The organism is Pseudomonas sp. GW821-FHT04C07 (genome assembly GCF_059420325.1).
Map to the genome: position 1 here is coordinate 134489 of NZ_JBWKTM010000014.1, position 56373 is coordinate 190861.

Consider the following 56373-nt stretch of genomic DNA (forward strand, 5'->3'; position numbering starts at 1 on the left):
TTACGAGTGCTGCGCACTCGAACGCAGCCTTCGGCAGCTGCTACGGGGGAATGTGCGGAGCCAAACGCCTTGACTTACCGTCATTCGGGCTTGCCCCAGTGCTCTCAAGCAAATTGCAGTGGTCAACTAATACCGGACACCCATTCGCCCCCATCAATTCGACGGTAGGCTTGCCCTGATGCCGGTAAGTTAAGCCGTTACACGCACCGTAGCAGCTGCCGAAGGCTGCGTTCGGCCGCGTAGCGGTCGCAAATGGGTGAAAGCGGTCTACCTGAAAGGACGAAGTTTGCCATTTTACGAGTGCTGCGCACTCGAACGCAGCCTTCGGCAGCTGCTACGGGGGAATGTGCGGAGCCAAACGCCTTGACTTACTGTCATTTGGGCTTGCCCCTGCGCTGGCTACGGCTCGCTAAACTTATAGAAGGCGGTGCATGTTTCACCCTCCGTTGTCGCCTTCAGGAAAGCACCAAGTCATGCAACAACACAGCTACCAATTACTGGAAGTCGCCCACGGCAAGCCGATCAAGCTCTGGACCCAAGGCGTTCCCGTTGAGGCAGAAGCCAGGCAGCAATTGATGAACACTGCAAAGATGCCGTTCATCTTCAAGCACCTGGCGGTTATGCCAGACGTTCACCTGGGTAAGGGGTCGACCATCGGCAGCGTGATTCCCACCGTAGGCGCGATCATTCCGGCAGCGGTCGGGGTCGATATCGGCTGCGGCATGATCGCTGCCTGCACCTCGCTGACCGCCGCCGACCTGCCGAACAACCTGCACGGCCTGCGCTGTGCGATCGAGAAGGCCGTGCCCCATGGCCGCACCTGCGGGCGTGCCGAGAGGGACAAGGGCGCCTGGGATAACGTGCCGCGCCCGGTCGATAAAGCGTGGTCGGCACTGGATGCCCGGTTCAAGGCCATCACCGACAAATACCCCAGGCTTGCCACTACCAACAACCGCAAGCACCTGGGAACGCTGGGAACCGGCAATCACTTCATCGAGGTTTGCCTGGACGAAGCAAATCGGGTCTGGTTCATGCTTCACAGCGGCTCGCGTGGCGTAGGCAACGCCATCGGCAATCTGTTCATCGAACTGGCCAAGGCCGACATGCGTCAGCACATCGCCAACTTGCCGGACCGTGACCTGGCCTACTTCGAGGAAGGTAGTCGACACTTCGCGGACTACGTCGAAGCGGTCGGCTGGGCCCAGGACTTTGCCCGGCAGAACCGTGCACTGATGATGCAGTCGGTGATTCTTGCGGTGCGTCAGGTGCTTGGAAAACCCTTCGAGGCGGCGCTGCAGGTGGTGAACTGTCATCACAACTATGTGCAGAAAGAGCGACATTTCGGCGAAGACATACTGGTGACCCGCAAGGGCGCGGTGTCAGCAAGGAAGGGCGAGTTGGGCATCATCCCCGGCTCCATGGGCGCCAAGAGCTTCATCGTCCGAGGGCTGGGGAACGAGGAATCGTTCTGCTCCTGCAGTCATGGCGCCGGTCGTACCATGAGCCGTACCCAGGCGAAAAAAAGCTTCACCGTCGAAGACCAGATCCGCGCCACCGCCCATGTCGAGTGCCGCAAGGACGCAGCGGTCATCGACGAAATCCCGATGGCTTACAAGGACATCGATCAAGTCATGAACGCCCAGCGCGATTTGGTGGAGGTGCTCCATACGCTGCGCCAGGTGGTGTGCGTCAAGGGATAGAAAGCGATAAGGAAGAACATGAAACCCGGTTTGAATAGCAGCTGATTTTAAAGGGGGGGGGCGTAATGCCAGACAGTTAAGACATTACGCGAACCGTAGCAGCTGGCGAAGCCTGCGTCCGGCTGCGCAGCAGTCGTAAAACAGTTACTGCGGTATTCCAGACAAATCGTGGAAGCAGGATTTGCGACGGCTTCGCCGCCGAACGCAGCCTTCGGCAGCTGCTACGGGGGCAGTGTTGAACCTAAAATTCCTTAACTGACTGCCATTAGGGCTTGGGCGTTATTTGAGGTGGGTGGCAGAAATTTTTGCGTACGTTTCGCTATCGGTTGTGGCGAGAAGGCGTTGGCCATTCTTGAATTGAACGTAGAAGGTGATGTGCTTTACTTTTCCGCACAGCAGCAGGCCGGTGACCAGCCCGACGGGGCCAAGAACCAGCGAGCCGGCAAGGCCCCAACGGATGGCGCTGCCTTTGTCGGTGACGATCTCTTCGCTCGAGCACTCGAGGGTTTTCAGTTTTGAAATTGGAATATTCAGTTCGCGAGACGGATTAACTGAGGATCTTAAAATGAACATGCCGTCACGAAATTCGGCATCACCTGCCAGGAAATCGCCAGATATCACCATTATTCGCGACATGAGTTTTCTTCTTTTGATTTTGCTTGAAATTAGCTGTGCTACTGGGCTCCAAGACCCTTTCAGAGTCAATCGACTTGCGACAAAAGGTGAGCGACTTCGTCCCATTGTGCGTCGAGCTTGCTGCTGAGCTGTTCGCGCCGGTTTCAGGCGGCGGGGAAGGTGTCCGGTGCCGTAAATGTTCGTGATCGCTGCGGACAGTCACACCAGAGCGGCTGCAGCACTCTGACGCACCAGTCGCTCAACGAAGAACTCCAGATGCCCCCGCGGGGCGGTTTGCAACGGCCAGCGGTTAACTTTCTGCGCAAGGGTCTTGAATGCAAGGGCGCCCCTGGAGCGTGGAAAAGCCTCATACAACGCACGATGGTTCTTCAGTGCCTTGACCATGCTTTCTTCATAAGGCAAAGCGCCGGCATAGTGTAAGGAGACGTCAAGGAAGTTATCGGTAATTTTCGTGAGCTTGCTGAACAGACTGCGACCTTGCTGCTGGTTGCGCACCATGTTGGCCAATACACGGAAGCGGTTCATGCCGTAGTCGCGATTAAGTACTCTGATGAGTGCATAGGCGTTGGCGATCGAGGTCGGCTCATCACACACCACCACCAGCACCTCCTGCGCCGCGCGGACGAAGTTGACGACTAAATCGCCTATTCCGGCCGCGGTGTCGATTACCAGGACATCCAGATCATCCTCAATATCGCTGAAGGCATGGATCAGTCCGGCGTACTGCGCGCTGGTCAGATTAAGAATGTTCTGACTGCCGGGGGAGGCCGGGACGATACGGATTCCGCCGGGCCCTCGAAGTAGCACGTCGCGCAGCTCGCAGCGCCCTTCGAGCACGTCGATGAGAGTCTGATTGGGGGGCAGGCCGAGTGAGACGTTGACATTTGCCAGGCCTAGATCGCCATCCAGCAATATGACGCGTCGGCCAAGTTTAGCCAGAGCCAGCGACAAGTTGACTGCCACACTCGTCTTTCCTACACCACCTTTGCCACTGGTTACCGCGATAACCTGTACGGGATGCATGCTGTCCATGTCATTCTCACTCTATTTGATTTGACAGCTGTTTTACTGGATTAAGCCCCGACGTTCCGCTATAGCGCTGTAGAGTGTTTGCCCATGCAGTAAGCGTTAGAACAATCAAGCGGGTTTTTATAAGCGATCAGCAACTGCCCGGCGGCTCGACATGAATGATCAAGCGTATTAATAGACATCCTTTGACAGGAGCGTGAACGGGGTCTTGATCAAGATTTTTATATCAAGCCACAGTGACCAGTTATTAATGTAGGCAAGGTCCATTTCGACGCGCTTTTGCATCTTGTCGATGGTTTCGGTTTCGCCCCGGCAACCGCTGATCTGGGCAAGTCCGGTGATCCCCGGCTTAATCCGGTGGCGAGCCATGTAGGCGCTGATTTTTCCGGTGTAGTAGTCGTTATGGGCAACGGCATGAGGGCGCGGCCCTACGAGTGCCATATGGCCTTGCAGCACATTGAAAAACTGTGGCAATTCATCGATGGAAGTACGGCGTATGAAACGCCCCACAGCGGTAATCCGCGAATCTTGACGGCTAGCCTGCTGTACATGCCGGTCATCATGTACACGCATGGAACGGAATTTCCAGACGTTGATGATCTTGCCGTTCCAGCCATGACGCGCCTGCTTGAAAATAATGGGGCCCGGGGACGACAGTTTGACCGCGACGGCAATGAGCAACAGCAGTGGGCTGAAGCCGATAAGGGCCATGAGCGCCAGGCCACGATCCAGTAACGCCTTGCTAAACGCCGCGGTGGGGTAGCTGGTCAGTGGACTTTCATTGAGATGTATGGCGGGTAAGCCATCCACCTCGCTCACGGAGTGATTAAGAAGTGTCATGCTGTTCAGGTCAGGAACCCAGACGACATCGACATTCATATCAAGCAGGTCGATATACAACGCTTCGATGTGTTGTGCTTCACTTAATGAGAGGGCAATGTACAAACGCCGAATATCATGAGCGGTGATCAGCGTACGCAATTCATCTAACTGACCCACGATTCTGGATGAGCTGGCGCCAATAAGTTCGTTGGTCGGTTCGTCAGGTGTGGCACTGACAAGGCCGACCAACGGCACAGATTCCAGTCGGGACAGTGAGTCTGCCAGTTTCAGTGCCAGTCCATTGGTGCCTATGATCAACGTGTTGTGCTGACGGTTCAGCTGGCGATGATAGAACTTTGAAAAGCTGTGCATTGGAATATAAAGCAGGGCCTGTAACCCATACCCCAGCAATGCCCAGGTTATTATGATTTCACGGGAGAATAGCTCACCGGTTTTGCTGAGGAAGCCGATACTGGTCAAACCGGCCAAGGTGATCAACCAACCGATAAGAAGCCGTGCCAGGCCGCTCAGGTAACCATGCTGCTTATGATAGACCTGCATCAGTGAGTAGGAGGGAACCGACCCCAGAAGAAACAGGACGGCAAGCACGCGGTAATGCGAGCCGACTTCTCCTGTTTGGTAATAGGCGAGCGCGAACAGTAGTGCAATGACGAAACCCATTGCAACGGCCCATTGGCCCCAAAAGGTAAGCCCTTTATAGACTGATTTTCGGTTTATACGAGTATGTAACAAAGCGCAAACCCTGTGGTATTTTTTTGCCTGATTATGGACGGCTCAAAATAGCGAGCTGCACACGCTCGTCCATGCCTTACTTCTGTTGTCTTCCTGGAGCAGATAGATGTTTGTGTTCTGTACACATCATCAAGTTAGGTCGGAGCGACAACCTTGAATCCGACTGGCTTAGTGTTAACCTGCGCTTTGTTGGTTTGGTATGTTTAATAGTAAGCAGCAGGCGCAGAAGCGTCTGTATGATGCTTTGATATTAATGGGTTGCTTTCTGCAGCGTCTGACGTTTTATAACGGCGACAATAATGTGTGGTGCCGCTGAGTGTTATAAAAAGTCAGTCTGTGGGAGTGGATAAAAGGTTAATCGCGCGAGCGTAATAACCTTGGTGGTGGGGGAATGGAAGGCATGCTTGAGTAGAAAAAGGATAATAAAAAAGGTCAGGGTTTTATATTTTACTTGGGGGGGTAACCGCATTTATTATTGTTGGAATCTGCGGTCTTGTTTGATCAGCAGGTAATATTTACTTTTTGAACCAGGCAATAGCCACGGTTTCGCACGGAGCGGAACAGGCGCTCCCCATTAGCGGTATCGCTGAATTTTTCTTGCAGCCTGCTCAGGCACATTTCAAGGCCGCGGTAACGCTCAGGATCCCTATTGATGCCCTGGATCAGTTCTGTCTTGCTGGATACTCGCTGCTCATTGGATAGCAGTTGTTTGAGCAAGAGTGTTTCAATGCCAGTGAGCGAAATTCTTTTCGCCATATTGGACAGTGTCCGCTCCTCGGCATTGAACGACCATGTCTCGGGGTTTTTGTACGGCTTTTTAAGGAAATCTCCCTCCTCGGCCAGTACGCTCTCGGCGGGGCTGAGTTCGGAGGAGGGGGGCGTGTGCCCAGGGCCCGGTGACTTGAGTTTTTTTCTCGCCAGGAAGTCACGGGTAAAAATTAAAAGTTGTTTATTTACCGGGATGTTATCAAGCATCATTCTAGTCATGGCAAATTCAATCCTTTATTTGCGAATGCCTTGGAGGGGGAGTAATAGTCTCCCTGAAAGAAATCAAACGGCAGGCTTCTTGCCAGTACATGATGGTGTTCAAGCTCTATTCGCTCGGCAATGAATCTGACTTTCTTTGTATGAGTCATGATGTTCATTTGGTCGTAGAGTCTATTGAGTAGTTCTGGTGTGGCGTTGAGCTTTTCACTCAGCTCGTTTTTTTGCAGATCAACTATCAGGTAGTTGAATATGTTGGGGGTGCTCTGGGTCTTGGTGCTGCCTTCGAGTAGGCTGTAGCTCGAGAAGGCGATGTCTATGCCGCTATCTTTCAGCAGGTAGATGTGGCTGATGAGGGTTCTCTTCTCTTCAGTCGTGCTGAGGGGGGATGAGAACTCATCAATACTGACTGTTAATATTTTGTCATGTATTTTCAGTGCGTCACTGACGCGGGTAATATACTCTATCAGTACGGTATCTAATAAGTTGCGTGACCCTATGGTAATAAAAATTCTGCCAAAGGTATCAGGTATCAAAGGGGCGGGCTGCACCATTGATGAAGTTGCTGTCAAGTGAGTTTGAGTGAGTTTTTCGCTGCGAGTGACATCCAGTAGGGCAGCTGAAAGTGTTCGACACACCTTTAGGGCGTCGAAATTCTCACCTGCGCCGTGTGCCTGTATCCCGCAGCCGAACAACGTGTCGTCACGCTTGAATATTGACTGTCGAAATAACTCTGTGTTGGGACTGTCCATAGTGGTGAATTTCTCGTTAACATCCATTTGTCTGTTATTTAGTCATGGGTAGGTTATATTTTTACGATATAACGCCCCGGCACAATCGATAGCCATAGCCACGCACGTTTTGAATGGCATTAATGTCATAGACCTTTTTTATCTTGCCGCGCAGTCTGCTGATTGTTTTTTCCAGGGCGCGCGGGTCGTAAAATCTTACATTCCAGTCTAGAGCTTTTGCGATATCGTCATGACTCAAAATATGTTCTTGCGCATTGATCAATGCGTCCAGAATTTTCATTTCTGAATAAGAGACTTCCAGTTTTTTTGCATCCCCGCATAGGCAGAGGCGTGCCTGGTCCAAAACCAGCTTTATTTCAGACTTCCACTCGGGGTTCTGAAATAGTTCCGGGAAAAAGTTTGTTTTTTCATGAGGGTCGACAGGCAATTTAATGCAATGATCGGCGCCGGCGAGATAGCACTTGACTTTAGTGAGCGACTTGGTGTGTGTGAACACTATAAAAATTCGTGCCAAAAAATTTTTGAGCCGAATTTTTTTAACAAGTTCAATGCCTTCATTAAAAACGGACGGGGCGTCGATTTCAATGATTATCGCATTGGCGGAACTTATATTGGGGGCCTGCTCCAGGGGGGGTGCAGTAGCTTAATGCGTCAACGTGTAAAGTGTCCGATACAATAAGCAGTTTTAAGTTCTCTGCCAAAGCTGCGGTGCGACCAAAGGCTAAAATGGCTGTCCTTTGCTCTTTGAATGTGCGTCCTGCATCAATCATGTGATCTAACTCAAGTACTTAGCGGTAGCGGCACAATAATATTGCCACACAAGTTTAACAGTGCATCTGACAATTTATAACATTTTTACCTGTCAAACCCTTTGCCAGGTGGTGTAACCCAATGCTCCTCAAGGTCTTGAAAATAGCGGTTTTAAAGCGCAATCCGAAATTTTTCAGGCACATACCCTACAGATATTTTTGCTTATTTAACAGTTCGACTTTCAGCTTAGAGCCTGGGTATCAATCGCCGAGGCGCAGCGGCCATCCAAAAGTGGCTCGTCTTAAGCCTCTGAAACGACAGGCAATTTTCCCGTCTGGTATGGCTCCTATGCTCAGGCATGACCGGGAAACCCACAGCGTGCCCCAGTGATTACTGACTGTTTTACAGCGTCAGGATACTGTCGATTTTATTGACGGAATACCCAGCCTACTAATTTAAACAATGCCATATAGCCATCATTGTTGCCAGGCGCATTTTTCAATCGATATCAGGTTTCAGAAGCGCGCGCTCGTTATGCCATGTCAGCATGAAAACTGATCGATCCTGCATGATGCTTATCTTGGAGATCATCGGTGCGTCTGGGTAGCGTATCAATTTAACCACACAATTGTATTCGCCTGACATGACGGAGCGACGATGCTATCGGACTGTTAGATAGGAAGTTGCAAGGTAAGCCTGGATGAGGCTCCAGAACCGTTTTCACTGTCGTGTTGAAACCCATCTCAGGACCAGGCGGGTGTCGATGCTGAAAATGCATGGCAGGCTGAGCATAACAAGGGCAATGCGTGCATCTCGCTGCTACTAGCGCGTCCAGCGCCACGCAATCATCAAACCGAGCAACACGCCGACGCCATTCGCCAGGGCGTCGTAAGCTGATGCCATGCGTAATGGCATCAGTTCTTGTGCATATTCGATAAGGATCCCCGTGAGTAGGCAACCCAGTGCGATCCAGCGCAGCTTGACCTGTAAAAAGGCCAACCGGCAACTGAAGGCCAGAGCGAAAAAGCCAACCAAATGGTGCAGCTTGTCCTGCTCGGCAAAGGCTTCGGGGATCGGTTGCGCGCGCAATCCGGCTGTTAGCAAGACCGCACTAATGCCGACGAAAAACAGCCCCCGTACCCAGAAGGGGAGTTGTGTGACATGCGCAATCGACAGACTCACTCGGTGATTTTCTCAAAGTTTTTATAGAAGGCATCGCCGTTGCGGCCATCGGTCATGGTGTGCAGCGAATACTGGCGGTTAAGGCGCGCGCCACCATCGCGGGTCAGCGGTGCCCAGACCAAATTGGCGCGACGCATGGTGGAAACGCTCATCAACTCGTCGAAGGGGACCGAGATATAGATACCTTTGTCGAAGCTACCCTCGCCGAATTCTTCAGCCGAGGCCGTGGTGCGGGTGACCCAGCCACCGAACTTCACGCCGTTACTGAACTCATGGGACAGATCGATCGTGGTACCCCAATCGCGCGCCAGGTAACGCCCGACACTGACCGCCGCCTGCAAATCGAACGGCAGCTCTGTATAAGCAGTGACGTGACCGGTCACGGTCCTGTATCCGCGCAGGCCAAAGCCCTGGTCAAACGCACGCTGACGTACATAGTTCAAATCAGCACCCAAGGCCCAGCGCTCGCCCATGGGCCGGTACAGCAATTCACCGCCGACGCCGGCGAACATTGACTCCAGATAACCGGCATACACCATGCCATACAGGTCTTGATCCAGTTGCCTGGCGTGGTTGAGCTGAAATGTCGGCATCGTTACATCAGAAGTCGTGACGTACTTGCGCAAGTCGGTCCGCACTCGGGGCAGCTTGCTCGGTGCGTCGAACTTGAAGTTATCGAAGTTGTTTATGAGATTGGCGCTTACGACGCCGCTTGTCCACGTGTTGCGGGTAAAGCGGTACTCTGCGTCCACATCGGCGGTCAACTGGTACAGCATGCCATCAGGACCGCCAACGTTTTGCTTGTAACCCAATCCGAAACCATAGGTAAACCGTTCTGGTGCCTGGGTGTACAGAGTGTTTTCAATGTGTGGGGTGGCCCGGTTTACTTCGGTGGTGCGGTGCAGGTCTGTAAGGTCTTGTTGATTGTTCACCACGGCCCGGAAGGTTTCGCGCGGCACACTGGTTTCTTCCACGGGCATGTCGTAACGCTTGTTCACCAGGGTGAACCAGTCGATTTCGTCATTCGCGCTGTTGTCCAGAATCCGGCTGGCCCGGCCCACGCCTTTGGCCGAGTAGAAATAGCGCGACTGCTCGCCATACACCATCAGCTCGGAATCGCGCTGAGTAATGCGTTCGACCTTATAACCTGCGTTGTTTTCCAGTCGTTTGGAAACCTCGGCCCAGTCGACCTGATTGAGCGGCGTAGTCGGCGCCTGTGCCGGAAGCGCTTCGACAGCGGGGTCGTAGCGCTTTACCGGCGCCTTGCGGCTGGCGAAATTGGTATGAACAGTGATGCCGAACAGCGCGGTATTGCCGCGTTCCCAGCCCGCGGTCAAATCGACAGAGTCACTGAGCTTGTAGACCGCCCCGATGTTAATGGGTGAGTCCTGCACCTGGTTATTGCTTCGCGGTTCGTGCTTGTAGTCGTTACCGTCGAATTCGAGTTTCAAGCTCAAGGGGGCCCAGGGTGTTTGATAGGCTACACCGCCAAACAACGAGGGCGAGCCGCGAAAATACGCGTTGGTATTGATGTCGCCCGCAGTCTCGCTGACTGGGCGTGTATCAAAGCGCTTACTGACGTGCCCCAAAGGGTTGTCGAAATCCCCCCGGTTACCGATGTAACCCCAGGCAATGCCCAGGCTGAAATCCAGGTTGTAGTAACGCTTGTTCGCCACAAAGTATTCGCTGGAAAACAGGCCGGTACCACCGATATCGCGAAAGCCGAGCGCGACCTCGGGCAGCCAATGGCTTTCTTGCCAGAGGCGGGCCTTGGCATCGACCGCTTTGTCTTTATAGCTCTGGTTGCCGCTGAATGACTCGGGTCCGTATTTACGGTTACTGATGGCGGTATAACGGAAACTGCCTTCCAGCCAATCAAGGGGCTGTAATGAAATGCTATAGCGAGAATAAGGGTCCGTACGGTTGGCGTTCAGGCTGAATTCGCCGGCCGGCGCCATCCGGGCGGTAGGTGTTTGCAACAAACCCACGCCACCGAAATCATTCTGGGTAAAACGCGGCTCGCCATGAGCCAAACTGCAGGGCAACAACACTACGGCTGCAAAACATAACTTCAAGGGGCCACCTCGACCAGCGGTTGGGTGGCGAGAAACTCGGCCAGCTGTTCATTCAAATCGGGCGTGGGTAGATCGGGGCTATCGTTTCGCACAGGCACCAGAATCGTGCTGCCCGCGGCGGCAATCACCCCATCCTCGCGGTTCCAGGCGGCGATGCCGGCTCGCTTGACCTGGCCATCGGGATGAACCAGCCACAGGTAATCGGCCTCTGCGTCAGCGAGTGGCAGACAGCTTTTGAGATATTCATGGGCTTGCTGCAGGGCGCGATAAGGCAGCTTGCAGGGTTTTTCCACCGCGCCCAGGACAGTGACCGTCGTCGGGCGCAGGGGGTAAATCAGCTGGTCACCGTCATTGAGCGAGTAATTGCGGGCGAACGCGACCTCCAGCGCCACGGGGTCGAGCACTGCGACTTTGCGGCCGGTGACGGGCAGTCGGCTGACATCTTCATACAGGCGCGCAGCCAGGGCTGCCAGGCTGCTTTTTTCTTCCAGCAAGGCGCCGCGCTGGACCATTTTCAAATCGAACAGCACGCCAGCTTTAAGGCGGCTTTGCTGCTCCAGTAGCGGCTGGTGCAACCAGGCGGCGGCCAGCCAGTAACTTTCGGCGTTCGGGCGGGCCTGGCTGACGGCATCGAGCAGGCGTGCGCCTGGCACCAGCGTGAAGGATCCGGCGTTTAGTACATCACCCGTCACCGTGACAGCGGCCTGAGTCATCGCAGAACTGGCCAGCAACAGGCAAGCCGACAGCGTTTTCGAATATCTCACCGAGCCGTCTCCCGGTCAGGGCGCAATTGCACAATCTTCAAGAAAAGCTCCGGCGTGAGATGTTGTTCGCTCTGCAGGATCAAGCCATCGCCAGGCCTGACCCAGAAACGGTTGGTGGCGTGGAATCCCAGCTCGGGTATGTCGATGCGTTCGTCTATGCGCTGCAACGCATAATCCTTGTCCAGGATGGTGACGGTTTCGATGGCCTGTCGACTGAAGCGACTGTTGACAGCCAGTCCGACCCGCTGACCCTGATAGAGATCTATCCAGCGGGTACTGCTGTAACCGTCGGGCAAGCGCTGCAAGCCAAGCTTGAACGGCGACTCACCGTCGAAGCGCGTGCCATCGAGATTGATGCCCAGGCCGACGCTACGCACAGCCAGACCGTCGCGCATCAACAACACCTGCTTGCCGGAGGCGACCCAGAACTCCAGGTCGTCCTGCTGGCGAAGCTTTGCCATCACCCCTTCGCTGGCGTTCGTGGTGACCTTGATCTGTGCATAGGGCACGGCCTCCACTTGCGCTGAAGTTACTGCCAGCGGCTGGACGCCCAGTGCGGAGTCTTTAAATGTATCCAGGGACGCCTGCATCAGCGGATTGCAGCCACACAGCAGTAAACCCACCGCCAGGCATGAGCTGTTACGCAAGGTTTTCAAAACGGCTCAAACCTTATCGGCTGCTGGATTGACTGATATTGTTTTGAGCCGCTGCTCCAGTACCCAAAATGGTCGCCGAGGGTAACAGCTGGCTGATCAAGCGGTTCCAGCGGGTCACCCCGGCAGGGCCGACGTAGACAATATCCTGGGGTTGCAGATCGAAGCGGCTGGCGAGGGCAAAAGCGGTAGGCGATTCGGCGTCCAGCTGAAAGACTTTTGCCGGCTCGGTTTCAAGGTTCTCGGCACCCCGAATGACATAAAGCGCATTGCCATTAGAGGTGGTCTGATTCAGTCCACCGACTGATCCGACCGCATCCGCCAGATTCATCCGATTGATTTTGTACGTGAGCGCCCGTGGCTGGTTGACCTCACCCATGACGTAGATCTTTTTACGGTCATTGTAGGGAAGGTACAACTGGTCGCCGTCTTTCAAATAGACGTTGTGCAACTGCGAGCCTTTGCTGTTAAGCGCGTCCAGATCCAGTCGATACTCACGCCCATCGCGGGTCAGCGTTAGACCGGCAAGGTCGGCACTCAATGGGTCGACAGTGGCAGCCCCGATGGCTTCGACGACACTGAGCGGTGAAGTAGTGATGGGCTGTTGACCTGCTTTTAAAACAGCACCGGAAAGGACGACCTTTTGGCTGGCGAAACGTAAAACACTCAAGTCGACTTGAGGGCTGTCGACATATTGTGTAAGGCGCTCTGCGATAAGCGCGCGCAGCTCCTCGATGGTTTTACCCGCTGCTTGAACATTGCCAATGTAGGGGTAAAACATAGTACCGTCCGGGCGTACAAGACGGCCGTTGGCTTCTAATTGTTGTTGTGGGCCCGACGGCGCAGTCAGCTCCGGATGATCCCACACAGTGATGTACAGCACATCGTTGGCACCGATCCGATAAGCCCCCGGATGGAACGCCAACAACTCGGCCGGCACCGAAAGGTCCCTTTTTGTCGCCATATTCTGAGCAATCAGTTTGGGCGTTATCGGAATCAACTCGACACGACTGCTTTCCGGTGAGCCATCGTTCACTATTCTACTAGTGTCCATGTGTTGACCGGGTGCGAACATACAGCCTTGCAGGGCAACGCCTGCAAGCACAGCGAGCGACAAACTACGAATCATGATGGGGGACACTTGTGGAGGGAACACATCAAAACTCAACCACCCGGATTGCTCCGGGTGGTCGAAGACTATCGACCTTGGGACGCGCTTAGCGGGTAGTACCGGTGGTTCCGGTAGTGCCGGTGGCGCCGCCATTGTTTCCGCTACCGCCACTGGATGACAGCGCAGCGGCCCCAGCTGCAACAGCGACGCCAATACCGATGGCAGTCGATGTGGTAACGCCACCCAAGACACCTGTCGGGGTGGCCAAGGGAGTGCTTGTCAAGGGCTTAGTCTGTGTGCTTGTAGAAGGAGATACCGCGGGAGGCTCAGCAGCCAGGGCGCAGGTACTTAAAGCAAGCATTAGGGCGGAAGCGAGTAGTTTGGTCATGGAAGATTCCTTTTGATGCATCGTCTGTATTTGCGGTGATACTCAGAAATGTGAGTGCAAGGCAACGAGCTTTGAGCGTCCGGTAGCTTGAAGCATAGTCATGGATTCGGGCCCGAGTAGAGCGCCGTTCCGGGTCTATCTTCAGTGGCATTCATTTTGCGTTTATTGCCCCTAGAATACCTGTGTAGGACGCCTGACATCTCTGACGTTTTCTAACATTCCCGTTGGTCTGCCTCTCGTTAATGGGTATATGGTGCAGAGGTCGTGATTCGCGTCTGATCGCTGCGCCATACGAGAGATAAGTAATGCTACTGTATATAGCCTTACGGGTTGGCGGATCGCCAACGCCAGGTATTGGCCATCTTCTCCAGTCTGGCGTTCGACAACTTGATAAGGGCAGGGTAACCGCTGACCGCTACGAAGGTCCGAATCATTTCCAGCACGCTGCCAGCCACGATGTTTTCACAGTGATCGAGCGGCTTTAGTACACTTTCGCCTACGGATTTCGGGCCGGTGAAATGTAATACCGCGCTGATTTGCCGCAAAGCAAATACTTCATCCAGAAAAGTGCGATCACAAATGTCGCCTAAGATGAACGTAGGTGCCTTGTCGCAAATTTGCTCCACTCGACGAAATGATTCCATCGAACTATTGCAGAGATTATCCCGCACCACCACCTTGAAACCAGTTTCGAGCAAAGCGTGGGAGGTGTGAGAGCCGATGTAGATCGCGACACCGGTTACCATTAGTCACAGATATGGTCTCTGAGAAAGCATCGGATCGAAGTTCGATATTCCACGAGAGCAAAATTCATGCAGGACAACCATAGCCGACTCACTGCAATTTTTATTGCTGTATTGAACGTCAGTTATATTGCTTCTTTCCGAACAATTGAGAGGTCGGTACCGGCCTCTTCGTGTGGATGCCAGCGAATAAGGAGTTCTTCGTATTCATGAAGTACCTGATCCCAAGTGAAGCGTTCATGAAAGCGTTCTCGACTGGCGACTTTCATTTTCTCTACGTCAGCATTGTCAGTCAATAGTTCATCAAACAATGTTGCACATGCGGACTCATCTTTAAAGTATGCCGCCTTAGGGCCAGCAACCCAGCGATTGAAATGGTTGTCATGAGCGATCACCGCACAACCTGCTCCTAACGCTTCCACTAATGATGGATTGGTGCCGCCAACGCGATGTCCATGTAGATAAAAGCGACTATGAAAGCGCAGGGCTTCAACTACGGAAGCTTCATAGATTGCTCCAGGGAAAACCACTTCATCACCAGCCGCGTCTATTACCTGCCGGTGAAAGGCGTTGCTCTCAGGCATAAAATTTCCGAGTACAACTAACTTGTGATCTCGAGGCGTTCGACTGAAGGCTCGCACCATTTCTAAGAAAGAGTTTTCCGGTTCTGGGCGTGCAATAATCACTGAAAACTTATTAGGTTTAATGCCGTAAGGTGTAAGCAGAGATGCATCGGCACTCGTTACTTCATCGCCCCCGTAGGGAATCATGGTGATTTTATCGGCAATAACACGGGTTGCCAGATGCTCCTTGATTTTCGGATGGTCTGCGATGAGGTGATTTCCAATCCAGCATCCAACCCTTTCATTTAGCCAAAACCAAGCTTTGGCTACCGGCCCCCATTTGTCCCTACGCCATTCAATGCCATCCATATTGATGACATTGGTCTGCCCTTTAACTCGTTGCATGACGTTAAAAATGGCAGTGTTGTACCCAAGAGTTAGAAAAAGGCCATCTTGAGATAATGCGTGGCAGGTCGTTTTCCAGTCGAAGATAACAGTGCCTGCAGCTCCAGGTCGGTTGACAGGTACATGGATTCTACGTATCCCGTGCCATCTACTTTCTGATATTTCCCCTTCCGTTTCCTCTTGACAGTAAACAGAAACGTCCCAGCCATTTTTGGTTAAAAAAAGTGATAGTTTCTCTGCAAAAGTTTCGAATCCGCCATGTTGGGCTGGGATTCCTCTTGTTCCTAAGATGTAAATCTTACGGGGAGGTGGTTGTTTTTTATTGTGGCATTTATTTGTTTTCATTTGATTGTCGTGTCTGGATTTAGTCGTGATGGGGTAGTTGTACTAGATTTTTGAAGTTTTCAAATTGTTGTTGGTTTAATCGGCTGGCCTTGAGGCAACAATCGCGCGTGGTCTTAATTTTTGGCGTCGAAGATTTGTTGCTGATTTTAGTGCAAGCCAAAAGCCTATAAATATAGTGCACGGTACAAAGACATATATTATTGGAGATGCGATACCTGAGGATGTCATGGATTTTATTGTGATGGATGATATTATTAGAAGTGGCAGCCATTTGCCCCTTTTTGTGAGTGTGAGAAATATTTTTTGGGAAATGTATCCGGCGGCCATGATTAGAATCAATGAAAAAATAAAGCCGAAATCAGCATACGCCTGTCCTAAGAATGTAAGAGTAATGCTTCCGCCTGAGAATTCTTTACCCATGGCTTCTTTCATATATGTTCCGAAGTTTGGGTGGTGGCCTGGAAGTAATACTGCAAAATCAATTAGAATTGACTCTCCGTAAAAATAATCATGTTGGCTGGGAATGAATGATAATACCCATTCGGTGTTTTGAATGTTTGCAAATGGGCGCCACAGCATTTGCTTATAAATTGATTCAATACTGAACTCTAAGCCTTGTCTCAATACCCCTAATATCATAATTGATGACAGTGATAAGAATAGGCCTGCTAAAAAATGTAATGGGTTTATTTTTCCAAAAAGGCCTATCCATATAAATATCCCGCCTATAATTATTACCTCAAGTCCGGGCGCTCTATTTCCGTAAGAGATGGCGCATATTGCAAGGATAATGGTTGTAGCAGCTAGTTTGATGAAGGATTTCTTCTTGAAAAAATGTATGCTTGAATATATCGTCGCGACATATGCAGATGAAATACCTAGAATCGCTATCCATCCTGAGCCTATTCTTGCGGTAACACGCTCGTCATCAAATGAATCAGACATCCATAGTACTTTGCCGATTTTAATCATAAAAAAAGCGGCGAATAAAATTGGGAGTATTGTAAGTGCTGTAATGAGATAATTCTTAGTTGAGATTGCATTGCAGGCATCTGCTATTATATCTTCAAGCTTCTTGTGGACTGCAGTCTTTTTGTGTGAGTGATTGGCGAGATATCCGCCGATAGGAAAAAAAACTAAACCAAGGCTTATTAGTAGTATGGTTTCATCTGAAATGTCGAGCGCGTAGGTATAAAGATCTCTATAGTAGATGGCTACAAAGCAAAATAAAAAATATGACCAGTAAAAATATACAAATGGATTAAAAAAATTTAATAGGTTGCTGGTTTTTTTGGCTGTTATGTAACTTAAAATTGGAGCAATGATGAGAAGTGTGTTGATTAATGTCATGTTAATATATTTCAACGTTATTTTTCATGAAAAGCTCTTTGATTTTAACTACTTCTGGTAGCTCTTTTGTGATCTCGTCGATTCCTATTGAAATGCATCGTGTGGATTTCGAGATTTTTGATGTGTTTATTAGAGCTGTGCTGCAATAGCTTACTACTGCATCCGGCTTGATCTTTAGTATTATTTCCTCTATGGGTGTGTTTTCCTCGAAGTTAAACGAAACTCTATTTTTAATGCGCATGTCGGTTGATTTGTGCTCTGGGTGAGGTTTGATAATGGTTTTTTGGAAGTTTTCCTCTACAAAAAGGATGGTTTTTTTTCGTATTTCATTTGCGGTGGCAATGTTTAGAAATTTTTCGAGAGGTTGGTCTAGTAGTATTACTACCCCGTTTGTATGAATTTCTTCATTGCCACAGGTTGGGAACTCTATTTTTTTTATGGAGGAAAATTTTTCTTTTTTTATTATTTTTTCGGGGTCTGTAAACCAGCCATCTAGTTTAGGGAGGGGGCAATTGTCCACTCCAGAATGGTGCCCACTATAGAGTTTATACCTGAAGGGGGTTAGCCAAGTCATACGTTTTCTTTTTAAAGAAGTCTTTGCTATTGACATGCCTCGCTCGTAATTATAGTAGTTGAGTATTCCATCTTCTATTAGCGTGATTTTTTTCACGTTTTTATTAAAGAACAATGTATTCCCTAGTAAGTGGTCAGGGTGTGGCAGTAGGAGATCGAATTTTTTGAATTTGGCCTTCAGTGCAATTATTAGGCAGTCTAATAAAAAGCTTGGCTTGCTCCTTTGTGTGCGTTCTATTGTTTTTATTTGGTGATTGTTGTTGTTTATTTTTCGCTTGGAAAAATTCACGACGACAAGGTTGTGGTGGTCTATTTGGTCGGATATCAGGTCCCATATAAAGGAATGGTATGTCGTATATAATAGGCAGATAGTTTGGTTTTTATTCTGCATTCTGTGAATTTCCATTTGTCGATTATTTTATAAGCGAATAAAGTCAAGATTGGTGGGCGTATTTGCCGAGATATCTTGGGCAGCTCGTTGGCCGATTATTTCTTTCAGATATTTTGGGGGTAATCCAAATCCAGGTCGTACACTACGCACCGCATCTGGTGTAATTACCTCTCCTGCCTTCAGCGCCTTAACGAAATACAGTGAGCGCCGAAATTTGGCATTTCCCTGCTCGCTGGATTTTCGCCCGTAATCAACTTGGCCCAGTGCTGCCCAAGCAGTCTTGCTGTCGCGGCACAGCGCAGCCAACTCCGCCGGTTCGAGCGAGAAGCTGTCATCCGGACCACCGCCATTACGGTTGAGAGTGAAGTGTTTTTCGATGATGGACGCGCCCATCACTACGCTGGCGATGGCGGTAGTATTGTCCAGCGTGTGGTCGGACAGGCCTGTGACCAAACCGAAGCGGCGCATCATGTCGGGTATGGTACGCAGGTTGTAATCAGCGGCTGGCGCGGGGTAACCACTGACGCAGTGAAGAATGGCCAGTTCCTTACAGCCACCTTCGTGAGCAGCGTCGATGGCTTCCTGGATTTCTTCGGCATCGGCCATACCGGTGGAGATGATCATCGGCTTGCCAGTACTGGCAACGTACTTGATCAAGGGCAGGTCAACTGCCTCAAAAGAAGCAATTTTGTAGGCCGGTGCGTTGAGGCTTTCCAGCAGGTCGACAGCGGTGTTGTCGAAGGGCGAGCTGAAAATGGTGATCCCCAGCTTGCGAGCATGCTCGAACAGAATCGCATGCCAGTCCCAAGGCATCTGGGCTTCCTTGTAAAGCTGATAGAGCGTCTTGCCATCCCATAGGCCACCGTGGATCTGGAAGTCTTCAGAGTCGCAATCGAGGGTGATGGTATCGGCAGTATAGGACTGCAGCTTGACCGCATCAGCACCGGCTTTTTTCGCTTCTTCGATGATCTTTAGCGCGGTTTCAAGCTTGCCGTTATGGTTAGCGGAGAGCTCGGCGATGATGTAAGGAGAGTAGTCGGGGCCAATTTTGCGCCCAGCAATTGAAATGTTCGGATTCATGCGCTTCTCCCGGAGAGTTTTACTAATTTATCTAACATATCGGCACGCTTCTCAGTCCACTCAAATGCAAGCAGGCCCAGCCGATATATATCGATAAGGTCTTCATTGATTTTGTGGTGCTCGCGAAGTATGCCTTCTATGCTGAAGCCAAATTTTTGGTGCAATTTGATGACCGGGGCATTGAAGGCGAGTACTTCACAATGAAGTTTATGAAGGCCAAGTTCACCAAACGCACAGTCCAGAGCAAGGAATTCCATTTTACTGCCGGTGCCTTTCGGTGCCTCGGGAGATGCATAGAACGCCCAGGCTGAGTTTTCGCTGGTTCTGTCGATCCCGTTAAAACCAATAATGCCGAGCGGTATATCAGCTGCTTCGTACATGAAATATCGCTGGTCGTCGCGCTGCTGAATTCGTGCCCACCAAGCAAGGTGTTCGTCCATGTTGATTTCGTGGCGGGTATACATATTGGCCCGCACGTTGGGAGCATTACGCCAGCTGAGCATTAGTTCAAGCTCTTGCTGTTTTATATCGCGCAGTTTTCCAAGTAGCTCCATTACATGCTCCATTTTTCAGTATTCAGCTTGTCCAGCGTGCTTGCGACAAATTGACAGCCCGTGCCGTCTGTAATTTGCTTGGCGTGCTCGGTGATGTTCTTCATGCGACACTTGTCATGCCGAAGCACACTGATTATCTCTACCAACTCTGCTATCAGGTGCTTACCAAGACTTAGCGTTACGACTGCCTGTGCTTTATCCAGAATTGCTGCGGCCATTTTCTGGTTATCCGCCAGAACGACCAACACGGTCGGCAGACCCAGGCAGCAGCGTTCCCAGGTGGTGGCCCCTGCAGCACCGATCGCCAGGTCACTCTCGGCCATCAGCTGGGCCATATCGCTGACGCCTGACTTGACGGTTGTGGACCACGGCATCTGTTCGGCCAGTTGGCGAACTTCGGCAAGCCAGGGAGCAGTGGACCCCATGACCACGGTAATCCGGCAGTTGTCTGGTAGTTCAGTGGATTTGAGCGCTTGCAGAACTTGCCCGGTGGCGTTGTCCTTGTCCACACCGCCCATGGTGATGAGCAGGTGTTTGAGTTGCGGTTTTTTCCGACGCTCCAGGCTGTAGGCGCGTAAGGCCGCGAACTCGGGTCGTAGCAGGGAATATTGCGAGCCGCAGAGCAGGGTGCAAGCGTCAGGGAGCCAAGGTGCATAGTCCTTGGCGTTGCGACCGAAGGTCTGATCCAGCAGGAGATCGCACTGGTGTGGACGGTCAGCCAGATCGTCGATCACCATCAGTTTGCGGTAATGCGACTTCAGTGCAGTTTCCCAATGAGCATCGAGTGCATAGTGGTCGACGATCAGCCAGTCAGGTATCAACTCGCCGAGAATGGCGGTGCATTCGGAGGCGTCGTTTTCCTGAGTGGAGCCAAGCCAGGCGGCATGTGCCAGTTGCGGCTCAGCGGTCGGCACATTGACGGCAATCAAGTTCACCCCAGCCGAGTCCGTGAGAGGCAAGGCATGGACCTGGAAGCCTTTGCTGCGGATATGTTCGATCAAATTGCCGGGATGTTCGCGGCAAATAAACCGGCATTCACCGCCTTGCAACTTGAGCGCAGTGGCCAGGGTCAGGCAACGCATGACGTGCCCCGTGCCCATTTGCAGTGAGGCGTCGACGCGGAAGATGACCTTCATTGTCTGCATCTTCACTGCGTTTCAGCCTGCATGGCCTTGAACAACCATTCGGCCCGCACCCAGTCTTCCGGCGTATCGATGTCCTGTACGCGGTGCCGCGGCAGAACAACAGGCATCGAGCCCGGGCTGAAGATCATCCGGCCTTGCAGCCACGCATCGGCCTGGCCCCAGTAGAACTGCCCGGCGTCGTGCCAGGCGTCCTCAAGATCCTGAGAGCGGGTGTTGAAATGCTCCGGACTGAACATTTCGACCCGACCCTCGGCATTCAGGCGAATCGCTCTCTGGATCGGGAAGGCGTAGCTGGTGACCGAAAAGGCGTAATCGCAGCCGGCATCGTTGAGAGTGCCAAAACCGCGGCGGATATCTTCGGGGCTGACGAAAGGGGCGGTGGCATACAGGCAGCAAGCGTGCTCAACGGGTTGACCTTGGGCATTGAACCATTCAATGGCGTGTTGAATGACCGGAATGGTGCCGGTATGGTCGTCCGACAGTTCGGCAGGGCGCATGAAGGGCACCGTGGCTCCATAGTGACGAGCCACCTCGGCTATCTCTGGATCATCGGTGGAAACAATCACCTGATCGAAGCAGCCGCTTTGCAGTGCTGCATCGATAGACCAGGCGATCATCGGCTTTGCGCAGAACAGTTTGATGTTCTTGCGCGGGATGCGCTTGCTGCCTCCGCGCGCAGGGATGATCGCCAGTTTCATTCCAGCACCGCTTTGCGCAGCGCGGTGATGACCTCATCCTGCTGCTCATCCGTCATGGTCTGGAACATCGGGATGCTGATAGCTTCCCGGTAGTAGATTTGCGCCTGGGGGAAGTCTTCAGGCTGGAAGCCCATGCGTTCATAGTGAGGCTGGGTGTGCACCGGGATGTAGTGAAGATTGACGCCGATACCCTGCTCACGCAGAGATTCAAAGACCTGGCGGTGAGTCTTCTGGATTTGATCCAGCTGCAGGCGGATAACGTATAGGTGCAGGCCGGAGTAGCTGTCCGGGTGCTGCCAGGGTGTGCTGACCGGCAGGCTGGCCAGCAGGTCGTCGTAGCGGCGGGCCAGTTGATGGCGGCGAGCCACATACTGATCCAGGCGCTCCATCTGGGTAACCCCCAATGCGGCCTGCAGTTCGGTCATGCGGTAATTGAAGCCCAGATCAATCTGCTGGTAGTACCAGGGGCCATCGGCCTCATGAGTCATCTGCGCCGGATCACGAGTGATGCCGTGGCTGCGCAGCAGGGCCATTTTGTTCGCCAGTTCGCCATCGTTGGTCAGTGCCATGCCGCCTTCGGCGGTGGTAATGATCTTCACGGGATGGAAACTGAATACGGTGATATCGCTGTAGCGGCAGTTGCCGATGAACTCGCCTTGGTACTTGCCACCAATGGCGTGGGAGGCATCTTCGATGATCTTGAAGCCGTAGCGCTGGGACAGTGCATGAATGGCCTGCATGTCGCACGGCTGGCCACACAAATGCACCGGCACTAGCACTTTGGGCAGTGTGCCCTCGAGTTCGGCCTGTGCCAGCTTGAGCGCAAGCGCTTGCGGGCAAAGGTTGTAGGTACGCGGGTCGATATCGACAAAGTCGACCTCGGCGCCGCAGTACAACGCACAGTTGGCCGAGGCCACGAAGGTGACCGGTGTGGTCCACAACCGATCGCCGGGGCCAAGCCCAAGGGCCAGGCAGGCAATGTGCAATGCCGAGGTGGCACTGTTCACTGCCAAGGCATGGCCGGCACCGACGTGCTGCGCGACATTTTGCTCGAAGCGAGGAACCATCGGTCCTTGGGTCAGGAAATCGGATTGCAGTACACCCACGACCGCATCGATATCGGTTTGGGTGATTTCTTGGCGGCCGTAGGGAATCATGTATCAGATGCTCCCGATCTTTTCGCGGTTGATGTCGATCCAGTTTTCCAGATCGGCGTCGCTCATCCACTCGCTGTTGTTATCGCTGGCGTAGACGAAGTCTTCCGGCACTCGAGTACCGTCCTTGATGCGCTTGGCGCAGGTGGCCCAGCCATTGATCGTTGGCAGAATCTTGAAGTGCTGAGGGTATTCGTAGGTGTAATAGGCGTCTTCGGCGCTGATCATCTGCTCGTGCAGTTTCTCGCCAGGACGGATACCGACGACTTGCTGCTCCGCCTCCGGGGCAACCACTCGAGCAAGATCTGTCACTTTCATGGAAGGGATTTTCTTCACATAAATCTCGCCACCTTCCATGTCTTCAAAGGCATGCCAGACCAGCTTTACCGCTTCCTCGAGCGAGATCATGAAGCGTGTCATGCGCTCGTCGGTAATTGGCAGTACGCCTTTGTTCTTGATCGACATGAAGAACGGGATTACCGAACCACGTGACCCCATGACGTTGCCATATCGAACCACGGCGAAGCGTGAGTCATGAGCGCCCGAATAGGAGTTGCCTGCGACAAACATTTTGTCTGACGCCAGTTTGGTCGCGCCGTACAAGTTGATTGGGCTGCTGGCTTTATCGGTGGACAGGGCAACAGTGCGACGCACACCTTTATCAATGCACGCGTCGATCAGGTTCATCGCCCCGTTGATGTTGGTTTTCACACATTCAAACGGGTTGTACTCGGCAGTCGGTACAATTTTGGTTGCGGCGGCGTGCACCACATAGTCGACACCGTCCAGCGCCCGGTACAGGCGGTCCTTGTCACGCACATCGCCGATGAAAAAACGCACCCGCGAGTCGCCTTCGAACTTCTTGGCCATGTCCCACTGTTTCATCTCGTCACGGGAGAAGATGATGATCTTTTTCGGGTTGTATTTTGCCAGTGTCATGGGCACAAACGTGTTGCCGAAAGAGCCGGTGCCGCCAGTGACAAGAATAGTTTTGTTAGTAAGCATTTAACGGGTTCCTTTGAAAAGCGTTATAGGTGTAGATGAAATCGATCTGTACTGCGCCGGGGTCAAACGGATAAAAGCCAAACACTTCCACAACAGGATCAACAAAAACGCGGCACACAGGCCCAATGGCACCGCTTGTAATGGCCAGTGTCTGGAAAAGAGCCAGGTTGTTGGAAGAAAAATCAGCAGGCTGGCTATATGACTATGAATAATTGGCCGGTCGAGCCCTTGTGCATACAGCGCATAGTGCGGGACCATGCCCAGCGAATAGAGCAGCGTGATTAGCAGGGTCCAGGGAAACAGCGCCTGGTTTTCAAGGTATAACGGCTTATTGAGCCAAATCAAAAGTGGATCAATGATCAATAGCGCAATTATCGCAAACGCACCTGAAAGCATCAGAGTCTGCAACAGTAATGCACGCAACTTAAGACGGAAAGAAACAGAGTCCTTGCTGTGATACGCACTGATCAGGCCGGGGTAGATAAAGGCGAATACGCCGGCGTCTAGAAATGACAAAAGCGCACTGCTGATTCCCATAAACAGCACATAAGCGCCCAGGGTTTCCAGGCTCGTCAGGTCCGCAAACCAGTAGCGATCCACTGTAAACAAGCCGCGGATAGCCAGAGTGGCTACCAACAAGGGAATGGCGATTTTCAGGCCTTTGCCAATCCACTGCCAATCAACCTGCTTATGCCAACCGGAAATATTTAAACGCGTTAAGCGATAAATACCCAGCAACAGTGCTGCCAGGCTGCCGAGGGTCCAGCCGCCAAGCACAAAGTCCAGATCGCGAGTATCAGCCCGTACAAACATGACTGACGTAACGATCACCGCCCAAATACCAGAGCGGAGAAACAACATCACGCTAGCGAGCAATTGCTCCGAGATCGCTATCAGCAGGCGACTCAGTTCCTGCGTCAAATGCTCTAATACCAGCAATATAAAGAACCAGCCCGCGACACTCCAGGGCAGGAGTCCCTCTAGGAAAATCAAGCTCAGCAGCGGTAGGACAATAACGTAAAGTACCAGCGAAAGTGCGCCTTGGTCCTTGAGCAGCCCACCCCATTCGTGGCGTTCACGTTTAAGGATTTCCCGTGTGGTGAACGTGTAGAAGTCAAACCCCAGCAGATACAGTGCATAGCCGATAGTGACGGTGAGCAAACCGTAAAGGCCTAGTTCCGCCGGTTCGAGAAATTTCGCGAGAAAAAATATCAACAGAAACTTACTGGCGAGTGTTATGCCGCGCAGTGCGATATTAATAACGCGTGTGAAGCTTTGTTTCGGCATGAATTGTTGTGTCTTTTATAGTTGACGAGCGGGGCGCTATGGCCAGGCTTAATGGGGTTTGCAAGGCTACTCATAAGGCCTTTTCGATAATCAATCTGTAGCAGTAACAACTATGGTTTGGACACGCTACCGCCCCAGGATTAGACGCTAGTCCCTGAGAGCGGTTTGAATTATCGATGACTCTGCATCTTGTGCTGCAGATGCAGAGCGTGCAGTGCTATGAATACGGTTAGTAGCTGTACGCGACTATCATCAGGGCTGTGGTGTAGCTCAAGCACTCTCTGACTTATATTCGTAGTTGTAGTAACCATAATCGCCATAGCCGTACTTGGCGGAGGCACGTTTTTCAACGCCATTGAAAATGGCGCCTTTCAAATCAATGCCATTTTGCGCAAAGCGACGCATGGTCAATTGAATTTCACGAACCGGGTTAAGCGCAAAGCGCGTCACAATCAAGCTGGTGCCCGACTGGCGACCGACAATCGCCGCATCCGTCACCGCCAGCAATGGCGGGGTATCCAGAATCACCAGATCGTACTGGGCGCTGACTTGCTCCAGAAAGGCACTAAAGTTCGAATGCATTAGCAGCTCTGAAGGATTGGGCGGTATTTGTCCGCGACCGATAACGTCAAGATTCTCGAATTCAGTTTTATTGATCGCGGTTGCGAGATCGCAGCGCTTGACCAGTAAATCAGAAAGCCCGTTTTCAGCGGGGACTCCGAATACCTTATGCAGATACCCTTTGCGCATATCCACGTCGATCAGCAATACCCGTTGGCCGGTCTGAGCGATGACGGCAGCGAGGTTGGCGGAAATAAACGTTTTACCGACCTTGGGGCTCGGGCCGGAGATCATCAGGCGATTATTGCTGGCTTCGAGCATAGCGAAGTGCAGACTGGTGCGCAGGCTGCGCAATCCTTCCATGGCCAGGTCGGTGGGGTGACTGCTGGCCAGTATGGGGGCGACCTTGTTGGCGCGGCCCCTGCTTTGAGGGATTTTGCTTTCTTCAACTTTCTGCAGCGTGCTGAAAGGAATGGTTGCATACACCGGCAACCCCAACTGTTCAATTTGATCCGGATCTTCCACGCCACGGTTAAGGGCTTTGCGAAAAAGTACCAATGCAATAGCCAGGAAAGTCCCGAACAGGGCAGCGATGATTACGATCAGGGCCTTCTTCGGTTTAACCGGCTTGCTAAGATCCACATCGGCGGTATCGATCAAGCGCACGTTGCCCACGGTGCCGGCACGCATCACATCCAGTTCCTGGGATTTATTCAGGAGCTGTGTATAAATTTCGGTGCTGACTTTTACATCGCGGGTGAGGCTGAGGAGTTCTTGCTGTGTTGAAGGCAGACCTTCGACTTTTCTGGCCAGGCCATGCTGCTTGTCTGTCAGCTCGGCTAATTGGCTGAGCAAGGCCCGATAGGCGGGATGCTGACGGGTAAACTTGCGATCCATTTCCGCTTGCTGCAATTTCAGTGCGGAGATGCTGGTGTCAAGCGCCACGATCTGATCGAGAATGGCTTTGGCTTCCAGGCTGATATCGATGGATTTACTACGAATCTGATACTTGTTCAGGGCGTTTTCGGCTTTCTCCAGATCTTGACGGACCTGAGGCAGTTGATCTTTTAGAAACTCCAGGCTTTGAGCGGCTTCGGCCGATGTTCGCTCAACGTTTTGCCGTACATAGAGCCTGGAGATTTCATTAAGGATTTGAATGGCTTCAGCCGGGACCGGGCTCTCAAGAGAAAGGCCAATCATGCCGGATTCTTTACCACGTTCTGCTACATCAAGCACCTTTTGGTACTTCAAGATACTGGTCAGGCGTGGGTCACGCACAATGCTGAACGTGGTGCCAGGATTGGCCTGCAACACTTCGACCTGCAGTTTGATGCCGTCCTGGTCATAGGCTTGACCCACTTGGCTTTGGACCAGGACATTGTCGTCTTCATCCAGCAACGTGAAGTGGCCGTTTTCACCGCTGACCAACGTTAGTTCCTGACTCAGGAGTTCTTGTGGAAGCTCGAGCTGAAATACTTTCAGCTTTTCGCCGCCCCAGGCAAAGCTGCTCATGCCAAGCCATGGCGTCGCGACCGTATTTATAGCGTCTGGTTTGAACCGACGAGCGATAAAATTGCCGATCAAAGGAAAACGGTTCGGCTCGATGGTAAGATCGAGCGCTAGATTGTCGACAACTTTGCCGATGATTGCGCGTGACTTGATTAATTCAATTTCTGTGGCTGAAGGCGACTCTTTACCCAGCATGCTGCCGATATCGGAGAAGCCGAGCATGTCATTTTTTTTTGCCTCCACCTGTATCAAGGCAGTCGCTTGATAAACAGGGGTGGCCAACACCGCATATGCAGTTCCAACGGCCATAAAGGCAGCAGTGATCCCGCCAATCAACCATTTATGATCGACCACTGTCCCGAGTAGACCCATCAAGTCTATTTCATCATTATCGTCATGCGAGGTTAATGTTGGAGCTTGCTGCATAAGTGGGTTCTTTTTTAACAGATATTCGAGGAATGGTTTAGCGTGCGAGACGCCTTGCCCAAGCGTTTACTGCTTCTTCAATCAACGCGTATGCGTGCACGAAAGCAGGTTTGCCTTGACGGTAGGGGTCTCTGATCTCGCGGTCGTTCTGCCACTTGCCCAGCAGGAAGACCTTTCCGCGCGCTTCAGGCGCAAGCTTGAGAACACGGTCTATGTGGTGCTGCTCCATCACCAGGATCAGATCCGATTCGCTGATGGCTGCGGGGGTCAGTTGATTGGCTTTGTGGTCTTTTGGCAGATGGCCATGCTCCTCCAATACGACCCTGGCAGTGGGTTCGATAGGGCTGTCTTCAAGCGCGTGAAGACCCGCGGAGCTAACTTCGATGTCGGACTGATTAAGTGCTTCGCGCAACAAATTCTCTGCAGTAGGACTGCGGCAAATGTTGCCAATGCAAACGATTAAAATCTTCTTAAACAAGGCAACCTCCATTGTCGCGTCAACTATTTGCAATAGTGTTGAAAATCATAACTGTGAATTCACGAAGACATCAACCTTTAAATGCCGAGCGGTGATAGGGCGCCGCACTTTAAAAACTATCCATTGATTAATTCGGACAAAAAATAACATTCTTAATTTTATTCAGACAAAATTTAACATTTATGATTTTTCTTTCGTTGAATGGTGTATAGCGGGTTTATAGTTACGAGCCTGATGCTCGATACCATTAGCGGATTTGGCAGATCGCAGCTAAACGCAGTACCTACGGCCGGCTGAGCAAACGCGGTCTGGTCTATAAAGCAGAACGAAAAATCGAGTACTGCGAAGTGCAGGCACGGGCCAAGGTTGAGCACCTGTTTCGGGTGATCAAGCGTCAGTTCAGCTATGTGAAGGTGCGTTTTCGTGGGCTGATGAAAATCACGGCTCAACTGACCACGTTGTTTTCGCTCTCGAGCCTATGGATGAATTGAAAGTGCTTGGTGGGTTTGGGTGAGCTACGCCTGTAATGAGCCAAGCCTGGTTGAAAGCCCGGTCAGATGATGTTTAAAGATTATGAATTGCAGAAGAAACGATGACAGTCTGACTGTTGACGGCTGATGAGGGCGGGTCAAAGTTATTCGGAGTTTCTCTGGATGGGTTGGTAGTATTCATGCCACTGTCTAACTAGGTCGAGATGAGCTCATGCGCAATATCACGAGGCGCCAGTTACTCGGTGCCACTGCCCTTGGAATTGCCGGAACGGCTCTGTGGGGGCTGCCTGGATCGCAATCTCAAAAATTGGCGCTACAGCTGCGAGGGTTGGCCGCCGTTGATCAACTCCACGCAGCCACTCAACAGCTGTTCAACAGTGTGAATGTTGTAGCTCCCAAGAACTTGGTGAAAATGTAATGTCGACTGACACTTCGATTGAGGCGTTGCTGGCCTATGCCGGCAAGCTGTCAGAAGCTGCGCAGCGTTCAGACGCTGCATCCGTGTTGCAGCATCGGTTTGTGAATGGCGGGGCTGAGGAGGTTGTCCAAACAGAATCGGGGCCTCTGCCAACGTTGGCCAAATGGCAAGCCGACACGAATAGAGTTTTCGAGGATATGCGGGTTATTGTCGACACCAATTTTCGACGTTTGCCCGTAGATCCAAGCGCCCGCTCTAATGGTAGTCCGCTTGAGATTGGTGACGAATACTTCAATACCGTTGAGCTGGTAAAGCGCTCGTGGAATGGTGCGATTTGGTTCACGCCCAATGCGGATGGCCAGGCGATTCAGCAGGCGCTCGCTGATCCCTCTGACCCGAACAAGGGTGCGGGAATGGTGGGCATGGAGGGTCGATGGTTACGAGACTATCTCAAGCAGCAAGAATACTGCTTGACAATTGAGTATTTCGGCCCCGTGGATACCCCTGCAAATACTGCAGCCACTATGCAGCTCGCCATAAATTTTTGCGCGGAAAATAACATTCTTTTACGCGGGAAGAGCTCTGAGTACGTCGTCGATTTTTCATCGGCGAGCATTACTATCCCTAATAACTTTAAGTGTGACCTAAATGGCGCGTGGGTTCGGCGGGCTACTGGAAATGCAACACCTCATGACATGTGGGTCAACGCAGACATGGTCAATGGGAATACCGGGCTGGATATACGCAGCGTTCGATTTGAAGGCCGGGCACAAGTTGATCACCTCACTAACACCGTCATTGAGCACAGGTTTTGTGGCCTACGGCTGGTCAGGTGTTCGGGCAAACTCGTCGATGTGCGCGCGGACTCAACGTGCAATGCTGAGATTCAAGTGGATGGCGTTAGGGGGGGGATCATGCTGGAAAACTCCATTTTCATGGAGTGTCATAATCTTCGTGCTGACGCCACGCTCGGCACTGGGTTAATCATCTATGGAGGCCGCGGGTCTCTTTCTGGATTTACGGGGTATAACAACACTGGCTCCGGCATGTCAGGTGTGCAACCTGGCTGGCAGATGGACACTCTTCGTAGCGTGGGGTCAGGCTATTCGGGTATCTCCATAAACGGGGTAGGCGTTATCGCTAGCGGCATTTATGCGACTGGCGCACCAGTAGGCTACGCCGGCGTAAATATCGGACATGCAGGTGCTGCCGCCGCTACCAATGTGATGGTGTCCGACGTATATGCTGAAAATAATGCAGGATGGGGAATCAACGCTACATCGTCATCCGGATTGCAGGGAAAAAACTGGTTTTCGAAGAATTCCGGAGATGCAGGTGTTCGACTTATAAATTGTCCGGGGGCTAAGGTATCACTGGCAACCGAGGGGGGCGCTAGCCATGGTGTATTGATCGACGGGGCAGGTGACTACAGCATTGACGCCAGGATATCCGGTGCCCGATTCAACGGGTTATACGCTCGAAACGGTGCGGATGTAATCCTGGCTGAGGGCTCGCTGATCACGGGTAACGCAGTTGCAGGCGGGTTGTTCGCGGGAATTACGGCAGGCCCCGCTGCTCGAGTTGAGTTACGTGGCAAGGTCTTAGATAACCTTGCGTATGGGGTCCAATCTATCAGTGGGGGAGTTATATCGCTTAATGGTGGAACTGTGAAAGGCAGCGTTGCTGACAACGTTAGGACATCAGAAGGTACCGTTACCTGTGCGAGCGCTATGTTTAGCGACGATGCAATGAGTGGAACATTCACTGTCCTTGCCGGATCAAACACATTCACGGTACTTAATCGAAATACCTTCGACCCCAACAGAATACTTATTACTCCTGCGAATGCTGCCGCTCAAGCGGCCGGAATTCCGTTTGTAGATACTTATGCATTATGGGTTAGTTTTACCGTTCAGATTGGTTTGGCGCCTAGTACTGATTGCGTCTATCGTTGGGCGATGATTTAACGAATCACTCGCTACAGTGGATAACCGCCATTTTATTGGTAAGGGTAGGGGGCGGGGGTGAGTGAGCTTCCCGCTTTCAAGAATCTTGGTCAACTATAAGCCCTGTCTCGAAATCGGTTTGAGCGGTCGCGATGCCTGAAATCTTAACGGCGAGCACACTGAAACATCAGCTGCATTCTTGAAGCATACCGCGCAACGAAAGTCCATTAATAAATCCAGGAAAAAAATAATGCCGTCTATTTAGTTCTGACAAAAAATAACATTTTTGGCTTTCCTGATGCTGCCCATTCTGGAGTGTGTTAGTTATAGCACAGGTTCGAGATCCTATGATGCTTGAGAGGCTCCGCCCCTTGGCAAGGAACGCTTTCGGTTATCTGCGGCTGTAATATGAGTATCAGTGTGTTTTAAAAGGATGCTTTCATTGTTCGTAAATGTGTGTTCCCAGCTGCTGGGTACGGCACGCGTTTTTTCCGGCCGCGAAGGCTATACCACAAGAGATGTTGCCGATCGTCAACAAGCCGTTGACCCAGTACGCAATCGAGGAAACTCGAGATGCGGGCCAGCAACATATGGCGATGGTGTGCTGTCGCAGATGATCTCGCTGTATAAGCGGCACCGCTGCTCGATCATGGCGATTCAGGAATTGCCGCAGGATCAGACTCACAAATATAGGGTTATTGCTGGCGAAGAGATCCATGAGGCTATTTACCGTGTCGACAGCATGGTCGAGAAGCCTAAACCGGAAGATGTGCCGTCTAATTTGGCGATTATCGGTTGGTATATTTTGACCCCTGACATCTTCGATTTGATCGCCGATACCGAACCGGGGGGAAGGTGGCGAGATCCAGATTACCGATGCACTGATGAAACAGGTGCAAAGTGGTTGCGTGCTGGCCTATAAAATCAAAGGCCAGCGCTTCGACTGTGGCGGTGCTGAGGGGTTTGTCGAGGCGACCAAATTCTGCTTTGAACACTTGTACGCAAGGGTATTGTAAGGGACCTTTTTTCCAATGTGCTGCAAGCCAAAATGGCCCCGGGCCTATTTTTCCGTATAGGCGAAGCCACGATGAGCAATCCGAATTTTAAAACAGATAAAGTCCATGACCTGTTTGATTCTGAGCTGAAGGAGGGCCTCGTTTGCCGCATCGATCACACTTATGCCGACAGGCTCAAACTCGGTGCCTCGGCCTCCAGGAGCGAGTTTCTCGATTCTAGCGGTGGCGGCAGTGGTTTGATGACGTGGTTGCGTGCATCGGAACGGCTCTATCCTCGCGATAAGTCACAATCCTCATTGCTGGTCGAGCGCATTGGCGTGTTTCCTTCTTCCGGAGAAATCCGTCGCGAGGTTGATGATCCGTCTGCGGTTCTGACGCGTCTCAAGAACTTGCATGCTGCCCAGGCGCTGGACATAAATGAGGCAGAAGGGCTGAGTCTGGTTTTAACCGATTGGCGTTTTAAGCTGCGTATCTCGACTATCGAGCGTGTGATTTGCCTGCGTGTGGAAAGTCGTGGCGACGCTGCGCTGATGCAGGTGAAAACCACTGAGTTGCTCGAGCAAATCGATGGAAGAAACGGATAAAAGTGTTATCCGCTAGCCCCAAGTAATCGGTGAATAATGGAAGATCGATTCAGATGAACATGAGTGAAGCCCACGCCGCCAAAGCTTGGTATTTGGTCCAATGTAAAGCGAGCCAGGACGAGCGAGCTGAAAAGAATCTGGTTGGCCAGGGATATACCTGCTTTCGTCCCAAACATCGACGTGAGCGTGTTTTGCAAGGGCAGCGGCGGATTATCAGTGAGTCACTGTTCCCCAGTTATATGTTTATTCAGCTCTGCTCCAACGATAGCTGGGGGCCCTTACGTTCTACCCGCGGCGTATCGCGGATTGTTAGCTTTGGTGGCAAACCGTTGCCGGTGCGTGATGCGTTGATTGCTCAGCTTTATGAGCACGACAGTGAAGCCACCGTAGAGGCACGATATACCTGTGGAGAGGCGGTACGTATTAATGAGGGGCCCTTTGTCGAGTTGGATGCGGTCTTTCTGGCAATGGATGGGAACGAGCGAGTCGTGCTGCTGATGAGTTTCCTGCAACGTGAGCAGCGAATCAGTATGCCATTGTCTGGCATCAGCAAGCTTTGAGAAGGTCTCTGGGCTGTAAGAAACTTCTCTGCTGGAATCTGATCTGGACGTTCGACTCTAGAGCCGGGCCGCGTCAACCGATATGAAGAGATTTTGTGGGGAGTATCCAGTGCGAGGCCTGAACATCATGCTTTCCCGCATTCTTTGCACTTTTCGAGGTTTTGCGCTGCTGTTGTGCAGGGTATTTACAACCCTGTCATTAATGGCTTTTGCATGGTGCCTGATGGCATGGGATCAGATCCCGGCCTGGCCGATATTATTGTCGTTTGTATTCGCTATAGGGTTTGCGGCGCTGAATCAGTATTACGACACGGTGATTATTAAGTTGCGGCTCAACAGTGCACGGTTGACGTACTAATAGTTAATCCGAGATCAATCCATCATTGGCGCTTCGATGTTAAAGGGCACGATCCATGTTACTGACTAAACCCGAGCAGGAACTCAAGCGTGACCTTCAGGGCATCGCATCAGACCTGAAGTGGTCTGCGGTGGAACTGCTGCGGATTGCCGAACGTCTGGGTATGGCCGGGAATGACGCAGATGCTCAGGCTGTGCTGCGCATGACGGCGGTGTTGCGCGCGGGCGAAAACAAACTGGATGTCTATGCTGAAGAGGTGAGGTCCGGGCGGTTTGGCAGTCTGGCGTCGAGCGGTGAGCGTCTTGAAGCGCTTGGGCATCGCAGCCTATGAGTCGAGCGCCTGCCTGCGCAGGACGGCGCAGCGACGCCAGTGCTTGAGTTGAACGACAGTGTCACGGGTAAGGAGATTGCCATGTCAGCCATTTTAAAACTGGCAACGGGACTGGTTGTGTTGTTCGTGCTGGCACTGTTGGCTGTTGCGGCTGCTGGCTGGAACACCAAGGTGATGAGCTCGCTGGAGGGACGATCTGATGGGCTGAAGCATTGCCCGGAAAGCTCCACCGCAGCCTCTGCGGATTCTTTCGCCAGAACGCGACCGTCATGCGGTTCAGATCAGATGGCATCCAGTATTTGAAGGTGTTGCAGGTATGAGGTTGGTGGAAATCGCTCAGTACGCAGGCATCTCAGTGATGATTCCCGCGGCTTTGGTTGTTGCGGGTTGGCTTTGCGTGTCCAGGTCAAGAAAGTCGGCACTGCTATGGGGCGTGATTTTGCTCCTTGCCTACCTCATTGTTGGTGCGAGCAAGATCCTTTTCAAAGGCTGGGGCATTGGCTGGCAAAGCCTCGATATCGCAGTCATTAGCGGTCACGCGACGAATTTCAGCCTGGTCGTGCCGGTCATGCTGAGTCTGCTTGCCGGGCAGATACAACCACGGTTTCGATGGCCGGCAGCCGGTCTGGGCCTGGTGGTCAGCTGGTGGTTCACGGTTAATTGTGTGGCCCCGTATGTACACCCGCTGTCAGAAGCCATTGCAGGCGGGCTGCTCGGATCTTCAGCCGCCTGTGCATTCCTTTATTTCACCAGGAATGTCGATGTCAGGAGCATTCACTCTGCGGCATTGGTGGGTGGTCTGCTTTTTATCGGCTTTTGTTCAACGCTCGAGAAGTATTCAGCGGAAACCACGCTGGGTCATATTGCCGTATCGCTTTCTGGAGAGGAAAAAGCCTTTCGCCAACCCTCTTGGCGCGTGCTGCCAAACCGGTCATAGGGTCTGACGTTCAGCCCTTGACCTTCACTCCTGTCGCCCCCTTTGCTGAACGGGTGCCACACTGATACTCATCGGATGTCATCAGGAGGTTGCAATGCGAACGCTCGATCTGGCAGGCGTATCCGTCCCGGTCATCGGCCAGGGGACCTGGCGCATGGGTGAGGATCCGCACCAGCGCGCTGCTGAAGTGGCTGCGTTGCGATCAGGCATTGAACTGGGCATGACGCTGATCGACACCGCGGAAATGTACGCCGAGGGCGGCGCTGAAGACGTCGTCGGTGAAGCGATCCGTGGTCAGCGTGATCGGGTGTTTCTGGTCAGTAAAGTCTACCCGCACAATGCCAGTCGCAAAGGCATCCCCCTGGCGTGTGAGAGGAGTCTGAGGCGTCTGGGCGCTGACTATCTCGATGCGTACCTGCTGCATTGGCGCGGTGAATATCCCCTTGAAGAAACGGTCGAGGCCTTCGAGCGCCTGCGCGAGGCGGGCAAGATCGGACGTTGGGGTGTCTCCAATTTCGACCTGGCGGACCTGCAAGAGCTGGCTTCTGCGGCCTGTGCAACCAATCAGGTGCTCTACAACATCGAAGAGCGTGGCATCGAGTTTGATCTGTTGCCCTGGGGGCAGCAGCACCATCTGCCGCTGATGGCGTACTGCCCGATCTCCCAGGGGGGAGAACTGCTCAACAGCCCGACGCTCAAGCATATCGCCAACCTTCATGGCGTGACTCCCGCGCAAGTGGCGCTGGCCTGGGTGCTGCGTCAGGACGGGGTCATCGCCATCCCCAAAGCCGTCAAGCCCGAGCATGTCCGGCTGAATGCCGAAGCAGCGACATTGAAACTGGACACCGAGGACTTGCAGGCGATTGACCGGGTGTTCTGCGCTCCAAAGCGTAAGCACCCACTGGCAATGGTTTGAACCCATGCGTGATGCCTGAGGTGAGGGTACCGATATGAACAGCACCGACCAGGATGATCCCTTTCACCTGCAGCGCTTCGTCCAGGCGCAGGCCCCGGTTTTTGATCGAGTACAGGCCGAACTGAGCAGCGGGCACAAGCGCAGCCACTGGATGTGGTTTGTCTTCCCGCAATACGCTGGCCTGGGGCACAGCGAGGTGTCCCGGCTTTTCGCCATCAGCTCCCTTGAGGAGGCCGCGGCGTATCTGCGTCATCCGCTGCTTGGTCCGCGCCTGGAAGCCTGTACCCGACTGGTTACGCAACTTCAGGGAACATCCATCCGGTTGATATTCGGGACTCCGGATCACCTGAAATTTCACTCTTGCATGACCCTTTTCGAGCTTGTCGCTGCCGACGGCAATATTTTTCGTACAGCGCTTGAGCAGTATTTCGATGGTCAACCCGATCAGCTCACGTTGTCGCTGATATAGAAAATCGATTTCATTGCCTTTCAGGCTTTGGTTATCAGTTGTCATCCACAGCGAAGCGGATGAGTTTGTCCTATCCTCAAAACTGACGAGAAATCCTTAAGGACAGGAGGTAGGTATGGCCACTGAAAACAAACCCCGAGAGCCAAATGATCCGTCCATGGAAGAGGATGAAGAAGAAGCTACAGAGGAGGAAAATCCGCCGCCGCAAACCTGGAAGCATCCAGACGATGGTAAAAGCCTGTCGGAACTGGATGAAGAGCGGCCACTCAAGCCCTGATGCCCGGCAAAAAAGCCCTGTCACTGTGCGTAATGCCAGTCAGTTAAGGAGTTTGCGGCTCCGCACATTCCCGTAGCAGCTGCCGCCAGGCTGCGTTCGGCTGCGTAGCAGTCGCAAATCATGCCGCCACGGTTAACCAGTAACACTGCAGTGCCTGATTTCACGACCGCTACGTCCGAGTGCGGCCCAGACCGAACGCAGCCTTCGGCAGCTGCTACGGGCCGCAAAAAAGCTTAACTGACTGGCATTAGTCACTGTGCGGGGCTTTTTCGTCTAGTTGATGCAGGTACGGCTCGCGGTGACATACTGAAAGTCCGAGCAGGCCGGGAGGTTGCCATGAGATATCAATCGATAACCGAAGAGCAGTGGGCCACGGTCACATCCGCCGCGCAAGATGCCCGACAGCTTGAAAACTATGCGGTCGGGTTGACGAGGAGGCTCAAGGCGCTTTTCGATGACGAACACCCCAAAAATAGTTGGGGGGTGATCTTTGAGATACTTGAGGACGGTACTTCATGGCGTATTGAGTCGCCGTTCGGTGTGGCTAGAGCCCGGCTCGGGATTTTCACCAGTGAAGCCGGGATGTACGGGAAATATGCCATAGAAAGACAGCACAAAAACCCTGAGGATCAGCCGATCTGGCTGCCGGTATGGGCCCTTCATCTCACGCTGCAAGGCATGGTCCACCCTGGTGAAGAGGGTGGGGAGCCGATCAACCTCAGGACTTCATCTTTAACCCATTCGGACGATGCAATCGTGCATTTGGGCCTGTCCTTGCTCTATGCGTTAGGACAGGAGTAGGGCTGAACAAGCAAAGCAGGCTACCCGGGATGTGGGCTTTATTTTGTCGGCAGGATTTTAAAAGGATCCCGTCAGTGCGTTGCCTGCTCCGCCATAAGGCACTCGTGGTACACCCGGCAGGCGACTTTCCAGCACCTGGGTCAACGATTCTCCAGGATTGAGGTATTCATCGCCGAAATCGGCGCCCAGCAGGTTGGGATGGGTGATGACCTCAAGCACGCCGCTGCTCGGTGGTGGGGCATTACGCAGATCAGCCGGGGTGCAGACATGGTCGGCGGTGGTACCGGCGAGGCTGCGAAGACGCCGGTTGAGCAAGGTCTTGAACAGGCGTTTACCGGGCCCGATATTTTGCCCGAGGTTGCGTGCCAGGCGTATCGCGACACCTTGGCTTGCGGCAAAGCGCGCAACGATTTCGCCGATGGGCCAGATATTGTGCACGTGCTGGTGGGAGTCCAGGTGACTGGGTTGCAGGCCCAGCTCCAGACAGCGTTGCCATTGCGCCTCCAGCTCTTGCAGCACGGCCTCGCGGGCGGAGCGGGTAAGCCACAGGCTGCGGCGAGACAGGTCCAGGTCGAACTCACCACTTTCGGTGCAGAAGATCGGTTGTTCGAGTATGGCTTCGCTGAGCGGACGGCCATAGGTGAGGTTGAAGTGCAGGCCGATTCGCCCCAGCAGCAAGGGGTGTTGCGCCATGGAGCAGGCGGCGGCAAACGCCGGCATGTTGGCCATCGCGGTGGCGGAGCTGATCAATCCGGTCTGGAAGGCCCGCAGGATCACCGCGTTCTCGCATTCGCTGAGTCCGAAATCGTCAGCGTTGACTATGACGTGCTGAGGCATCGTAGCCCTCCTGTGTGGTTGGGGTACTCGTGTCACGCTTGTCGGGCGCCGCCGCACGTTTGGCCCGCAGCTTTTTCAGATGCGGTTTGAGTGTTTGCCAAAGGCGCAGGGCCAGGCCCATACAGAGGCCGCCGGGACGCCAGGAGTAGAAACTCCAGCGCCAATGTTCCACTTCTCCGGTCATGCGTTCATGCAGTTGGTGGCTGGAATTTTCCAGACTGACCCGAGACGCGTCGACCCATTGCCAGCCTTCGTCCAGCCCCCAGCGAATCCACTCATCGAGCAACACCCGGCCGCTGCCCAGATCGGCGTACTGCGGCAGGAACGCCAGGTTGTAGTCATAGAGCCGACCCTGTTCCAGCAACCCGAGACGGTAACTGATACAACGCCCATCGAGCTCCAGAACCACTACCCGCACCATGCCTTGGGCGGCGAGGGCGGTAAAGGCCCCGTCCATCCATTGTCGGTGCCGGGCGTCGGAGAAAATCCCGACCCCTTCGTCGCCCTTCCAGCTGACCGCCTCGACCTCGCTAATGACCGCAAGCAACGGCCCCATGCTCGTGGCATCGGGTGAAAACCGTCGCACCACGGCACCACAGGCGGAGATCCGCTTGTGCGCCCGACGCAGTTTGTAGCGCGTATCGCCGCAGACCTCCTGGCGGTCGGTGTCGCTGATCCGGTGCACGGGTGCCCGGCAACTGAGGCGCTGTTCGCCGGTAGAACTCAGGTACCTCCACTGCGCCAGGATATTGGTCCGGGCTTCGGTTTCAGTCAGCTCGTTAAGTTGTAGCAGAGCGTGCGGTAGTCGGTGGCGAATTTCTCGCAGCGCTTGCCGCGCGCTGTCGGCTTGCAGGGTGGCGAGCAGGGCGATACGGTCGCTGAGGGGGAAGCCCAAGTGGTGCAACACCCGAAACGGCAGCCCGGCGAAGCGCTCGCGGGACGCCACCAGCGGCAGGCACAAACACAATTCCCCGGCCTGCCACGCCAGCAGCACATGCAGGTGCTCGTCAGTTCGCAGTGCACGCTCGGCCGGGCACAGCCAGGCCAGTGTGTTGAACGGCGTACTGTCCGCAACCCGTTTTCGCAAGGCCTCGTAGGCCGCGGCCGGGAAGTCCGCGGCGCATAGCGAGGTGCGCCACTGGAAATGCACCGACATGGCGATCAGACCGCAGGCGCTGCGACGGTGGGCGTTCCGGGTTTGCGCAAAGCGTCCAGTCGCGAGCCGCTGTAGCGGGTTTCGCGGAACAGGCGCCAGCGCCCGAACAGGCCATACACATGCATGACCCGGCCTTGCTCTTGATACCCCATGCGGATGTGCAGCTTGAGGGCTGCGATGTTATGGGTTTCGCAAACATCCACTACCTTGGTATAGCCCTTTGCTTGCATGACTTTCCACAGATCGAGCTGGAAATCCACCGAGAGGGTGCTGCCCCAGTAGGCGCGGATCTGTTCGCCGCCGAACTCGAAAAACTCACCTTCCTTCACCGGGAACATGCAGCCGTAATAGTGATGATCATAGTAGTCGCCATTGCTGCCCCAAATGAAGGCGACCGCGTTGCCCTGGTCGTCCAGGTACATGTGCCCGGTGTGGCCCTCGTCAGCCAGTTCGGCCATGGTTTGCACACGGTCGCCGAAGTGTTTGGCAAAGGCCATGGCATTCTGCGCAGTGATGGTTTCCAGGCGTAGCGGTGAGTAGGGTCTTAGCTTGTGCGGCGCGATCGGGCTGACCAGATCGCGCTCCATCCACAGCAGTTGCCAATGGAAAAACACATAGCGTTTCCACAGCGTGTTGAGGGTGTGACGCAGGCCTTTTTGTCGGATTCGTTCACCGAGTTTGTGCAATGCACTCATGTTGCCTCCTGATGGAGCTGGCCGTGTGAAAGGGCAGTGACGACGGGACTAGGCAAGGCGCGGCAAGATGCCAGCGCGGCAAAACATTCGGGTTCATGAGGCGCTCCAGCTCAGGGCGAACAGTGTTTCGCCGGGCAGCTCGAAGCTGACCCGGCCTTCCTGACAGTGAAACGCTGCCGGCCGGCTCTTGCTGTCGGCGCCGAAATACACCAATGCGCCCGATGACAACGGGCACGACGCTTTTACGCCTTGCAGGCTGACATGCTGCAGGCGCGTGCCCTTGTTGACGCCCAGCAGGCTGCGTTGTTGACCGGTGGTCATGGCCAGCACGTCAACCTCGAAGGCGTCGTTGTCCAGGCGCAGGACCTTTTCCAGCCAGTGCCCGGCGATAAACTGTTGGGCGAGGCCCACTGGTTTGAGTTCGAAGCGGTCGTCGCCGAGCACCCGCAGCATGCCCTTGGGGTAGTTCGTCTCGTCGTCGACCTGGAACCAGTTGAGCATGTCGAGCAGACCATCCTGGGCCGAGTTAATGACCACCGAGGCCCACCACAGCGAAGCAAAATGGGTTTCCTGATCGTAAGGGCTGAGGCTCGAGCCGCTGGACATGTTGGTCTGATCCAGTAGCAGTGCCTTGCGCGGCCGGCCGTGCGAATCGAGCCCGACCAGTTCGGCGGCCCGGCGCACGCTGTCGCGGTAGACGCGGGTGGCCAGCAGGTCGCGGATCATCCATTCGTGCCAGGCCAGGGCATCGATCTTCTCGCCCGACTCGCTCAGCAGCCGCCGCGCCCAGTCGATGCCGCGCCGATCGGCGGCACTTTCGGCAAACGGCCCGTTGATCAGCCGTGAGCTGGCGGGCATGGCGATGCGTACGCCGGCCTTGAAGTTACCGGGGTCGTTGCGCACCTGCTGCGCCATGCTGTTGAAGAGGCTTTGATAGCTGGCAAAGTCGTTGTAGTTGAGGTTCGGTTCATCGGCGAAGGCAATGTAGTGCACGCCTTTGCCGCCTAGGGCGCGGGTCGCGGCGAGCCACGCGTCGAGGCCGGCATTGCTGACCGCGTCGGCGCGCAGGTCGGCCCTGCGTTGCGTGCCGGCGAGCAAAGTGATGTCCTGGTTGATCCTGAAACGGTCCTGGTACAGCCGACGGAAGCGATCCTCGTAGTGCGGGTCGGTGTTCAGTTTGTCGACGAAGCTGTAGTAGGTGCCCGCCCGGGGCTTGAGTGCATCGAGCACCGGGTAGCTCGATTCCGGCGGCACTGCGTAGGGCAGGGCGGTTCCCAGATTCGGAGTCGGGCCCAGCACCTCAGGGTGCAGGGTGAGTCGGGCCTGGCCAGCGTCCTGACGCAACGGCTTGAGTTGCTGCACCTGCTGGGCGAACAGGTTGGCCGTACCGTCGAGCCAGAACGCCACTTTGCCGCTGCCTTGCAGGCGCAGGCGCCAGACCTGTTCGACGCTGGCGCTCGGCAGTTCGACCTGATCGAACTGCCAGTACGCGGGGTAGGGGTTGAGGGTCAGCCGGATCTGCTTGCCATCGGCCACCCGTTGCGCTTGCAGGGCGCCGACGCCACCGTGGAATTTTCCGGCAAGTATCGCTTTTTCACCGGCAGCGACCTTGAAATACAGCTCGTCACCGTCCCGGGTTTCGGCGCTGAAGTGAACCTTGGCCGGGGCGAACAGGGCCACCGTACGGTCGTCATGTTCAATTCGATAGCGGCGGAAACTGTAGCCCGGGATCTCCAGTCGATAGCTGGTGACGCTGGGAGGCAATGGCCAGCTCTGACGACCGCTGCTTTCACTGGCGGCGATCAGGCGTTCGCCGTGCAATTGTCCCCGACCGTCCAGCAGGTACAGGTGTTCTTCGTTGGCGTCGGCCTGCCAGGCCGGCACCCAACTGACGCTCAAGGTATCGGCTTTGTCCGGTTGCAGGTAAAGGCTGCCGTCGCGAATATCGGCCCAGCGCATGGGCGCGGCGTACGCGCTCAGGCCCGGGTTCAGACTCAGACCCAGGCTCAACAGCAGCGCCAGGCGTTTCATGCGGACTTCCTCAGTAACATCTCGCGCATCGGCAGCAGATCGCTGGGCAAGATAATCAGGGTTTGCCACACCGGCACACCGCTCAGCCGGCAGTACAGAATCAGCAAGGCGAGGGCCACGGCCAGATAAGCGATGGACGAGGCCAGGGCGGCGCCGACGATTCCATAGGGTGCAATCAGTAGCAGATTCAATGCGAGGTTGAGTACCGCGGCCAGGCCCATCCACAGCGAGATACTCCCCGGGCGATTTTTGCCCAGCAGGTCCAGACGCAGGATACTGGCATAGCACAGACCCAGCAGGCCGGGCAGTAGGGCCAGTAGCGCCGGATAGGCAGGCTGGTAGGCCACACCAAACAGCGTCACGATCAACCATTCACCGATCAGCGCCATGCTCAGGCAGGCGCAAATCATTACCGTGGCAGTCAGGCGCAGGGCCAGTGGCGTCAGGCGTTCGATTCCCTGTTCCTGTTGCAACAGGCGCTTCATCAGCGGCGTGGTCACAGCTTCCGGGACTATCAGCAGCAGTTCGGCGGCCGCACTGGCCATGGCGTAATGACCCAGGGCGGTGGTGCCGAGGATGGCGCTGATGAACAGGTAATCCGAGCGCAGAATCACCTGCTGAAACAGCAGATCCGGATGGCTCTTGGCGCTGTAGTGCAGCAGTTCCTTTTGCCCGGCACGGTCCCATTGCAACGTCAGTGGTTGATTGCGCCCCAGCCAGAACCAGCCAACCAGCACGACCAGACTGATGCCCGCCAGCCAGCTGATCAACGCCGCTTCCAGCGCCGCGCTTTTCCACATCCAGAACAATGCAAGAAACAGCACCAGCGGCGCCAGCGACTCGATCAGCCGCAGTGCGTTGAACGCCACCACACCGCCGCAGGCATTGTGCAGGGTCAGCAGGCCGCTCTTGAGTACGGTCAAAGGCACCGCCAGCAGCAACAACCAGGCGAGTAATCCAAGCTGCGCGGTAACCTCAAGGCTAGTCCCGAGTTCGCGCAACAGGGCAACGCTGATCAAGGTCAGCAGGCCTGCGAGCAAGCAACCGAATACCAGCACCTGGCTGAGCAGCAGGCCCATCGAACGCTGTTGCGCCGCCTGATAGCCAACCGCTGAATTCAGCCCGCCGCTGGTGGCAGCGCTGATCAGCTCCGGCAAGGTGCTGAGCAGGGCGAACAGGCCGCGCTCGCTGGGGCCGAGAATGCGCGCCAGCAGCACGTTGCGCAGCAGGCGCAGGGCGATCATCGCCAACCGTGTGCCCACGCTCAGCACCAGGTGGCGCACATAATGATTGCGGCTCATGTGTGGCCGCCCCGGCTGATGCGCCAGGCCAGCAGCGAAGGGCGGCTGGCATTGCGCTGGCTGACGCCGATGCGCGGCAGTGCCATCGGGTCGCCCTTGCCGCGATAGATGCCGGCGCTGGTGCTCAGGGCGTAGGTATAGCGGTGCACGGCAAGACGTTGGCGGACGCGCAGGTCATGGTCGCCATTGGGGTAGCAATAGACCGGCAGGGGATGCAGACAACCCTGCAGCAAGGCGTCGTGGCTGCGGCTCAGTTCCTGGTCCAGGTGAATGTCATCGAGCCCGGTGAGGATCGAGTGGCTGGCGCCGTGTGGACCGAAGCGGATCAACCCGGATTTTTCCAGGGTGCGCACCTGCTGCCAATCCAGTGCCTGGGGCAGCGACTCCCTTGGGCAATTGTCGGTGAGGGTGTCGAGGTCCTGCAGCGACAGGCCTTTGAGACTATCCAGGTAATTGGCCAGGGCCAGGCTGCGCTGTTGTTCGTTGCCGTTGCGCAAGAAAACAGGTGGCAGCGGCCGGCCGATCCGCTCCAGATGTTCGATGATCCGTTGACGCGGGGCGCAGCCATAGATGCCCCACAAGGTTTCACCCAGGCTTTCCCACCAGAAACGCTGGTGACTGCCAATGAAGTCGGTGGACAGAAAGATACTCGCCGGCACCTGGTGCTGCAGCAGCAGCGGAAAGGCATTCAAGGCATTGTCACGCCAGCCGTCATCGAAGGTCAGAGCGACTTTCGGGCGCGCCGATGGGGCTGGATGGGCGTCGGCTTGCAGCAGCTCCATCAGGGGCACGCAGTCGAAATGGTGCTTGAGCCAGTGCAGCAGTTGTTCGAAGGCGTGTGGGCCGATACACAGCTCATTGCGATGAGGCAGCTCGGCACTACGGTCGTCGGCGAGCACCCGATGCAACATCAGGATCACCCCCGCACCGCGCAGCTGGCTGCGTCCCAACGGCGAGTTGAGGTAAAGCCAGCCACGGGTGCGCTTGAACATTTGCTTGATCGACATGGCGCGACACTCTTATCGATTCTGCTCGGGACTCCATTGGCTATAACGCTGGCCACGCAGAAACTGCCACAGACCGACACTCATCCCGGCGAGGGTCACCAGTACAAAGGCGGCGAGGCGAAAGGGTTTGGGTAAACGGTGCTGCACGTCGAGCAGACCGGCGATGGCTATCGCGTAGCCCAGCAGTTGGGCGATCAACGCCAGGTTGTAGAACCCGTGGACGCCCCACAGCCAGAGACTGCTCAGCAACAGTGGCACCAGCAGTACCGGCGCCAACCGGCGAATCAATTTGTGGCTGATCAACGCCAGCGCATACAGGCCGTGACGCAACGGGTTGAGCAGTTCTCTGCGCTGCGCGAGGCTTTGCAGGCCACCGACGGTCACCCGCTGGCGGCGGCGAAATTGTTTGTCGGCTTCGTCCACGCCCTGGTCGATCACCTGGGCTGATTCGACATAAACGATACGTTTGCCGGCCACCGGCGCGCAGGTGCTGAGAAAGAAGTCATCGCTGACTTGCGCCGGTATGACCTGGAACAACTCGCGGCGCAGGGCGAGCAGGGCACCGTCGGCGGATACCATGCAGCCGGTCCGGTTTTCCACCCGACGCAGCCAACCCTCGTAGTGGCGGTAGAGGCTGTCTCCCAGGCTCAGGCCTTTACCTGTAATGGGAATCAGCATGTGCCCGGCGCAGGCACCGACCTGCGGATCGTTCAGCGGCTCCAGCAATTGGCCGAGGGTATCGGTTGACCACTGATTGTCGGCGTCGGTGAACACCAGGATGTCGCCGGTGCTGAGCGCGACGGCGGCATTCAGTGTGGCGGCTTTGCCCTGGCGTGGCAGGTCGAGTACCTGGATGCGCGGGTCGATCACCCGTTGCGCGCACGCCACGGTGTCGTCGCTGGAGCCATCACTGGCGAGGATGATCTGCAGCGTCCGCGCCGAGTAATCCTGAGCGAGCAAGGTCCGTAATTTCTCCTCGACATGCGGGGATTCGTTGTGCGCGGCGATGACGACGCTCACCGACAAGGGTTCAGCCGCCGGATAGTGACGCCTGGTAAAGCACGGCGCCAGGATTGTCAGCATCACTGGGTAACCCAGATAGGCGTACAACGGTAACAGCAGGCACAACCAGAAAATGAACTCAGCCACGCGCAGGTCTCCTGGCTTTCCAATGACAAAGACTGAGGACGAAGGCGGCTCCGGCCAGGTGCAGGCGTAACCAATGCAGACCCCAGAGTTGCAGGGTCAGACCGGGGGCAAGGTGTTTCAGACTTTGGCGCAGGCTCAGCGCCAGCGCCGGCAGGCTGGTCATCAGCAACAGGGACAGGGCCAGATGAGGCCGGCCGTCCAGCAATGCCGAGATCGTCAGACCGTCCAGTAACCAGGCGCCCATCGACAGCAACGGGAAGCGCAGCAAGCGCAGACTGACGCCGTTGCTGTGCAGCAGCTGCAGGTGGCTACCCTGGCGCCACAGCTCTTTGCCCAACCACTCGCGCCAGCTGCCTTCATAGCCCCAATGCAGGGCGACACACTCATTGACGCTCACCAATCGGGCGCCGGCCCGGCTCAGGCGCATTGTCAGGTCCTTGTCTTCAGCCGTGCGCAGGCTCTCGTCGAAGCCGCCGACCCGTGCGAACCACTCCTCCCGCAACAGTAGATTGGCCGTCGGCAGCCATTGCACCGTGCGCATGGTTTGGCTGCCGGATCGCAACAAGCGGCGCTGCCAGGCGCGGGCGAACCATGGCGCTTGAGCGGGGGCGTGAAGCTCCAGCGCGAGGACATCGGCCCGACCACCGGCCTCAAGTTCAAGCAGCAGCGAGAGCCAGTTCTGCGGCATTTCAATGTCGGCATCGAGGAAAGCCAGCCATTCTCCACGCGCGTTGGCGGCACCGTGATTGCGCAACGCACCGATGTTTACGCCGGGCAGAAACAACACCTGAGCGCCCAGTTCGCGGGCGATCTGCGGGCCCTGATCCTGCGAGCCGTTATCGACCACCACCAGCTCGCACTCAAGGTCCGCGACCTGGGCCGCCAGGCGCGCGGCCTGCAGGGTACGGCCGATGTGTCGGGCCTCGTTGTACATCGGGATGATGATGCTGATGAGGATCATGTTTGCGGCTCCGGCAGCGGGCTTTGTTCAGCCTTCAGGCGTAGCACGCTGGAGAGCGCGAGCATGATCCACAGGTATTTCTGGTTCGGCGTGCTGAGGAACATCAAGAACAGCGTCAGCGACAGCAGGCTCATGGCCAGATGCGTGACCATGTCCGCTTGCTCCCGGTTATCTCGCAGTAACCAGGCGTGGCGGGCACGCAGCATGTTGTACAAGCCCATGCCGAGCATGCCGATGAACAACAGCCCCGCGGGGATGCCAATCTCGCTGAAAATCTCCAGGTAGGTGTTGTGGGCGCGCCGGTACAGGTCACCGGCCTTGCGGTTGGTCGAGAACGCCTTGGCGTAGCCGGTGGTTGCGTAATGCCGCGGGAAGGTTCCGGGGCCGGAGCCGAGCAGCGGGTGTTCGCCGATCATCCGGGAGCCGACCACGATGTACGAAGCGCGGCGTCCCAAAGACTCATCGTTGTGGCCGCTGGCGCCGGCGGTGAGCACGCTGAGCGACTGGATGCGCGCGATGTAGCCCGCCGGCAACGCGTAGATCGCCAAGGGAATGAAGATCGCCAGGCCGAGCATGGCCAAACCCAGGTGGCGCGGGCGAATCCGTGGCAATTGTGCGCGGTAGTGGTAGACGCCGATGAGCAGGCTCAAGAACAGCACCACCAGCCCCGAACGTGATTCGGTTTTGGTCATGCTGCCCAGCAGCAGTAAGCAGCAACCGGCCCAGAACAGCCGCTGCAACAGATTCGGACTCTTGATCACCAGCAGCAGCGCCAACGGTACGGCGAAGGCGATCAATAAGGCAAAAGCGTTCGAGTCTTCGAGCAGACCGGACGCTCGGCCTTGATCCTGATACTTGCTGGAAAATATCGCCAGCATGCAGGTCAGGGAGACGCTGAGGGTCACCAGCCGGCAGAACAGGTCCTGGTTCAGCTCGCGGCCGATCAGCAAGGTGATCACGAAGAGCACCAGGCCCACGCTCAGCTCCCGCAGGTTGCCGAGGGACATGCCCAGGTCATCGGTTACCAGCATGCTCAGAAAGTACAGCACCATAAACCACGTCAGGAACCGCCAGACATTGCTGCGTAGCCGCTCGGACGGGAGCTGGTGCAGGGCCAGTTGCAAGCAGAGGATCAGGGCCAGCGCGGCGCCGAGGAGTTTTGCCCCGGAAACAGCGTTGTCTTTGAACAGGCCTTCGAATGGCACCAGGGCGACGATGCCCAGCAGGCCCCAACCGGGACGCCGGTACAGTACCGCGACGCCGACCAGGACCAGCACGACGCCAGGCGCCAGATAAGGGTAGGGGCTGGCCAGCAGCCCCAGGCAAACCAGCCCTAACAGGCTGACTATCGAGAGTGGAAAAATCACGCGCGAGCCTCCCGTGCAGTACGGATGTATAGCTGCGACCAGCGCTCGGCCAAAGCCTGCAGGTCGTAGCGATCAAGCTGGGTATGGCGAGCGTTTTCCGCCAGTAGCCGAGCCAGCTTCTTCTCGCCCAGCAGGGTAGCGATCTGGCGGGCGAGGGCGGCGCTGTCAGTCGGTGGGGCAAGCAGGCCGTTGTACCGGTCCTCGATGACATCGGGAATCCCGCCCACAGCGAATGCCACCACCGGTACGCCGGCTTGCATGGCCTCGAGCAGAATCATCGGCGTGCCTTCGGTACGCGAGCTGATCACCAGTGCATCGAGCTTCGTCCACCAGGCGCGCATCTCGGTCTGGTAGCCCGGCAGCTCGATGCGCTCGAGCAGTCCGGCAGCGGTGATCCGTGCGAGCAGGCTGTCGCGTTCGGGGCCGTCGCCGAGCATCACCGCGTGCAACTCGGGATGTTGCTGGCAGAGCGGGATCAGCGCATCGAGAAACAAATCCGGGCCTTTCTCGCTGCTCAGCCGTCCGACATAGCCCGCCAGCCAGAGCTGGTGGTTGTCCTTGTGCTGGAGCAGGGCGGTGGCGGCCGGCAAACCATTGGGGATCACTTGCAGCTTTTCTGCCCGCACGCTGGCGCGTCGATGCAGCACAGCGATGCTCTCGGCGACACAGACCACCCGATCGACCGAAGCGGTACGGCACAGTTGCAGGCTCAGCCAGGTGTAGAAGCGTTGCTTGCGACTGCGCGGGGTAAAACCGTGTTGGGTGATGACCAGCGGCAGGCGCCACAGCGTGGCCCCCACCCAGCCAAACAACAGGCCCTTGAAGTTATGCGTATTGACCAACGGATGTTCGTCACGGCGTTGATGCAGGTGCCGCAACAGTCCGCCCAGCCCTGTGCAGCTGCGGCAGTCGACCCCGGCGTCACGAAAGCGCGCGATCAGCTCAGGCGGCGCGTCCAGGAACAGCACCTGGTGCTGTCCCGGCGTCGCCAGGCAATGGTCCAGCAACATCCGCTCAGCCCCGTAGAACCCGCCGCTGCTGAGCAGATGGATGATCGGCAGCGCAGGGTTGAGCGGCATGTTCAATTGCGCACCCAATGCACGAAGCTCGGCACCGTCCAGTTCGGGTGCGGATTGGGCTGTTCGGCATTCTGATCGTTGATCACCAACAGCACCGGCAGGCCGAGCTGATGGGTGATTTGCGCCGGGTGTTTGAAGCGATGATCGAAGAACTCACGCACGTAGACCAGGGCGATGGCCAGCAACAGACCGGTGAACATGCCAAACGGAATGATCAACAGCGGTCTCGGAAAGGCCGCCTCGGTCGGTTCATACGGCGGGCTGAGAACGCGTGCGTTCGACAGGTCATTGTCGAGCAAACGCTGGCTGCTGCTTTCTGCAAAGCGTTGGGCGTAGGTGGAGAATGCCGCGTGCAGAGCGTCGATCTCGGTGTCCATTTGCCGCAGCTTGCTTTGGGTCTCTTGCAGCTGATGGATGCGGTTTTTGTAGTCGGCGATGCGCGCGGTCTTCTGGGAAATCACCGAGCTGACAATCTCCAGATCGTTGGTTCGCTCCTGAATGCGATTGCTGACGATCTTCAGGAATTGCTGCCGCGAGCGGGAAATCTGCTCGCGGGTCATCTGCATCGGTTCGCTGCCCGGCTGGAAGACCGCCAGATCGTTGTTGTAGCGGGTCACCTGGGCCGTCAGTTGTTCGCCGAGCTGCTTGATTTCCCGATCTTCGAAGGCGACGTTGTCCACCGTGGTGGTGAAGGTGTAGGGGAAGGTGTAGTCGTTGAGCTTGGCATTGTTGGCAGTCGCCAGGCTGGTTCTCAGGTAGTCGAGCCAGCGTTGGTTTTCCAGCAGACGGTCACGGTACAGGTTGAGCGCTTGCTCTTCGGTGTTGATCGCGTTCAGGCGGAAGGTGATTTCTTCCTTGGGATCAGAAGAGCCGATGCTTTCCAGCAGACCCAGGCGTGTACCTTCCAGGCCATCGAGACGCACCTGATACTGTTTTTTCTTCTGTTCGTAGAAGGCCTGCGGCAGGTCAATGGATTGCAGGTCCTGGCGGTTGGCCAAGTAGTTTTGCAGCAGTTGCGCGACGAATTTCGTGCCCTGTGCCGGATCACTGAAGCTGTAGATAATCGAGATCACGTTGGAGCCGGGCAGCGTTTCGACCTTGAGGCCATCCATGGCCTGCCTGGTCAGATCATCCAGGGCGGTGTCGCGTACCGGGTCGACCTCGAGTCCCAGCACATTGCGCACCGGGTTGATCGCATACTCGCGCAGCGGATTGATCACGACCCGGTGCAATGGATTGAGCACCAGGGTATTCAACAGACCCGGGCTGGGCGAGTATTGGCTCTGATCGCGTAGCTGGCTGATGGTCTGGCGAACCAGAGCCGGTGAACGCAGGATATTGCTTTCTGTTTCCATGTCCGCCAGTGACGGCGGAATGAACTTGTCGGTGTCCTGGGTCAACGACGTCATGGCATCGCTTTGCGAGAGTTTTTTGGACTGCACTATCACTTGGGCGGTGATATCGAAGCTCTGTTTGAGCACCAACGGCAGCACGAGTGCGATCACCGCGAAGATCAGGAAGACTCGCTTCACCAATTGCTTGTTGGCGAAGAAGATCCGGAAAAACTCGTGCAGGTAATTTTCCTTTGGATTCATGGCCTTTCACCTGCGTGTGGTTAGTTGTTGTTACTGCCTTTGTCGTCGACACGGTAGGAGAAGCCGAAGCCCACGCCCTGGAACAGCACGACATCTGCCAGTTGCCGCGCGAGCTCGCCGGCACTGGCCAGCTTGGTCTTGGGCACATAAAGCATGTCGTTTGGTTGCAGGTAGGCCATCTGCGACGCCTTGGCGCTCAGGGCTTCGTCGACGTTGTAGCGGTGGGCGACCACCTGATTGCCGTTACGGCGCATGATCACCACCGAATCGAGCCGTGCCTTGACACTCGTCCCATGAGCCAGGGACAGCGCTTCAAGCACCGAGATCGGCCGACGGATCGGATAAGCGCCGGGCTGCCCGACTTCACCGAGCACATAGATTTCATTGCCTGCCGTGGACTTGAGCAGCACGTCGACGGTCATCCTCCCCGGTAACTGCGCGTAGCGGCTGTTGAGGTAGGATTCCAGCTGGTTGACGGTCATGCCTTGCAGCGGGATCGAGCCGATTTCCGGGAAGCTCGCATAACCGTCGGCACCCACGGTGATCTCGCGGCTCATACCGGTGGCTGGGTGGCTCAATGCGTTTTTGAGGTTCTGCTCGTTGGTCAGCGGGCTGATGACCTGCACCGTCACCTGGTTGCGATTGGGCTGGAACAGCATTTTTTGCTGATAGGCACGCTGAATCGCCTGGCGCGCCTCATCGGTGGTCATTCCGGTGATTTTCACCGAAGTGTTGGCCCCCGGCAGCTCAATGGTGCCATCCGGCAACACCAACTGGTTGCCGTTGAGCTGGCTGGCCGCGGTGAAGTTAAGACCGATCTCATCACCGGACTGGATGCGATAGGCATTCGAGCCGCTGGTACTGATGTGGAAGATCACGTCGAGAACATCCTGCGGTCGCAGCGTCTGCTCGACCTTGGGCATGTCGCTGGCCTGGGCGTTGGCCGGTGCGGCGGTCAGGATCTGCACCGGCATCTGGTTTTCCGGTTGGCTGGAGCAACCTACGAGAGGCAGCAACAGCAGGGCAAGCCATTTAGCTTTCATGTCGTTATCCTTTGGCTGCTGCTCACAGGTTGTTGTAGAGCCATTTGGGCATGTAGTACTTGCGGCGGTTGAAGACACTGCCGACCAGTTTTGCGCCGGCCTGGGTCAGGCGCTGGGCCGAAGCCTGCGCCACCTCCCAGCGGGTGTCCTCGGCGCTCACCACCAGAATCACACCATCCACCAGCGTGCCGATGACCAGGGTGTCGGCGGCCGAATACACCGCATCACCATCGATCACCACGAAGCGATACAGCGCACCGAGTTGCTTGAGCAACGGGCGTAACTGCTCTGGACTCAAATGCTCGGTGCCGCGGATGTGACGACCGTTGGGCAGGATGTGGAAGGGCAGGGTCGAGACCTGCACGATGCAATCGTGCAACAGCGGCGGTGTCTCCTGGTTGAACAGCAGATCGCGAAAGCCGCGTTCCTTCTGCAACCCGAACTGCTGGGTGAGGTTGTTCTGCGCTTGGCTCGCATCGACCAGCAGTACCTGGCCGCTGCTCATCTGCGCCAGTTGACTGGCCAGCGCCAGAGCGCTGGTGCTGGTGCCGCCGTCGGTGTTGGCGGCAGTCAGGAGGAGAATCCGCAGATTCTGATCGAGCACGGTCGAGGTCAGGTTAGTCTCGCTCGGGTTCGCGATGCTCAAGCTTTTGGTAGATGAACCGTCCATTTAACTCGCTCCGTGGCCGCTGAATACTGTGAAGGGGGTTTTCAACAGGATCTTCAAATCGAGCATGGGGCTTTGTTTTGCGATGTAACTCAGGTCCAGCTCCACGCGTTGGTCGAAGTCGATATTGCTGCGCCCGGATATCTGCCAGAGGCCGGTGATACCGGGGTAGATGCTCAGCCGCACGAGGTGGCTGTCCTTGTAGCGGTAGGCATTGAATGAGGTCGGGCGCGGACCCACCAGGCGCATGTCGCCGGTGACCACGTTGATCAGATTGGGTAACTCGTCCAGGCTGCTGCGACGCAGCCAGCGACCGATCCTGGTGACCCGCGGGTCCTCATCGATTTTGAAGTCGATGGCATCGGCGCCATGTTTGTTCAGGTGGCGCACGGACTCTTTGAGTTCTTCGGCGTTGGCCACCATGGTTCGGAATTTGTACATACCGAAGCCGCGACCGCGATAGCCGGTGCGATTCTGGACGAACAGCACCGGACCGCAACTGCTCAGCTTGACGATCGCCGCCAGTGCCAGCAAAACCGGCGAGAGCAGGATCAGCAGCAGCAAGGCACCCACGCAGGCCAACACGCGATTGGTTCGCGACAAGGTCCAGGGGCGACCGCCGTTGCGGCCGGTGATCCAGCCGCAACCCTGCCTATGGATCGCGGCTTCAAGTCGCATGCGATGGTTGGAGTCCACGCGTTTGTCTCGCCGCAGCTCCGTGAGCAGCACATTTTTTGGGTGGCCGGTCATAAACTTCTCCGTTTCTGCACAAGTACTGCCAGTGACGAAGTCCCACTTTCGAACGGTGCCTCAACAACGGGCAGTTGGTAGTAATCACGGAACCAGGAAACGAAGCGTGCAAGCCCCTCGTCCAGTTCCACCCGGGGGTAAAAGCCGATTTCTGTCTCCAGCTCCGAGACGTCGGCACAGGTGTCGAGTACGTCCCCCGGTTGCAACGGCAGCAGCTCGACCTGCGCCGGGATTTCCAGGTGTTTTTCCAGAAGAGCGACGTAATCCTTGAGCTCGATCGGATGGTGTCCGCCAATGTTGTAAAGCCGCCAGGGCGCCATGCTGGTCGCAGGATCCGCGTGATCGCGATCCCAGTCCGACGCGGCTTTTGGTGCATGGTCGAGCAGGCGTGTCAGGCTTTCGATGATGTCGTCGATGTAGGTGAAATCGCGCTTGTGCTGGCCGTAGTTGAATAGCTTCAGCGGGCGTCGTTCGACGATCGCCTGGGCGAACTGGATCGGCGACATGTCCGGACGACCCCAAGGGCCGTACACGGTGAAGAGGCGCAGGCCGGTGCACGGAATACCGAACAGGTGGCTATAACTGTGCGCCATCAACTCATTGGCTATCTTGGTAGCGGCATACAGTGAGAGAGGGTGGTTGACGCCTTCTTGTACCGAGTAAGGCGTGTGCTGGTTGGCACCGTAAACCGAACTGGATGAGGCATAGATCAAATGGCGCACAGGGTGATGACGGCAGCCTTCGAGGACATTCAGAAACCCGGTCAGGTTGCTGTCGACGTAGGCGTGCGGGTTGTCCAGCGAGTAGCGCACCCCGGCCTGTGCAGCCAGGTGGATGACCACCTCCGGTTGCTCGCGGGCGAACAGCGCGGCGATCGCCTGATTGTCGGCCAGGTCCAGGTGAAACAGCGGGAAGTCGCCCGCTTGTGCTTTGACCCAACGCACACGGGCCCTCTTCAGGGCCGGGCTGTAGTAGTCGTTGAAATTGTCCAGCCCACACACCTGATGCCCATCGCGCAGTAGACGCAAAACGCAATGGGCGCCGATAAAGCCGGCAGCACCCGTCACCAGAACTTTCATTCGCTCGCCCCTTCCGGGACAAAGCTGCGCAGGCCGATTCCACGATAATGCAGCTCCGCGGCCGCGACATAGACCCGGTGGCCGACGTCTGCCAGTGCGGTTGCTTGAATCAGGCCAACGTAACCCGTACCGAATACGCTCACGTCCATATTGGCGTGCCTCGCAACGAGCGGTGGATGTAACTTGCATAAGACTGCTGAAGTGGGTATAGACCAGCGTGGCCAAAACGTGTCAACGAAATGACATGTTATTCGTGGTCGGTAAATCGGTAGATTCAGGTGCTCTGCCATCAGGAGCTTTGTGGCCGCGGCTTTGGAACATTCTTGAGTCAGAAAAAGCGTCAAAATTTAAGCGACGGACGGTCGTACCGCTTGATCTGTAAGGCTCTAAGCGGTAGTGGTGTGTCAGATTTGAGTCACCTTTTTTTTGACACTCTCATGGATGAAACAGCGGTTTGCACTTTGATGGTGCGATGCTAGGGTCTCAAATAATTAGTGACGGAGATGGCAGAGACGAATCATGGTCGTCAATTAATTGACTTTGTGGCGGGCGTGGTAAAGGGAGGATCGGCAATTGCACGTCGGCGTTCCCTTACCTGTATTAACGGGCGTTTACAGTGATGGCGCGGGGGTCGCACGCCAGCCCAAAAGAGGGATTTATGGTGAGGTACATCAAGGAACTACTGATCGTTCTGTATGTGCTGAAAAACTACGACTACTACCTTGAACGCATTACCACGATGGGCTTCGGTTTGCCGGTGCTGCTGTTTGCCGCAATGTTCATCGCCCTTGTGCTTGTTTTACTGCTGAGCGCCTACATTCGCCAGACGCTGGTCCGTCATCTGTTTGCGCTGGTTTTCTTCATCTCAGCGGTATTTTTCGACATCTACACCAGGGTCACCGCCGATTACCTGACCTACAGCAGCTTCGTCTCGCTGGTCTATTCGGGCGGGTTCATTCAGGAGGCGGCTTACCAATACCGTCAGGTCATTCTCGGCTCGGCGGCCAGTGGGTTGTTGCTGCTGCTGGGCATCGGGCTCAAACCGCGGCGGCGCCTGCCTCTGCCAGGTTACCTACTGACGGCGGCACCGGTGCTCGGGGTGGTGCTGCTTTCGGCCGTGCTCTTCGTGCGGGCGGGCGAGGGCGCCAGGGGCTTGCCCATCATGTACACGCCGCTGGCTTACCTGACCCTGTTCGCCTATGAGACCGCGCATAACACCGTAGGCCCCCGTGAGAAGGTCAGCCTGTCACGACAGCCTCAGGCTGTCGGCCACGATATCGTGCTGATCATCGATGAAAGCGTGTCCGGCAATTACCTGGATATCAACGCCCCATTCGGTGTGCACAGCAACCTGAAAGAGCCCCGTGCGGGGGTGGACATTTACAACTATGGCTATGCGGCGTCCATTGCCAACTGCAGCGCTGATACCAACGTCACGTTGCGCTATGGCGGTACCCGCAGTGACTACAGGCGGATCAACTCGACTCTGCCGTCGATCTGGCAGTACGCCAAACAGGCAGGGTTACGCACGGTGTATATCGATGCCCAGCGTACGGGCGGCCTCTTGCAGAATCTGATGACTGACCTTGAACGCAAGGACATCGACGAGTTTGTCCAGTTCGACCAGACCCCTGTACGCGACCGGGACATGGCGGTGGCGCATAAACTGATCGAGCTGCTCAACGACGGCCAGCCGCAATTGGTGGTCATCAACAAGGTCGGTGCGCACTTCCCGGTCCATGACAAATACCCGGATGACTTCATGAGCTATCGGCCGGCGCTGTCACGCGGGCAGTATGTCGAGGTCGCCGACACCGGTTCGCGTGACGGCTTCAACGGCCAGCCCGATGACTGGATGCTGTACCGTAATGCCTACAAGAACACGCTGCTGTGGAATGTCGGCGAGTTCTTCTCGCGTATCTTCGCCAATGCGGACCTGAGTCACGCGGTGCTGATCTACACCTCCGATCACGGCCAGGACCTGCATGAACGCGGCAACCCGGGCCTGAATACTCATTGCGGGGCGGATCCGCTGGAGGAAGAGGGCCTGGTGCCGCTGGTGGTGATCCAGGGCAGTGACCTGCATACCCTCGACTGGCAAACCGCGCTTGCGGGTAATAAAGACCACTCCAGTCACTACAACATCTTCCCTACGTTGCTGCAGCTGATGGGTTACGACCTGGCGGCGATCGAACCGGTTTACGGCAAGCCGTTGACTGAGCCCACCCAGGACGACTTTACGTTCAACATCCGCTTCAACGCGCGTCTGGGGGCCAAGCCGGTCTGGAAGCATATCGACCTCACGCAAATCGTGACGCCACCTCAGGTTCCGGCGGGTCTGGCGGCGGGTGGATAGGGGGCTGATGCCCGTCCGTAGCAGCTGCCGAAGGCTGCGTTCGGCTGCGCAGCAGTCGCGAATCATGCCACCACGGTTAGCCTGTAACACCGCAGCGCCTGATTTTACGACCGCTACGCGGCCGAACGCAGCCTTCGGCAGCTGCTACGGAGCGCGTCGTCGCAAGCCCCCTCGCCACAGGTCTTGTGCCCGGCACCTCTGCCTTAGTTGATCGTTCCTACGCAGAGCGTGGGAACGATCATTGGCAGATCTGTGTAGTGGTCTAATTTCCCCGGACACCTCGATAAGTGGAAAATGCATCTATCGAGGAGTTTTTCATGACCGACAAAC

The 56373-nt window shown here is 55.4% G+C and carries 52 protein-coding genes and 2 pseudogenes; 14 read left to right on the plus strand and 40 right to left on the minus strand.

The genetic code is table 11. From position 1 onward, the window contains the following. The first annotated feature begins 473 nt into the window (after positions 1–473). Positions 474–1700: an RtcB family protein gene (locus AC07UI_RS23720; protein ID WP_494994789.1), complete on the plus strand. Its 1227-nt coding sequence runs from the start codon at positions 474–476 to the stop codon at positions 1698–1700. Between the two features lie 279 nt (positions 1701–1979). Here the strand turns inward: AC07UI_RS23720 and AC07UI_RS23725 are convergent, their stop codons facing one another. The 24 genes from AC07UI_RS23725 to AC07UI_RS23840 all read right to left on the minus strand — a co-directional run bounded on the left by AC07UI_RS23725 (position 1980) and on the right by AC07UI_RS23840 (position 27866). Continuing rightward, positions 1980–2336, minus strand: a complete 357-nt coding sequence (locus AC07UI_RS23725) for a hypothetical protein (RefSeq protein WP_494994790.1) — start codon at positions 2334–2336, stop codon at positions 1980–1982. A 198-nt stretch (positions 2337–2534) separates the two neighbouring features. Then, positions 2535–3368, minus strand: a complete 834-nt coding sequence (locus AC07UI_RS23730; protein WP_494994791.1) for a MinD/ParA family protein — start codon at positions 3366–3368, stop codon at positions 2535–2537. Positions 3369–3536: 168 nt separating this feature from the next. Further along, positions 3537–4940 (minus strand): undecaprenyl-phosphate glucose phosphotransferase, encoded by a 1404-nt coding sequence (locus AC07UI_RS23735; RefSeq protein ID WP_494994792.1) that lies wholly within the window; start codon positions 4938–4940, stop codon positions 3537–3539. A 501-nt stretch (positions 4941–5441) separates the two neighbouring features. After that, positions 5442–5927 (minus strand): winged helix-turn-helix domain-containing protein, encoded by a 486-nt coding sequence (locus AC07UI_RS23740; RefSeq protein WP_494994793.1) that lies wholly within the window; start codon positions 5925–5927, stop codon positions 5442–5444. Then, positions 5924–6676, minus strand: a complete 753-nt coding sequence (locus tag AC07UI_RS23745; protein ID WP_494994794.1) for a hypothetical protein — start codon at positions 6674–6676, stop codon at positions 5924–5926. The genes AC07UI_RS23740 and AC07UI_RS23745 overlap by 4 nt, the downstream gene beginning before the upstream one ends. A gap of 61 nt (positions 6677–6737) precedes the next feature. Beyond that, entirely contained in the window at positions 6738–7172 is a 435-nt protein-coding gene (locus AC07UI_RS23750) for a winged helix-turn-helix domain-containing protein (RefSeq protein WP_494994795.1), read from the minus strand. 1076 nt (positions 7173–8248) lie between these two features. Then, positions 8249–8608: a VanZ family protein gene (locus tag AC07UI_RS23755; protein ID WP_494994796.1), complete on the minus strand. Its 360-nt coding sequence runs from the start codon at positions 8606–8608 to the stop codon at positions 8249–8251. Then, positions 8605–10683 (minus strand): YjbH domain-containing protein, encoded by a 2079-nt coding sequence (locus AC07UI_RS23760; RefSeq protein WP_494994797.1) that lies wholly within the window; start codon positions 10681–10683, stop codon positions 8605–8607. Before AC07UI_RS23760 ends, AC07UI_RS23755 begins: the two co-directional genes overlap by 4 nt. Next, positions 10680–11447 (minus strand): capsule biosynthesis GfcC family protein, encoded by a 768-nt coding sequence (locus AC07UI_RS23765; RefSeq protein WP_494994798.1) that lies wholly within the window; start codon positions 11445–11447, stop codon positions 10680–10682. The genes AC07UI_RS23760 and AC07UI_RS23765 overlap by 4 nt, the downstream gene beginning before the upstream one ends. Continuing rightward, positions 11444–12103 (minus strand): YjbF family lipoprotein, encoded by a 660-nt coding sequence (locus tag AC07UI_RS23770; RefSeq protein ID WP_494994799.1) that lies wholly within the window; start codon positions 12101–12103, stop codon positions 11444–11446. The genes AC07UI_RS23765 and AC07UI_RS23770 overlap by 4 nt, the downstream gene beginning before the upstream one ends. Before the next feature lie 13 nt (positions 12104–12116). After that, the gene (locus tag AC07UI_RS23775) at positions 12117–13229 is read right to left on the minus strand and encodes a polysaccharide biosynthesis/export family protein (RefSeq protein WP_494994800.1); all 1113 of its coding nucleotides are present in this window, start codon (positions 13227–13229) and stop codon (positions 12117–12119) included. 693 nt (positions 13230–13922) lie between these two features. Next, complete coding sequence (locus AC07UI_RS23780) at positions 13923–14345, minus strand: GDP-mannose 4,6-dehydratase (protein WP_494994801.1); 423 nt, start codon at positions 14343–14345, stop codon at positions 13923–13925. A gap of 122 nt (positions 14346–14467) precedes the next feature. Next, complete coding sequence (locus AC07UI_RS23785) at positions 14468–15655, minus strand: DUF1972 domain-containing protein (RefSeq protein WP_494994802.1); 1188 nt, start codon at positions 15653–15655, stop codon at positions 14468–14470. A gap of 75 nt (positions 15656–15730) precedes the next feature. Beyond that, positions 15731–17005 (minus strand): O-antigen polymerase, encoded by a 1275-nt coding sequence (locus AC07UI_RS23790; RefSeq protein WP_494994803.1) that lies wholly within the window; start codon positions 17003–17005, stop codon positions 15731–15733. A gap of 1 nt (position 17006) precedes the next feature. After that, complete coding sequence (locus AC07UI_RS23795) at positions 17007–17969, minus strand: polysialyltransferase family glycosyltransferase (protein WP_494994804.1); 963 nt, start codon at positions 17967–17969, stop codon at positions 17007–17009. Positions 17970–17996: 27 nt separating this feature from the next. Further along, positions 17997–19049: a pseudaminic acid synthase gene (gene pseI / locus AC07UI_RS23800; RefSeq protein ID WP_494994805.1), complete on the minus strand. Its 1053-nt coding sequence runs from the start codon at positions 19047–19049 to the stop codon at positions 17997–17999. Continuing rightward, the gene (gene pseH, locus AC07UI_RS23805; protein WP_494994806.1) at positions 19046–19603 is read right to left on the minus strand and encodes a UDP-4-amino-4,6-dideoxy-N-acetyl-beta-L-altrosamine N-acetyltransferase; all 558 of its coding nucleotides are present in this window, start codon (positions 19601–19603) and stop codon (positions 19046–19048) included. The genes pseI and pseH overlap by 4 nt, the downstream gene beginning before the upstream one ends. After that, entirely contained in the window at positions 19603–20739 is a 1137-nt protein-coding gene (pseG, locus tag AC07UI_RS23810; RefSeq protein ID WP_494994807.1) for a UDP-2,4-diacetamido-2,4,6-trideoxy-beta-L-altropyranose hydrolase, read from the minus strand. Before pseG ends, pseH begins: the two co-directional genes overlap by 1 nt. Before the next feature lie 11 nt (positions 20740–20750). Beyond that, positions 20751–21446: a pseudaminic acid cytidylyltransferase gene (pseF, locus tag AC07UI_RS23815; RefSeq protein WP_494994808.1), complete on the minus strand. Its 696-nt coding sequence runs from the start codon at positions 21444–21446 to the stop codon at positions 20751–20753. Next, positions 21443–22603: a UDP-4-amino-4,6-dideoxy-N-acetyl-beta-L-altrosamine transaminase gene (pseC, locus tag AC07UI_RS23820; RefSeq protein ID WP_494994809.1), complete on the minus strand. Its 1161-nt coding sequence runs from the start codon at positions 22601–22603 to the stop codon at positions 21443–21445. Before pseC ends, pseF begins: the two co-directional genes overlap by 4 nt. A 3-nt stretch (positions 22604–22606) precedes the next feature. Continuing rightward, on the minus strand, positions 22607–23605 hold the full coding sequence (pseB, locus tag AC07UI_RS23825; RefSeq protein WP_494994810.1) for a UDP-N-acetylglucosamine 4,6-dehydratase (inverting): 999 nt from the start codon (positions 23603–23605) through the stop codon (positions 22607–22609). Beyond that, positions 23606–24892, minus strand: coding sequence for a lipopolysaccharide biosynthesis protein (locus AC07UI_RS23830; protein WP_494994811.1), 1287 nt, complete (start codon positions 24890–24892; stop codon positions 23606–23608). Between the two features lie 270 nt (positions 24893–25162). Then, positions 25163–27388, minus strand: a complete 2226-nt coding sequence (locus tag AC07UI_RS23835; RefSeq protein WP_494994812.1) for a polysaccharide biosynthesis tyrosine autokinase — start codon at positions 27386–27388, stop codon at positions 25163–25165. Between the two features lie 37 nt (positions 27389–27425). After that, on the minus strand, positions 27426–27866 hold the full coding sequence (locus AC07UI_RS23840; protein WP_494994813.1) for a low molecular weight protein-tyrosine-phosphatase: 441 nt from the start codon (positions 27864–27866) through the stop codon (positions 27426–27428). A gap of 254 nt (positions 27867–28120) precedes the next feature. Between AC07UI_RS23840 and AC07UI_RS23845 the strand changes: the two are divergent. From AC07UI_RS23845 to AC07UI_RS23900, 12 genes and pseudogenes are all read left to right on the plus strand, one after another. Next, positions 28121–28357, plus strand: a pseudogene (locus tag AC07UI_RS23845) (transposase); the annotation flags it as partial. Positions 28358–28774: 417 nt separating this feature from the next. Then, entirely contained in the window at positions 28775–30742 is a 1968-nt protein-coding gene (locus AC07UI_RS23850; protein ID WP_494994814.1) for a hypothetical protein, read from the plus strand. Between the two features lie 420 nt (positions 30743–31162). Continuing rightward, positions 31163–31737, plus strand: a pseudogene (locus AC07UI_RS23855) (UTP--glucose-1-phosphate uridylyltransferase). Positions 31738–31808: 71 nt separating this feature from the next. Further along, positions 31809–32321 carry a mannose-1-phosphate guanylyltransferase gene (locus tag AC07UI_RS23860; RefSeq protein WP_494994815.1) on the plus strand — a complete coding sequence of 171 codons (513 nt, stop codon included), beginning with the start codon at positions 31809–31811 and terminating at the stop codon, positions 32319–32321. Between the two features lie 53 nt (positions 32322–32374). Beyond that, on the plus strand, positions 32375–32881 hold the full coding sequence (gene rfaH / locus AC07UI_RS23865) for a transcription/translation regulatory transformer protein RfaH (protein ID WP_494994816.1): 507 nt from the start codon (positions 32375–32377) through the stop codon (positions 32879–32881). 413 nt (positions 32882–33294) lie between these two features. Continuing rightward, positions 33295–33570: a hypothetical protein gene (locus AC07UI_RS23870; RefSeq protein ID WP_494994817.1), complete on the plus strand. Its 276-nt coding sequence runs from the start codon at positions 33295–33297 to the stop codon at positions 33568–33570. 81 nt (positions 33571–33651) lie between these two features. Continuing rightward, complete coding sequence (locus AC07UI_RS23875) at positions 33652–33873, plus strand: hypothetical protein (protein WP_494994818.1); 222 nt, start codon at positions 33652–33654, stop codon at positions 33871–33873. Positions 33874–33886: 13 nt separating this feature from the next. Further along, entirely contained in the window at positions 33887–34507 is a 621-nt protein-coding gene (locus tag AC07UI_RS23880) for a hypothetical protein (protein ID WP_494994819.1), read from the plus strand. 94 nt (positions 34508–34601) lie between these two features. Beyond that, on the plus strand, positions 34602–35423 hold the full coding sequence (locus AC07UI_RS23885) for an aldo/keto reductase (RefSeq protein ID WP_494994820.1): 822 nt from the start codon (positions 34602–34604) through the stop codon (positions 35421–35423). Between the two features lie 34 nt (positions 35424–35457). Next, the gene (locus AC07UI_RS23890; protein WP_494994821.1) at positions 35458–35892 is read left to right on the plus strand and encodes a DUF1810 domain-containing protein; all 435 of its coding nucleotides are present in this window, start codon (positions 35458–35460) and stop codon (positions 35890–35892) included. 115 nt (positions 35893–36007) lie between these two features. Then, positions 36008–36169, plus strand: a complete 162-nt coding sequence (locus AC07UI_RS23895; protein WP_494994845.1) for a hypothetical protein — start codon at positions 36008–36010, stop codon at positions 36167–36169. Between the two features lie 336 nt (positions 36170–36505). Next, positions 36506–36970: a hypothetical protein gene (locus AC07UI_RS23900; protein ID WP_494994822.1), complete on the plus strand. Its 465-nt coding sequence runs from the start codon at positions 36506–36508 to the stop codon at positions 36968–36970. A gap of 57 nt (positions 36971–37027) precedes the next feature. On the opposite strand, the gene AC07UI_RS23905 is transcribed toward AC07UI_RS23900, so the two are convergent. The 16 genes from AC07UI_RS23905 to AC07UI_RS23980 all read right to left on the minus strand — a co-directional run bounded on the left by AC07UI_RS23905 (position 37028) and on the right by AC07UI_RS23980 (position 53836). Continuing rightward, complete coding sequence (locus AC07UI_RS23905; RefSeq protein WP_494994823.1) at positions 37028–37807, minus strand: carbohydrate deacetylase; 780 nt, start codon at positions 37805–37807, stop codon at positions 37028–37030. After that, the gene (locus AC07UI_RS23910) at positions 37779–38963 is read right to left on the minus strand and encodes a GNAT family N-acetyltransferase (RefSeq protein WP_494994824.1); all 1185 of its coding nucleotides are present in this window, start codon (positions 38961–38963) and stop codon (positions 37779–37781) included. The genes AC07UI_RS23905 and AC07UI_RS23910 overlap by 29 nt, the downstream gene beginning before the upstream one ends. Positions 38964–38968: 5 nt before the next feature. Further along, positions 38969–39658 carry an N-acetyltransferase gene (locus AC07UI_RS23915; RefSeq protein WP_494994825.1) on the minus strand — a complete coding sequence of 230 codons (690 nt, stop codon included), beginning with the start codon at positions 39656–39658 and terminating at the stop codon, positions 38969–38971. Positions 39659–39751: 93 nt separating this feature from the next. Beyond that, a complete protein-coding gene (locus tag AC07UI_RS23920) occupies positions 39752–41689 on the minus strand; it encodes a hypothetical protein (protein ID WP_494994826.1) in 1938 nt (645 codons plus the stop codon). Next, positions 41686–42990: a lipopolysaccharide biosynthesis protein gene (locus AC07UI_RS23925; RefSeq protein WP_494994827.1), complete on the minus strand. Its 1305-nt coding sequence runs from the start codon at positions 42988–42990 to the stop codon at positions 41686–41688. The genes AC07UI_RS23920 and AC07UI_RS23925 overlap by 4 nt, the downstream gene beginning before the upstream one ends. Further along, positions 42987–43997, minus strand: coding sequence for a polysaccharide deacetylase family protein (locus AC07UI_RS23930; protein WP_494994828.1), 1011 nt, complete (start codon positions 43995–43997; stop codon positions 42987–42989). The genes AC07UI_RS23925 and AC07UI_RS23930 overlap by 4 nt, the downstream gene beginning before the upstream one ends. A gap of 12 nt (positions 43998–44009) precedes the next feature. Then, positions 44010–45146, minus strand: a complete 1137-nt coding sequence (locus tag AC07UI_RS23935; protein ID WP_494994829.1) for a glycosyltransferase — start codon at positions 45144–45146, stop codon at positions 44010–44012. Beyond that, entirely contained in the window at positions 45139–46107 is a 969-nt protein-coding gene (locus AC07UI_RS23940; RefSeq protein WP_494994830.1) for a glycosyltransferase family 2 protein, read from the minus strand. The genes AC07UI_RS23935 and AC07UI_RS23940 overlap by 8 nt, the downstream gene beginning before the upstream one ends. Beyond that, positions 46104–47474 carry an O-antigen ligase family protein gene (locus AC07UI_RS23945; RefSeq protein ID WP_494994831.1) on the minus strand — a complete coding sequence of 457 codons (1371 nt, stop codon included), beginning with the start codon at positions 47472–47474 and terminating at the stop codon, positions 46104–46106. Before AC07UI_RS23945 ends, AC07UI_RS23940 begins: the two co-directional genes overlap by 4 nt. Next, positions 47471–48553: a glycosyltransferase family 4 protein gene (locus AC07UI_RS23950; protein ID WP_494994832.1), complete on the minus strand. Its 1083-nt coding sequence runs from the start codon at positions 48551–48553 to the stop codon at positions 47471–47473. Before AC07UI_RS23950 ends, AC07UI_RS23945 begins: the two co-directional genes overlap by 4 nt. Positions 48554–48555: 2 nt before the next feature. After that, on the minus strand, positions 48556–50148 hold the full coding sequence (locus AC07UI_RS23955; RefSeq protein ID WP_494994833.1) for a GumC family protein: 1593 nt from the start codon (positions 50146–50148) through the stop codon (positions 48556–48558). 20 nt (positions 50149–50168) lie between these two features. Beyond that, positions 50169–51191, minus strand: a complete 1023-nt coding sequence (locus AC07UI_RS23960; protein WP_494994834.1) for a polysaccharide biosynthesis/export family protein — start codon at positions 51189–51191, stop codon at positions 50169–50171. 22 nt (positions 51192–51213) lie between these two features. Further along, entirely contained in the window at positions 51214–51861 is a 648-nt protein-coding gene (locus AC07UI_RS23965; protein WP_494994835.1) for a CpsD/CapB family tyrosine-protein kinase, read from the minus strand. Further along, a complete protein-coding gene (locus tag AC07UI_RS23970; RefSeq protein WP_494994836.1) occupies positions 51862–52608 on the minus strand; it encodes a sugar transferase in 747 nt (248 codons plus the stop codon). It lies immediately after the preceding gene. Then, on the minus strand, positions 52605–53687 hold the full coding sequence (locus AC07UI_RS23975; protein WP_494994837.1) for an NAD-dependent epimerase: 1083 nt from the start codon (positions 53685–53687) through the stop codon (positions 52605–52607). The genes AC07UI_RS23970 and AC07UI_RS23975 overlap by 4 nt, the downstream gene beginning before the upstream one ends. After that, positions 53684–53836 (minus strand): hypothetical protein, encoded by a 153-nt coding sequence (locus tag AC07UI_RS23980; protein WP_494994846.1) that lies wholly within the window; start codon positions 53834–53836, stop codon positions 53684–53686. Before AC07UI_RS23980 ends, AC07UI_RS23975 begins: the two co-directional genes overlap by 4 nt. A 509-nt stretch (positions 53837–54345) precedes the next feature. On the opposite strand from AC07UI_RS23980, the gene AC07UI_RS23985 reads away from it, so the two are divergent. Next, positions 54346–56043: a sulfatase-like hydrolase/transferase gene (locus AC07UI_RS23985; protein WP_494994838.1), complete on the plus strand. Its 1698-nt coding sequence runs from the start codon at positions 54346–54348 to the stop codon at positions 56041–56043. Positions 56044–56373: the final 330 nt, after the last annotated feature.

Excerpts from the sequence above, each read along its gene's own strand:
- AC07UI_RS23955 (WP_494994833.1), bottom strand. The coding sequence starts at position 50,148 with ATGAATCCAAAGGAAAATTACCTGCACGAGTTTTTCCGGATCTTCTTC.
- AC07UI_RS23730 (WP_494994791.1), bottom strand. The coding sequence starts at position 3,368 with ATGGACAGCATGCATCCCGTACAGGTTATCGCGGTAACCAGTGGCAAA.
- pseI (WP_494994805.1), bottom strand. The coding sequence starts at position 19,049 with ATGAATCCGAACATTTCAATTGCTGGGCGCAAAATTGGCCCCGACTAC.
- pseF (WP_494994808.1), bottom strand. The coding sequence starts at position 21,446 with ATGAAACTGGCGATCATCCCTGCGCGCGGAGGCAGCAAGCGCATCCCG.
- AC07UI_RS23885 (WP_494994820.1), top strand. The coding sequence starts at position 34,602 with ATGCGAACGCTCGATCTGGCAGGCGTATCCGTCCCGGTCATCGGCCAG.
- AC07UI_RS23870 (WP_494994817.1), top strand. The coding sequence starts at position 33,295 with ATGTTACTGACTAAACCCGAGCAGGAACTCAAGCGTGACCTTCAGGGC.
- AC07UI_RS23890 (WP_494994821.1), top strand. The coding sequence starts at position 35,458 with ATGAACAGCACCGACCAGGATGATCCCTTTCACCTGCAGCGCTTCGTC.
- AC07UI_RS23930 (WP_494994828.1), bottom strand. The coding sequence starts at position 43,997 with ATGTCGATCAAGCAAATGTTCAAGCGCACCCGTGGCTGGCTTTACCTC.
- AC07UI_RS23830 (WP_494994811.1), bottom strand. The coding sequence starts at position 24,892 with ATGCCGAAACAAAGCTTCACACGCGTTATTAATATCGCACTGCGCGGC.
- AC07UI_RS23905 (WP_494994823.1), bottom strand. The coding sequence starts at position 37,807 with ATGCCTCAGCACGTCATAGTCAACGCTGACGATTTCGGACTCAGCGAA.
- AC07UI_RS23795 (WP_494994804.1), bottom strand. The coding sequence starts at position 17,969 with ATGCAGAATAAAAACCAAACTATCTGCCTATTATATACGACATACCAT.
- pseB (WP_494994810.1), bottom strand. The coding sequence starts at position 23,605 with ATGCTTACTAACAAAACTATTCTTGTCACTGGCGGCACCGGCTCTTTC.
- AC07UI_RS23910 (WP_494994824.1), bottom strand. The coding sequence starts at position 38,963 with ATGTCGGTGCATTTCCAGTGGCGCACCTCGCTATGCGCCGCGGACTTC.
- AC07UI_RS23850 (WP_494994814.1), top strand. The coding sequence starts at position 28,775 with ATGTCGACTGACACTTCGATTGAGGCGTTGCTGGCCTATGCCGGCAAG.
- pseG (WP_494994807.1), bottom strand. The coding sequence starts at position 20,739 with ATGAAGGTCATCTTCCGCGTCGACGCCTCACTGCAAATGGGCACGGGG.
- pseC (WP_494994809.1), bottom strand. The coding sequence starts at position 22,603 with ATGATTCCCTACGGCCGCCAAGAAATCACCCAAACCGATATCGATGCG.
- AC07UI_RS23925 (WP_494994827.1), bottom strand. The coding sequence starts at position 42,990 with ATGAGCCGCAATCATTATGTGCGCCACCTGGTGCTGAGCGTGGGCACA.
- AC07UI_RS23960 (WP_494994834.1), bottom strand. The coding sequence starts at position 51,191 with ATGAAAGCTAAATGGCTTGCCCTGCTGTTGCTGCCTCTCGTAGGTTGC.
- pseH (WP_494994806.1), bottom strand. The coding sequence starts at position 19,603 with ATGGAGCTACTTGGAAAACTGCGCGATATAAAACAGCAAGAGCTTGAA.
- AC07UI_RS23835 (WP_494994812.1), bottom strand. The coding sequence starts at position 27,388 with ATGCAGCAAGCTCCAACATTAACCTCGCATGACGATAATGATGAAATA.
- AC07UI_RS23950 (WP_494994832.1), bottom strand. The coding sequence starts at position 48,553 with ATGCCGCTCAACCCTGCGCTGCCGATCATCCATCTGCTCAGCAGCGGC.
- AC07UI_RS23725 (WP_494994790.1), bottom strand. The coding sequence starts at position 2,336 with ATGTCGCGAATAATGGTGATATCTGGCGATTTCCTGGCAGGTGATGCC.
- AC07UI_RS23915 (WP_494994825.1), bottom strand. The coding sequence starts at position 39,658 with ATGAGTGCATTGCACAAACTCGGTGAACGAATCCGACAAAAAGGCCTG.
- AC07UI_RS23740 (WP_494994793.1), bottom strand. The coding sequence starts at position 5,927 with ATGACTAGAATGATGCTTGATAACATCCCGGTAAATAAACAACTTTTA.
- AC07UI_RS23875 (WP_494994818.1), top strand. The coding sequence starts at position 33,652 with ATGTCAGCCATTTTAAAACTGGCAACGGGACTGGTTGTGTTGTTCGTG.
- AC07UI_RS23985 (WP_494994838.1), top strand. The coding sequence starts at position 54,346 with ATGGTGAGGTACATCAAGGAACTACTGATCGTTCTGTATGTGCTGAAA.
- AC07UI_RS23790 (WP_494994803.1), bottom strand. The coding sequence starts at position 17,005 with ATGACATTAATCAACACACTTCTCATCATTGCTCCAATTTTAAGTTAC.
- rfaH (WP_494994816.1), top strand. The coding sequence starts at position 32,375 with ATGAACATGAGTGAAGCCCACGCCGCCAAAGCTTGGTATTTGGTCCAA.
- AC07UI_RS23895 (WP_494994845.1), top strand. The coding sequence starts at position 36,008 with ATGGCCACTGAAAACAAACCCCGAGAGCCAAATGATCCGTCCATGGAA.
- AC07UI_RS23900 (WP_494994822.1), top strand. The coding sequence starts at position 36,506 with ATGAGATATCAATCGATAACCGAAGAGCAGTGGGCCACGGTCACATCC.
- AC07UI_RS23860 (WP_494994815.1), top strand. The coding sequence starts at position 31,809 with ATGAGCAATCCGAATTTTAAAACAGATAAAGTCCATGACCTGTTTGAT.
- AC07UI_RS23880 (WP_494994819.1), top strand. The coding sequence starts at position 33,887 with ATGAGGTTGGTGGAAATCGCTCAGTACGCAGGCATCTCAGTGATGATT.
- AC07UI_RS23970 (WP_494994836.1), bottom strand. The coding sequence starts at position 52,608 with ATGACCGGCCACCCAAAAAATGTGCTGCTCACGGAGCTGCGGCGAGAC.
- AC07UI_RS23940 (WP_494994830.1), bottom strand. The coding sequence starts at position 46,107 with ATGATCCTCATCAGCATCATCATCCCGATGTACAACGAGGCCCGACAC.
- AC07UI_RS23980 (WP_494994846.1), bottom strand. The coding sequence starts at position 53,836 with ATGGACGTGAGCGTATTCGGTACGGGTTACGTTGGCCTGATTCAAGCA.
- AC07UI_RS23965 (WP_494994835.1), bottom strand. The coding sequence starts at position 51,861 with ATGGACGGTTCATCTACCAAAAGCTTGAGCATCGCGAACCCGAGCGAG.
- AC07UI_RS23920 (WP_494994826.1), bottom strand. The coding sequence starts at position 41,689 with ATGAAACGCCTGGCGCTGCTGTTGAGCCTGGGTCTGAGTCTGAACCCG.
- AC07UI_RS23975 (WP_494994837.1), bottom strand. The coding sequence starts at position 53,687 with ATGAAAGTTCTGGTGACGGGTGCTGCCGGCTTTATCGGCGCCCATTGC.
- AC07UI_RS23720 (WP_494994789.1), top strand. The coding sequence starts at position 474 with ATGCAACAACACAGCTACCAATTACTGGAAGTCGCCCACGGCAAGCCG.
- AC07UI_RS23780 (WP_494994801.1), bottom strand. The coding sequence starts at position 14,345 with ATGGTAACCGGTGTCGCGATCTACATCGGCTCTCACACCTCCCACGCT.
- AC07UI_RS23775 (WP_494994800.1), bottom strand. The coding sequence starts at position 13,229 with ATGATTCGTAGTTTGTCGCTCGCTGTGCTTGCAGGCGTTGCCCTGCAA.
- AC07UI_RS23745 (WP_494994794.1), bottom strand. The coding sequence starts at position 6,676 with ATGGACAGTCCCAACACAGAGTTATTTCGACAGTCAATATTCAAGCGT.
- AC07UI_RS23785 (WP_494994802.1), bottom strand. The coding sequence starts at position 15,655 with ATGAAAACAAATAAATGCCACAATAAAAAACAACCACCTCCCCGTAAG.